At 44.4% G+C, this 44,924-nt stretch carries 42 protein-coding genes (1 of these 42 running past the window's edge); 17 read left to right on the forward strand and 25 right to left on the reverse strand.

Annotation, left to right across the window (positions count from 1 at the left end):
- A protein-coding gene (locus tag G6R11_RS09715; protein WP_163132878.1) for a methyl-accepting chemotaxis protein crosses the window boundary here: on the reverse strand, positions 1 to 1,715 show its 5' portion. 334 nt of this gene lie to the left of the window's left edge; only the first 1,715 of its 2,049 coding nucleotides appear in the window; the start codon lies at positions 1,713 to 1,715; the stop codon falls past the left edge of the window.
- 268 nt (positions 1,716 to 1,983) lie between these two features.
- On the opposite strand from G6R11_RS09715, the gene G6R11_RS09720 reads away from it, so the two are divergent.
- On the forward strand, positions 1,984 to 2,265 hold the full coding sequence (locus G6R11_RS09720) for a hypothetical protein (RefSeq protein ID WP_163132879.1): 282 nt from the start codon (positions 1,984 to 1,986) through the stop codon (positions 2,263 to 2,265).
- A 1-nt stretch (position 2,266) separates the two neighbouring features.
- Here the strand turns inward: G6R11_RS09720 and G6R11_RS09725 are convergent, their stop codons facing one another.
- The 7 genes from G6R11_RS09725 to G6R11_RS09755 form a co-directional block, all read right to left on the reverse strand.
- Positions 2,267 to 3,433 carry an MFS transporter gene (locus G6R11_RS09725; RefSeq protein ID WP_163132880.1) on the reverse strand — a complete coding sequence of 389 codons (1,167 nt, stop codon included), beginning with the start codon at positions 3,431 to 3,433 and terminating at the stop codon, positions 2,267 to 2,269.
- 28 nt (positions 3,434 to 3,461) lie between these two features.
- Entirely contained in the window at positions 3,462 to 4,106 is a 645-nt protein-coding gene (locus G6R11_RS09730) for a LysE family translocator (protein ID WP_163132881.1), read from the reverse strand.
- Positions 4,107 to 4,522: 416 nt separating this feature from the next.
- Positions 4,523 to 5,602 (reverse strand): GGDEF domain-containing protein, encoded by a 1,080-nt coding sequence (locus G6R11_RS09735; protein ID WP_163132882.1) that lies wholly within the window; start codon positions 5,600 to 5,602, stop codon positions 4,523 to 4,525.
- Positions 5,603 to 5,862: 260 nt separating this feature from the next.
- On the reverse strand, positions 5,863 to 6,288 hold the full coding sequence (locus G6R11_RS09740; protein WP_163132883.1) for a hypothetical protein: 426 nt from the start codon (positions 6,286 to 6,288) through the stop codon (positions 5,863 to 5,865).
- Between the two features lie 85 nt (positions 6,289 to 6,373).
- Positions 6,374 to 6,739, reverse strand: coding sequence for an STAS/SEC14 domain-containing protein (locus G6R11_RS09745; RefSeq protein WP_163132884.1), 366 nt, complete (start codon positions 6,737 to 6,739; stop codon positions 6,374 to 6,376).
- 94 nt (positions 6,740 to 6,833) lie between these two features.
- Complete coding sequence (locus tag G6R11_RS09750; protein ID WP_163132885.1) at positions 6,834 to 7,148, reverse strand: cupin domain-containing protein; 315 nt, start codon at positions 7,146 to 7,148, stop codon at positions 6,834 to 6,836.
- A gap of 31 nt (positions 7,149 to 7,179) precedes the next feature.
- Entirely contained in the window at positions 7,180 to 7,767 is a 588-nt protein-coding gene (locus G6R11_RS09755; RefSeq protein WP_163132886.1) for a TetR/AcrR family transcriptional regulator, read from the reverse strand.
- A gap of 271 nt (positions 7,768 to 8,038) precedes the next feature.
- On the opposite strand from G6R11_RS09755, the gene G6R11_RS09760 reads away from it, so the two are divergent.
- Positions 8,039 to 8,329, forward strand: a complete 291-nt coding sequence (locus G6R11_RS09760; protein ID WP_163132887.1) for a DUF1330 domain-containing protein — start codon at positions 8,039 to 8,041, stop codon at positions 8,327 to 8,329.
- A gap of 172 nt (positions 8,330 to 8,501) precedes the next feature.
- On the forward strand, positions 8,502 to 9,266 hold the full coding sequence (locus tag G6R11_RS09765) for a DUF4344 domain-containing metallopeptidase (RefSeq protein WP_240352434.1): 765 nt from the start codon (positions 8,502 to 8,504) through the stop codon (positions 9,264 to 9,266).
- Here G6R11_RS09765 and G6R11_RS09770 read toward each other — a convergent pair.
- Complete coding sequence (locus G6R11_RS09770) at positions 9,263 to 9,742, reverse strand: HTH domain-containing protein (RefSeq protein ID WP_163132888.1); 480 nt, start codon at positions 9,740 to 9,742, stop codon at positions 9,263 to 9,265. The two genes, G6R11_RS09765 and G6R11_RS09770, sit on opposite strands and share 4 nt — an antisense overlap.
- Before the next feature lie 53 nt (positions 9,743 to 9,795).
- Here G6R11_RS09770 and G6R11_RS09775 point away from each other — a divergent pair, with 53 nt between their 5' ends.
- Together G6R11_RS09775 and G6R11_RS09780 are read left to right on the forward strand one after the other, a co-directional pair.
- A complete protein-coding gene (locus tag G6R11_RS09775) occupies positions 9,796 to 10,122 on the forward strand; it encodes a DUF2834 domain-containing protein (RefSeq protein ID WP_163132889.1) in 327 nt (108 codons plus the stop codon).
- A gap of 256 nt (positions 10,123 to 10,378) precedes the next feature.
- Positions 10,379 to 11,989: an ABC-F family ATPase gene (locus G6R11_RS09780; RefSeq protein WP_163132890.1), complete on the forward strand. Its 1,611-nt coding sequence runs from the start codon at positions 10,379 to 10,381 to the stop codon at positions 11,987 to 11,989.
- A gap of 243 nt (positions 11,990 to 12,232) precedes the next feature.
- On the opposite strand, the gene G6R11_RS09785 is transcribed toward G6R11_RS09780, so the two are convergent.
- The 3 genes from G6R11_RS09785 to G6R11_RS09795 form a co-directional block, all read right to left on the reverse strand.
- Complete coding sequence (locus tag G6R11_RS09785; RefSeq protein WP_163132891.1) at positions 12,233 to 14,311, reverse strand: DUF4962 domain-containing protein; 2,079 nt, start codon at positions 14,309 to 14,311, stop codon at positions 12,233 to 12,235.
- 224 nt (positions 14,312 to 14,535) lie between these two features.
- Complete coding sequence (locus G6R11_RS09790) at positions 14,536 to 15,213, reverse strand: glutathione S-transferase (RefSeq protein WP_163132892.1); 678 nt, start codon at positions 15,211 to 15,213, stop codon at positions 14,536 to 14,538.
- 132 nt (positions 15,214 to 15,345) lie between these two features.
- On the reverse strand, positions 15,346 to 17,595 hold the full coding sequence (locus G6R11_RS09795; protein WP_163132893.1) for a peptidase U32 family protein: 2,250 nt from the start codon (positions 17,593 to 17,595) through the stop codon (positions 15,346 to 15,348).
- Between the two features lie 288 nt (positions 17,596 to 17,883).
- Between G6R11_RS09795 and G6R11_RS09800 the strand changes: the two genes are divergently transcribed.
- The 3 genes from G6R11_RS09800 to G6R11_RS09810 all read left to right on the forward strand — a co-directional run bounded on the left by G6R11_RS09800 (position 17,884) and on the right by G6R11_RS09810 (position 19,431).
- Entirely contained in the window at positions 17,884 to 18,594 is a 711-nt protein-coding gene (locus G6R11_RS09800; RefSeq protein WP_163132894.1) for a hypothetical protein, read from the forward strand.
- A 177-nt stretch (positions 18,595 to 18,771) separates the two neighbouring features.
- Positions 18,772 to 19,035, forward strand: a complete 264-nt coding sequence (locus G6R11_RS09805) for a DUF5062 family protein (protein WP_163132895.1) — start codon at positions 18,772 to 18,774, stop codon at positions 19,033 to 19,035.
- A 144-nt stretch (positions 19,036 to 19,179) separates the two neighbouring features.
- A complete protein-coding gene (locus tag G6R11_RS09810; protein ID WP_163132896.1) occupies positions 19,180 to 19,431 on the forward strand; it encodes a TIGR03643 family protein in 252 nt (83 codons plus the stop codon).
- On the opposite strand, the gene puuE is transcribed toward G6R11_RS09810, so the two are convergent.
- The 3 genes from puuE to G6R11_RS09825 all read right to left on the reverse strand — a co-directional run bounded on the left by puuE (position 19,428) and on the right by G6R11_RS09825 (position 22,435).
- Complete coding sequence (puuE, locus tag G6R11_RS09815) at positions 19,428 to 20,333, reverse strand: allantoinase PuuE (RefSeq protein ID WP_163132897.1); 906 nt, start codon at positions 20,331 to 20,333, stop codon at positions 19,428 to 19,430. The two genes, G6R11_RS09810 and puuE, sit on opposite strands and share 4 nt — an antisense overlap.
- A 2-nt stretch (positions 20,334 to 20,335) precedes the next feature.
- Complete coding sequence (locus G6R11_RS09820; RefSeq protein WP_163132898.1) at positions 20,336 to 21,730, reverse strand: 8-oxoguanine deaminase; 1,395 nt, start codon at positions 21,728 to 21,730, stop codon at positions 20,336 to 20,338.
- A gap of 75 nt (positions 21,731 to 21,805) precedes the next feature.
- Positions 21,806 to 22,435 carry a TetR/AcrR family transcriptional regulator gene (locus G6R11_RS09825; RefSeq protein ID WP_163132899.1) on the reverse strand — a complete coding sequence of 210 codons (630 nt, stop codon included), beginning with the start codon at positions 22,433 to 22,435 and terminating at the stop codon, positions 21,806 to 21,808.
- A 267-nt stretch (positions 22,436 to 22,702) separates the two neighbouring features.
- On the opposite strand from G6R11_RS09825, the gene G6R11_RS09830 reads away from it, so the two are divergent.
- The 6 genes from G6R11_RS09830 (at position 22,703) to G6R11_RS09855 (ending at position 29,568) form a co-directional block, all read left to right on the forward strand.
- The gene (locus G6R11_RS09830; protein ID WP_163132900.1) at positions 22,703 to 24,253 is read left to right on the forward strand and encodes an ABC transporter ATP-binding protein; all 1,551 of its coding nucleotides are present in this window, start codon (positions 22,703 to 22,705) and stop codon (positions 24,251 to 24,253) included.
- A complete protein-coding gene (locus G6R11_RS09835; RefSeq protein ID WP_163132901.1) occupies positions 24,246 to 25,352 on the forward strand; it encodes an ABC transporter permease in 1,107 nt (368 codons plus the stop codon). The genes G6R11_RS09830 and G6R11_RS09835 overlap by 8 nt, the downstream gene beginning before the upstream one ends.
- A complete protein-coding gene (locus G6R11_RS09840) occupies positions 25,352 to 26,281 on the forward strand; it encodes an ABC transporter permease (RefSeq protein WP_163132902.1) in 930 nt (309 codons plus the stop codon). The genes G6R11_RS09835 and G6R11_RS09840 overlap by 1 nt, the downstream gene beginning before the upstream one ends.
- Before the next feature lie 84 nt (positions 26,282 to 26,365).
- Positions 26,366 to 28,045 (forward strand): bifunctional UDP-sugar hydrolase/5'-nucleotidase, encoded by a 1,680-nt coding sequence (locus G6R11_RS09845; protein WP_163132903.1) that lies wholly within the window; start codon positions 26,366 to 26,368, stop codon positions 28,043 to 28,045.
- A gap of 48 nt (positions 28,046 to 28,093) precedes the next feature.
- A complete protein-coding gene (locus tag G6R11_RS09850; RefSeq protein ID WP_163132904.1) occupies positions 28,094 to 28,579 on the forward strand; it encodes a GNAT family N-acetyltransferase in 486 nt (161 codons plus the stop codon).
- A gap of 200 nt (positions 28,580 to 28,779) precedes the next feature.
- On the forward strand, positions 28,780 to 29,568 hold the full coding sequence (locus G6R11_RS09855; protein WP_163132905.1) for an SDR family NAD(P)-dependent oxidoreductase: 789 nt from the start codon (positions 28,780 to 28,782) through the stop codon (positions 29,566 to 29,568).
- 79 nt (positions 29,569 to 29,647) lie between these two features.
- Here the strand turns inward: G6R11_RS09855 and eutC are convergent, their stop codons facing one another.
- Together eutC and G6R11_RS09865 are read right to left on the reverse strand one after the other, a co-directional pair.
- Positions 29,648 to 30,493 carry an ethanolamine ammonia-lyase subunit EutC gene (gene eutC, locus G6R11_RS09860; protein ID WP_163132906.1) on the reverse strand — a complete coding sequence of 282 codons (846 nt, stop codon included), beginning with the start codon at positions 30,491 to 30,493 and terminating at the stop codon, positions 29,648 to 29,650.
- Positions 30,490 to 31,884 (reverse strand): ethanolamine ammonia-lyase subunit EutB, encoded by a 1,395-nt coding sequence (locus G6R11_RS09865; protein ID WP_163132907.1) that lies wholly within the window; start codon positions 31,882 to 31,884, stop codon positions 30,490 to 30,492. Before G6R11_RS09865 ends, eutC begins: the two co-directional genes overlap by 4 nt.
- Positions 31,885 to 32,174: 290 nt before the next feature.
- On the opposite strand from G6R11_RS09865, the gene G6R11_RS09870 reads away from it, so the two are divergent.
- Complete coding sequence (locus G6R11_RS09870) at positions 32,175 to 32,885, forward strand: ABC transporter substrate-binding protein (RefSeq protein WP_163132908.1); 711 nt, start codon at positions 32,175 to 32,177, stop codon at positions 32,883 to 32,885.
- 306 nt (positions 32,886 to 33,191) lie between these two features.
- On the opposite strand, the gene G6R11_RS09875 is transcribed toward G6R11_RS09870, so the two are convergent.
- Complete coding sequence (locus G6R11_RS09875) at positions 33,192 to 34,265, reverse strand: linear amide C-N hydrolase (RefSeq protein WP_163132909.1); 1,074 nt, start codon at positions 34,263 to 34,265, stop codon at positions 33,192 to 33,194.
- Between the two features lie 119 nt (positions 34,266 to 34,384).
- Here G6R11_RS09875 and G6R11_RS09880 point away from each other — a divergent pair, with 119 nt between their 5' ends.
- Entirely contained in the window at positions 34,385 to 35,263 is an 879-nt protein-coding gene (locus tag G6R11_RS09880) for a LysR family transcriptional regulator (RefSeq protein ID WP_163132910.1), read from the forward strand.
- A 342-nt stretch (positions 35,264 to 35,605) separates the two neighbouring features.
- Here the strand turns inward: G6R11_RS09880 and G6R11_RS09885 are convergent, their stop codons facing one another.
- From G6R11_RS09885 to G6R11_RS09915, 7 genes are all read right to left on the reverse strand, one after another.
- Complete coding sequence (locus tag G6R11_RS09885) at positions 35,606 to 36,571, reverse strand: hypothetical protein (protein ID WP_163132911.1); 966 nt, start codon at positions 36,569 to 36,571, stop codon at positions 35,606 to 35,608.
- Between the two features lie 110 nt (positions 36,572 to 36,681).
- Positions 36,682 to 36,936, reverse strand: a complete 255-nt coding sequence (locus G6R11_RS21975) for an EndoU domain-containing protein (protein WP_205472737.1) — start codon at positions 36,934 to 36,936, stop codon at positions 36,682 to 36,684.
- Positions 36,937 to 38,636: 1,700 nt separating this feature from the next.
- A complete protein-coding gene (locus G6R11_RS09895) occupies positions 38,637 to 38,816 on the reverse strand; it encodes a hypothetical protein (protein ID WP_163132912.1) in 180 nt (59 codons plus the stop codon).
- Between the two features lie 50 nt (positions 38,817 to 38,866).
- The gene (locus G6R11_RS09900; RefSeq protein ID WP_163132913.1) at positions 38,867 to 40,231 is read right to left on the reverse strand and encodes a hypothetical protein; all 1,365 of its coding nucleotides are present in this window, start codon (positions 40,229 to 40,231) and stop codon (positions 38,867 to 38,869) included.
- Between the two features lie 212 nt (positions 40,232 to 40,443).
- Complete coding sequence (locus tag G6R11_RS09905; protein ID WP_163132914.1) at positions 40,444 to 41,073, reverse strand: hypothetical protein; 630 nt, start codon at positions 41,071 to 41,073, stop codon at positions 40,444 to 40,446.
- 9 nt (positions 41,074 to 41,082) lie between these two features.
- Positions 41,083 to 42,867, reverse strand: a complete 1,785-nt coding sequence (locus G6R11_RS09910) for a hypothetical protein (protein WP_163132915.1) — start codon at positions 42,865 to 42,867, stop codon at positions 41,083 to 41,085.
- A 171-nt stretch (positions 42,868 to 43,038) separates the two neighbouring features.
- Positions 43,039 to 44,352, reverse strand: coding sequence for a 6-phospho-beta-glucosidase (locus tag G6R11_RS09915; RefSeq protein ID WP_163132916.1), 1,314 nt, complete (start codon positions 44,350 to 44,352; stop codon positions 43,039 to 43,041).
- Positions 44,353 to 44,466: 114 nt separating this feature from the next.
- Here G6R11_RS09915 and G6R11_RS09920 point away from each other — a divergent pair.
- Positions 44,467 to 44,924 (forward strand): LysR family transcriptional regulator (locus tag G6R11_RS09920; protein ID WP_163132917.1); only part of this gene is annotated, 458 nt, incomplete at its 3' end.

Raw genomic sequence — 44,924 nt, forward strand, 5'->3', positions numbered from 1 at the left:
CGGCTCATTACCTTGGCGATTTGCTGAGTTTGATCACCACTGCGTTGCGATAATAACCTTACTTCATCAGCCACCACCGAGAACCCTCTACCGTATTCGCCAGCTCGCGCAGCTTCAATGGCAGCATTAAGCGCCAATAAATTGGTGGCATCAGCAATAGATTGAATCACCTCCAACACAGCTTTAACGTCTGCTACGTCGCTTAACAAGCTTTCCATCGCGCCATGGGTGCTATTAATATGCTGCTGCAAAGCTTGAATAGTTTGCTGGTTTTGCTGCATCACACTGCTGCCACTTTTTAAACGATTATCGGCATTTTCGGTTTGGTGAAAGGAATCACTAGCAATAGTGGCAATCTCTTGGCTCGCGTTGGCCATTTGAGTGATGGCTGAACCAACACTGGCTAAACTGGTATTTTGATGGTCGTTCTTACCCTTAATTTCGCCGGTGATATTGGCATTGCTATTAGCCATGGTCTCCAGCTCGTTAGTTACCTGGGCTATTTCACTCAAGGAACGGTTGGTATTTTCGGCCACTTCATTCACCCAGCCAGCCACTTTAGCAAACTCGCCATTCCAGCTATTTTGCATGTGTAAGGTAAAGTCACCTTTTGCCATTGCTTGGGTTACCCTAGCTAAATCATCAATTGGCCGTTTGATTAAACGACTAATAGATATGCACGCTGCCACTGCTACCAAAATAGCAATAAGACCAGCAGCACTGGCACCAAAGCTCACCTTGGTTACCAAGCTTTCAGCTTCGCCCACCATGGTATTGGTTTGGCTATCGATTGTTGCCACCAGTTGTTTTAGTGCGGCAATCTGTCCCGCAATTTCGGCTTCTAACTGGGTGCGCTTTTTACCTACCTGTTGAACACTTTTTTTGTTCTCGAGTATTCGCGATAGCAGACCTTGCGGCTGTTCCACATGCTTAACAAAAAACGCCCAATTATTTTGAATGTCTGCATGGTTGTTGATTGATTCCACCTCGAAGCCTAAATCTTCAAAGCTAGCGCTCAAACGCTTAGCACTATTGCGAATGGTGTCTAATATTTTACTTACCGCAACGGGTTCGTTCACCGATACCAGCTCAAAGGTCTTAAGTTGCACCCGTTGGGAAGCCGCCATATAACTCCGGTAAATATCGCGAATGTATTGGTCTTCTAGGGCATAGGGTTCTACTTGGTAACCCATATCGTTATATAGCTCGGTAGATTGCAAGATAAACTGGTTGAACAGCTTGTTTAGCTCTTCTGCTTCGCTATAGCTTTGTGACAAATCTTGGTAGACCGCCATTAACTCATTATCAAGCTGGCTCACCATCGCTTTAGACTCAGTGAAGCTGGCAGCAATAGAAGACTGTTGCTGATGGTTAGCCGCAGTAATGGCTTGCTCTAGTAAGGAGTTTGCAGCGTCTCGCTGCTGCTGCCAACCTTGAAAAAGCTCATCGAGTTGCGATTGGTTGTTAGATGTGAGAATAGCCAATACCGAGTAATTCATTTGCAAGTAGGCGGCTTCTACGTCCGATGCATTTTGCAAAGCAGCTAAGGACTGCGTAGCCAATACTTGATTACGATTTTGGATACTATTTAAACCAATAATGGCAATGAGAATAGCGCTTACAAAAGTAGTGGCAATAACCGCCACCACCATAACAACCTGCCGAGAAACCGACATTTTTCGTAGACGTTTTAAATAGTTAAATTGACTTATCATGCTGTACCTCTTCACCAACATCACTCTCCGTAGTGGTTATCGACGTTAACGAGGGTAAACATTTTCAGCAATAAACTCCCGCTATTTTATGGATAGGATCAATGATTAGCGACGAGTTGACCTAGACTTTATTTTTTTCATTCAAGCTTTTGATCTTAATGATTAAAAACCAACAATACCTATAGGAAAAAGGAGTAAACTAATTCTTAACTCCGCGACCAACTGGCCGATAACAGCTAGGTAAAGGGAAATTATAGGAAGTGCGGTAATGTCTATAACATCGATTAACGGATCGGCAAGTAATGCTTATATGGCGCAGGCAGCAGCGCAACAAGCACAAGCCGGTAAAACAGCAATAAAAAGTGATGAACAAGCCCCTGCTAGTACACAAAAAACTGCCGAAGAAAGCACGGTTAAATCCTTTGCTTATGGTGCCTTAGGCATGGACAAACCCAACGAAGTGAAAGACAACGATGATGGCGCCTACACCGCAGGCCAAGTATTAAAAGCCATTGGCACCGTTGGCAGCATCATCGCAATTATGGTGTGAACTAACGCGCGTTAACGGCCCAGGTTGTTTCGTGGTGTTGCTCCGGATGACGCGGCACCAAGAAAGAAAACGCTAAAGAAGCCACCGCAATGCCCGCCCCTATCCAAAATACCAAAGACGAAGAATACAACCACACCAGTCCCAACAATGCGGGCAACACCACTGCCGCAATATGGTTAATGGTAAAGCTCACACCCGCAGAGCTGGCAATATCGGCCGGATCTGCGATTTTTTGGAAGTAACTTTTAATCGCAATTGCCATGGCAAAAAATAGATGGTCGATAATATATAAACCTGCAGCCCACTCTGCGGTTTCTACCATCGCATAACCAGCAAACACAAATATCAAGCCAGTGTACTCAATGATTAAAGCGCGGCGCTCGCCAATGCGACCGATTAGCTGGCCGATTTTTCCAGCGAATAAAATATTCAGAACTTGGTTAGCAAGGTAAAGCAATGCAATGTCCGACACCGAATAATCAAACTTCTCCACCATCAAGAACCCAGCAAACACCACGAATATTTGCCTACGTGCTCCGCTTAAGAATACCAAGGTATAAAACAACCAATAGCGCTGGCGCAGTATTAGCCGCTTATGTTGCTCGTGTTCGGCGGTGTAATGCGGAAAGCGCAAGGCGATAAACAACACCGCTAGAATTGTTGCGCCGCCGAATATTGCGTAAAGCGAGACATATTCAAACTCGGTGTACTCAAGCAAGGCCCACAAAGAGCTATAGGCTAACACTGCAGCCGCACCTTTTACCGCAAGCGCCTTACCCATAAAGGCTGGTGTTTCGTCTTTTGGGATCCACTGTAGGGTTAAAGATTGATTCACCGTTTCGAAATAGTGAAAGCCCACCGACATGAGCACCGTAGTAAAGTACAAGCCATATACGCTAGGAAAAAAGCCAGTAAGAGTAATGCCAATGGCCAATACCAATAAACTTAATAAGGCAAAGGTTTGCTCTTTAAGCACCAGCAACACAAAGATAGCGGTAAAAGCTAAAAACCCAGGGATCTCACGAAGGCTTTGCAAAATGCCAATTTCACGGCCAGTAAACTGGGCGACTTCGATAGCAAAGTTATTGAGCAATACCATCCAAATAGAAAAGCTGAAGGGCATCAAAAACGCCATCATTAACAGAAGTTGTTTCTTAGAACGCTGCATCGTAATCCTTGAAGAAGTTAACCGAGTTTTAGCTCAGTTCAGAAAAAGCTAAGCGAATACCAAAGGCGGCAAATAATCCGCCCAAGCTGCGATTTAACCAACACTTGAGTTTGTCGCTAGCTTGTACACGGCCAGAAATGGAGGCGCTTAACCAAGCTAAAATGTGGCTCCAAATAATCGCATTCATATTAAATACCAAACCCAAAACCACAAATGCCAAGGCTTTATTGGGCTCTGCAGCGTCGATAAACTGAGGAACAAAAGCTAAGAAAAATAACGCCACCTTGGGGTTTAAACTATTGGTGAGAAAACCCTGCCTAAATATTTTTGAATACTTAGCGCCAGCTTCCTTACCACTAGCTAAAGACATAGACGCAGCAGGCTTGTTTTTAGCAAGTGCCATAGATAAACCCATATACAGCAAGTAAACGCAGCCAATCACCTTAACCACTGTAAAAGCCGCCGCCGAGCTAGCTAATATGGCCGACAGGCCAAATGCTGCGGCACCAATATGCACAAAGGTGCCCGCGCCAATACCTAAAGCGGCCACCGAACCGGCTTTAAACCCTTGGCTAGCACTGCGCGCCATTACGTAAAGAGAATCTGGCCCTGGGATCAAATTAAGTAGAATACCTGAAACAACAAATAGCCAAAATTCGTTAATGCCTAACATGGCTGCTACTCCCTTAGTGTTTTGCACCGTGCAACTTAGCTCTCAAGACTAGCATGGAGCCTGCGGTTCAAGCTAAGAGGAATTGGCTATTTACCCTTTCAAAATCGAAATAAAATCTGGTGAAGGCCGAAGAGGCTGTGCGCGGTAAGAGCGTCAGTTTACCCAGTGAGTATCACTAGTGCGCATTAGCAAACTAGCAAAACAGAACTCTCCGCCCACCGGTTTTAACCACCGCTTTTAACCACCGCTTTCTATTGCGATAGAGCGAGTACGGTCGGCACAACGCTTGGAATGCTTTAGGTAAGCGTCCTCAAGAACAATATTGACAAGGTGAAATGAGAATGAGTAGAAACAAAGAAGGCAGCGAACAGTGCCTAAACTTAAGCACTGCGTTTGTCACTGGCGATTAGTTGAGCTTAGCTAGCAGAATATAGCTGAACACAATTTCTACCTTGGTCTTTAGCCATGTACAGCGCTTTATCCGCTTGTTGTAACAGCTCTTTTAAGGCCTGCTTACTGTTGCTGCTTGCTACTCCAAAACTGGCAGTACAAGTAAAATTAGACTCACCAACAATCGGAATAATGTGCTTAGAAACCCGTTCACGCATCCGCTCTGCCACTTGCTGGGCTTGAGTTAGGCTAGTGTTTGGCATGGCAATTACAAACTCTTCGCCGCCAATACGAGCAAATAGATCTTGCTCGCGGCATATCGCATTAATCTCTTTACTTATTTCAACCAAACACAAATCCCCGACTACGTGGCCGTAGCGATCATTAATGCTTTTAAAGTAATCAAAATCTAGCAACACCACACTTAGGGTTTGACCGAGTTTATTAGACTGCTCCAATAGCTCGTTACCCTTGGCAAAAAAACAGTGGCGATTAGCCAAACCGGTTAAGGAATCGGTAGAGGCTTGCAGAGTAAGCTGCTTTTCATTGGCTTCAATCTGGCGTGCAAAAATGGTGAGTACAAACACCACCTCTATCATGTTTACCAATACAACCGATTGATAAAGCAGGTGATTAGTGGCCGCATCAAGCTCGATAAGCGGGTTTAAATTAAGCGTGTTTTCACAATAGAGGAACAGGCCGACCGATGCGGCACTTAGTGCCATCATTTCGCGTCGCTGATTAAGCTCAAACAGCAAAAAAGCGCCGGTAGGCACTAAGAAATAATAAAGATGAAAACCACTTTGATTGGTCACATAAACATTGGTGCAAATAAGCAAGTGCACCATTAACACCGAGAAAAACCAGGTTTTAGCGCCAGATATATGACCCTTAAGCATAAATGCTAAAGTAGCAAAATAAGCCAAAGTAAAACCGAAGTTGATCAAAGCTACCGTGCTGTTGTCTAACAATAGCCAATAGTTAAGCGAGTACAGGCCTGAGATAACAGTGGTTATCAAGGCGATGATGTTAGTGAGTTTTATGCGACTAATTGCCGCAAAAGAGTGCCCATCGGCCCCTAAATTTATAAGTGTTTTAATTTGCATATTTTATCTGAAACTTCCCTTTCCAAGTACAGACTAACATACAAATTCGTAACAAATTATTTCAAATTCACATTTTATTAAGCTAAGCCAAAGCTGCAAACGTCGCCAATAACAGAGCGAAAAGTCAGTAAAATTCATTATTTTTTAATTTACAGCAAGTTAAAGCTAATACTGAAATACTCAAAAGACTAAGCTGACCTAAAAAGCCACTTGCTAACACTTATGCCAGAAGCCCCAGCTAAGCACCCAAGTAAAATCTATCACTTGGGCATTTCTACCAGCAAATGCCCTTGCTGCGCTTGGCTTAAGTCCACTTTAAAGCGCTGCGGTGACCAGCCGTGTACTTTATCGCGCGCCTCAATATAAACCATTGAGCCCACTGCAGGGTGCGGCACATTACTTAAACTGCGGGTAAATGGCTGCTCATTAACATGAGGATGCAACAGTTCGCGCTCACCTAAAACGTTGCCGTTCACGTCGACGACTCGCCACATGTTGGCGTAATGATCCCAACCTGTATCGCCGTGTAATAAAGACACGTCAACCTTCCAGCTGCGTTGTCCGTCTTGGGTAAACTCTGCCGCCACAATAGTAACGTCATTAGCAAAAGCAGAAGTAGCCATAAGGCTTACAGACAAAAAACTAGCTTGAACAAGTCGAGAAAGCGTGAGAATTGAGCGTTGCATAATGATGCCTTTAGCTGCAGAGCGTAATACTTAGACACTAGCAGCTAAGGTAAATATTGAGTAGTAGAGTTTTGTAAGAGGCAAGCTAGTGGCTAAGCCATTGTTCGGCTTGTTCAAGCTGATTCATATCAAAAGCTTTAATGCTTAAGCCAGGAATAAGCTTACCTTCCAATTCGCTAATGGTTTGCACCCATTGTTTATCACACAGCACGGCAGCGCGCTCAAACTGGCGGATCAACTTAAACATCTCGGGAATGCGGGCAAACTCTACTGCTATAGCGCTTAAGGTTGGCAAAGCAAAATCTTCAATTCGATACAGCATTTGGCCCTTTTCAATGCCTAGAGCTTTGCTACTAAGCTCATCTAGAGCTAGCTTCATTTCCTCTGCATCTAATTTGCCACCAAATTCTATATCTAAGCGGTTATCGGCTACTTTTGTTACCTTAAACACTGTGACACTCCAAAGCGAAATTGAGATTGATAAGGTCACTTTATGCTAAACACAATGCATAGATATTGCGTTAGATCGCTTTTGTAAGAGCTTACTAGCGGTAAAAAATGGCCAACCAAATGGTAGCGGTGTTTGCTGCGGTTTCGGCCACTCTATGCTTTTTATGAGCGGGAATGTTTAAGCAATCCCCCTTAGCTAAGGCAATTACTTCTCCATCTTCAAATTCTATAACTGCCGAGCCCTCTAATACGCTAAGCCATTCGTTTTCATCTTGATCATACCAACCCTGCTCGGGTGAAGACTGCCCATAGGAAACAATCCGCTCCACTCTCACACCATCGGTATGCAATAAGTCCTTAAAGTGTTCTTGGCTGGTATCTTTGGGCAACTTAGCAAACAAATTATCCATAGCACTTCCTCATATTACTGAGCTGACTCGCTTATTTAGCTAAACCAAGCCCGCTTAAGGTTTGATTAACTATCGCCAATAATTCTGCTTCGCTAGTGAGTACTTTCGACAATACGCTCACCCCCATAAGCAAGCTTTGTAGGGCTAATGCGGTTTCTCTGATATTTGGCGCTGCGAGCTCTCCATTAGCGACCGCTAATTGCAACAAGTGCTCGAAGCGAGCGATATTGGCGTGCACCATATGACTAAGGTCTTCACCGAGGGTTTTATCTACCGCCACCAGCTCGGAAATCGAGTTAATCACCAAGCAACCTCGCGCTTGAGGATCATCGGCTCTAAACCGACATACATCGGCAAAAAACGCGTTAATTAAGGCTAATACGCTGCTGTGTTGTTCTGGTTTATTCAAAACTTGGTCAGGGGTGATAGTGGCGTAAAGGTCTAGCGTTTCCAAAAACAGCGCTTGGCGACTACCAAATGCGTTGTAAAAACTCGAGCGGGTAATGCCTAGCTTTTCCGATAAAGCCTTAACCGAACACGCCTCGTAGCCATGTAACCAAAACTCATTCATGCAGTTTTCGATTGCTGCTGAACGATCAAACTTTGCGGCTCTACCCATTATTCCTCTATACCACCTAAATGTTCACCTATGTACAAATTAGCATAATTGTTGTTAGCTGACTAATACCGAGCTCCAAAGCTTGCCCATCAAATCATTCTCCCCAACAAATTGAGATCAACTGTGATTTATTTATGTACAACTATGGACAAAATTAGTTTCAAGATCTAAATTGTACATAGGTGTACAATAATTTATGCCTCTTGGGCGCAGTTAACAGGCCCTGCTTTATCTTGATTTAATGAAAGCCAACCAAAAGGACGACTGAGAAATGACTGCATTTTTTATTGCAACAAGCCAAGTAAAAGACCCAGACAAATTTGCTCAATATGGCCAACAAGCTGCCGCAACATTAAATGAATTTGGTGGAGAGCTGGTAATTAAAGGGAAGTTTTCTGGCAACCTCAGCGGCGCTAACGAGCACGATGCTGTGGGCGTGATTAAGTTTCCTAATATGGGCAAACTGCAAAGCTGGTACGACAGCCCCAACTACCAAGCACTACTGCCACTTAGAGAGCAAGCCGTATTTATGAACATTAGCACTTACGCAGTGCCAGAATAGGCGGTATTAAGCACCAAACACTTAAGCTTTATGGCCAGATTTACGCGAGTGGATCTGGCTTAGTTTCACTCTATTCAGCGATCTATTACCCTACTCAGACAGCAAAAAACAGCTAAGCTAATAGCATCAATAGCATCAATAGCGCCAGTAGAGGTTTAGCTGACCAGTGAAAATGACCAAGGTACTTGCCATTGCTTTAAGCTTTGTTTGTTACTCGGCATTAGCAAATCAAGGCGCAGCCAACATTCGTATAGTCATGCAGCCAGCGGTAAGTCAGGCGGATAAAGAAAGCCGCGCACTTATAAAACGTAGCAAGGTAAACCAGCATTTTAGCCAATTAGTCGACCAACTTTTCAACTTTAGACAAGCCGTCACCTTAGAATATGGCATTAATGACGGCCCCCTATATGACCCTAACGCTCACGGCATTTATATTCCCTATGCTTTTGTTGATGAAACCCTGCACTTTTTCTCCAGTAATAATTACCAAAAGCAATACGGAGTTAGCGCCGAAGAAGCTGCCATAGACACACTATTGCATACCTTGTTGCATGAGTTGGGGCACGCATACATTACTGACCAAAAAATTCCGATACTAGGAAAGGAAGAAGATGCCGCCGACAACTTAGCGACCATTGTATTACTCAACTACGTTGAGCTAGGTGATGAAGTAGCCATAAGTGCCGCCGATATGTTTGCTTTTGAATCGGAAGACAAGCCCAAATTTTACGAGCTAAGCGAATACATAAATGAACACAGTTTTGATTTACAACGATATTTTTCAACCTTATGTCTAGTCTATGGCTCTAACCCTAAGCGTTATCCCAAATTACTAAACGAGATTGATACCAACTACTTGGCAGAACGCCAAGAGTTTTGCATTCAGCAGTACCAGCAAACCAACCAAAGCTGGCACACCTATTTAAAACAGCCTTAAAGCTGATTTGCCAGTTTGTCGCTTAATACTGCTTCCAACTGACTAAAGCCTTTCACCAAGCTATTTAGCTCTTGGCCGCCCATGGCCTTTACTAAATGTTTATCCAGTTCAAGCAATAACAACCTTGCGTCTGCCATTAACCGCTCACCTTGATCAGTAAACAAAATCTGCTTTTGTTTGCCTACTCCATCTCGCTGTTCTAAGTAACCTTTACTGGATAAATCTTTTACCGTTTTTGCCACCATTTGGCGGCTTACGCCTAAATTACGGGCGATCTCAGAGCCGAAGTTAATTCCGCAATCCAAGGCGCTAAGAAACATTAATGTGGCAGGGCTAATCGCGCTATACCCCTTACGTGTTAACGCTTCACTTAAGTAGTTGCTCGCTAAGTCTTGAATTTTTCCTGTGGTCATAACCAACTGCAAGGCATGGCTATCAACCATAGCAACACCTTTTTGTGTCAACCTTGTTGACATACCTACTCCCCATTACTAGGCTTATGTCAACCAAGTATACATAAGGAGCAACTATGAAACATCTCTATCTGTTTTTGGCTATAGCGGGGGCTATCGTACCCTATGTGTTTTTCATTGAGTTTATTAAGCTGCATGGCGTTAACTTAGGGCTATTTATTCCTGCCTTATTTGCTAATGGTGCAGCTGGTGGATTTAGCGCAGACTTACTGATTAGTTCATTGGTATTTTGGCTGTTCATGATTAACGATAAGCAAGCACATAGCCCAAAGCCCCTCTGGTTTATCGTAATTAACCTAAGCATTGGCTTAAGCTGCGCCCTCCCCGCGTACTTATATGTAAAAGCTCTCAGGCAGCAAACCGCTGCGCCGGCTATTGCCTAGCGAAACTTTTGCATGCCACTAAACATAGGCTCAAGCAGAAGCTTGAGCTTTTTTCATCTCAGGTTACTTTGCTAAAAAATGCTGCGACAACTTCTTCTATTTCGGGCTCACGCTTACTAAGACGCAATCAATTAGTGTTCAAACAACGTACAACTTAACTCGACATAGCTCACACTTTTCTTTATAGTCCGCCACCTTATACGCATACCTTTGCGTGCTTACTTCACAACATCATTGTTCATCTCAGGATTATCTTTTGATTTCTACCGCAAACATCACCATGCAGTTTGGCGCTACGCCTTTGTTCGAAAACATTTCAGCTAAGTTTGGTAACGGAAACCGTTACGGCTTAATTGGCGCTAACGGTTGCGGCAAATCAACCTTTATGAAGATCCTTAGCGGTGAGTTAGCACCCAGCTCAGGTAACGTATCTATCACCCCAGGTGAAACCGTAGGTACGCTAAGCCAAGACCAGTTTGCTTTTGAAGAGCACACCGTGGTTGATACGGTAATTATGGGTGATGTAGCACTTTGGAAAGTAAAACAAGAGCGTGACCGCATTTATGCTCTACCTGAAATGTCTGAAGAAGATGGCATGAAAGTGGCCAACTTAGAAACCGAGTTTGCCGAAATGGACGGCTACAGCGCCGAAAGTCGTGCTGGCGAAATCTTACTAGAAGCCGGTATTGCGGAAGAGTTCCATTACGGTTTAATGGCGCAGGTTGCACCAGGTTGGAAGCTACGTGTGCTGTTAGCTCAAGCGCTATTTGCCAACCCAGATATTTTGCTACTCGACGAACCAACCAACAACTTGGATATTCATACCATTGAGTGGTTAGGCACCGTGCTCAATCAGCGCAAGTGCACCATGATTATCATCTCGCACGACCGCCACTTTTTAAATTCGGTATGTACTCACATGGCCGACATCGACTATGGCGAGCTGCGTATTTACCCAGGTAACTACGAGAAGTTTATTGAAGCCTCCTCGCTAATTAGAGAACAGCTGCATACCGAAAATGCCAAAAAGAGCGCTGAAATAGACGAGCTACAAGCCTTTGTTAACCGCTTCTCGGCCAACGCTTCTAAAGCTAAGCAAGCTACCTCTCGTGCTAAGCGTATGGAGAAAATCACCCTAGATGAAGTAAAAGCCTCTAGCCGTAGAACGCCATCAATTGCCTTACAGCAAGACAAAAAGCTGCACCGCCAAGCTTTAGTAACCGAAGACCTAGGCCACGGCTTTGATGAAGGTCCACTGTTTCAAAACGGTAATATCATCTTAGAAGCGGGTGCAAAACTTGCCGTAATTGGCGAAAACGGCGTAGGTAAAACTACCTTCTTACGTTGTTTAATTGAGCAATTGTCGGCTAATCAGGGCTCCGTTAAGTGGTCAGAAAACGCCGAGATTGGTTACTGCCCGCAAGACAGCACCAGTGATTTTGATAATGATTTAACCTTGTTTGATTGGATGTCGCAGTGGCGCAACGCCAAACACGACGACTTAATGGTGCGTGGTTTATTAGGCCGTTTGCTGTTTACCGCTGACGACTTTAATAAAAAAGCTAAGGTATGTTCAGGTGGTGAAAAGAACCGTTTGTTGTTTGGCAAATTAATGCTGCAAAACCGCAATGTATTAGTGATGGACGAGCCCACCAACCACTTAGATATGGAAGCGATTGAAGCCTTAAACAGCGCCTTAGAACTTTACGACGGCACGCTTATTTTTGTCAGTCACGACCGTGAGTTTGTTTCGTCACTAGCAACCCGTATTGTTGAAATTAAAGACCAACAGGTGGTTGATTTCCAAGGCACTTATGAAGAGTACCTAGCAAGCCAAGAGCAACTTCAAAAAGTAGCTAACGGCTAAGTTTGCCGAAAGTTACAACATAAAAGCTCAAGCCTTGGCTTGAGCTTTTTTGTTTCAGATAAATAGATTATTGCCAAACAACCCTCAGCGCTGTTCTGCGCCACCAATTCAACCTAGTTATAGTTGAGCGGTAAGCAGTACAAAAATGTTCTGAATAGCCCTAAAAACAAAAAGCCACCCTCAATGAGGGTGGCCTTTTAAAACGCTTGATAGCTAGGCTATCGGGGCAAATGCATTAAGCTATTACAGCTCAATACTAACCACTTCGCCGTCTACAGTTAGCTCAAGCGTATTGCCAACGATGTTATGCGAAACGTCGACACTTTCACCATTGTTTTTATTTGGCACTAACAAGGTAACAACGTTATGCTCTTTTGCCGCTTTGAACTCAGTTTCAACGTGGCGATGCACTTCAAGATCTTTGAATTCGTAAGGGTCAACCTCACCAAAGCCTTCTACGTTTTTCACTGACAAGATATTGTCTGCAGAAGCGTTAATGAATTGAACGCTTAAGTTGGCGTTTTCACCACGAATCACAAAAGACTTGTCTGCTGTTTCAGTTGCAAAGGTTGTATGCATTAACCAAGTTAAGTCTTTCTCTTCAGTGAAGCTGGCTTTGTCTTGCATAACAAATACTTTGCCTTTCACAAACCAAATTTTACGCTTGTAAGATTCGATTTCTGGGGTGAAGAACTTGTACGAAGACGTAGCATCTCCTTCCACAAATTTAACATCAGATTCAGTATCGTAATCGGTGATGTTACCACCCGCTTCGATACAGTAACGGTCTTGGTGACCTTCAAATTTGGTGTTTTTGTTTTCGCCGTACTGCCCTTTACCACCAAATAGCGGCAAGTTTTTAGAGAAAGTATGACGACGCCATTTGGTGTGCATATCTACACCAAAGCCACCGTAGTAACCGGTAATAGAAGCTAGAGTTTCACCAAAGGCATGCAAGGTGAAAGCATTTTGGTCACCGTGTGAGTGGCTGATAGAGCCAAACGGTGAACACTTATATACCATGTGAATGTGCTCATCACGTTCGCACATCTTGTTGTGGAAGGCAGCCCAACCGGTGATTGGGAATACTTTCAATAATGGTTCGTTCGAAGGCGCTTGCTCTTCTGGCGCATCCCAAAGAATGTTGAAGCGAAGGTCGTCGTAACCAAAGTCCCACCAACCAAAGTTGTAGAACTTAGTGTGCGCTTCAGTATCGCGGCCTTTAAGCTGGTTGTAGTACCAAACGTATTCCGGTTTTTGGTTAACTCCGGCGTAGTGCTTAATGTTGTAAGCCAGTTTGAGCCCTGGGAAGTCACCAATTGAAGACTGGTCGCAGAAGCTCGCGCGCTTAGAGTGAACAGGCATACAATAAAGCGGGAAATCACCAGTGTTTTCGTAGAATGTTTTGTTAAACATGTCTACGCCACAATAAGCTTTTAGCAAATCAAATGCTTCGCCTAAGAAGGCTGTTTGAGTATTCCAGTAATCTGGACCTTCTGCCCAACCGCCATCTTCACCGCCCCATGGTGGGTAATGCACCGCGTAGTACTCTAGCGCATAAGCAATGTACTCGCCGGCTTTAGGGTGGTCGTGGTATAGCGCGATACAGGTAGGAATAATCGCCGAAGAAATTGAGCGAACACCGTGGCTGTTCAATGGATTGTTAAGTAGGTCAACGGTCACTTTAAGGTGGTGCATGATTTCGTCTAAACGAACAATCAAGGCATCTTTCACCGTTTCACGCTCTTCATCACTGAAGTGAGCGTTTAGCCAATCGTAACCCCAAGCCATGGCTGCAACTACACGGAACGCTGCTTCATCGTTATATCCGCGAGACGTTACACCTTCTGGATCGTAAGTCGCTAGCTTTAAGGTCCAAGCCTTGGCTTTTGCGATAAGATCGTCGTCTTCACTTACGATACCGGCAATCGATAGATTACGGGTTGCGTTTAGGGCCATTTGACAGTCTACGTACATTTGACGCCAGTAAGGGCGCCAAAGAGACGCTTTACCAACGGTTTCTTCTGGGTAGGCTTGTGGCTCTTCAAATGGCGCTGTATCAAAGAACTTCTCAGTAGAGTTCTTGATAAAGTCGTTGTACATGCAAAATGCAGGGTCGGCTTTAACTTTAGCTTGGAATTCCGCTAAGTCAGCAGACTGTAGTAATAGGCGTGGGCGCGCTTCGCTTAAGTTATCTAAGAAAGATAAATCGAAATCACGTTTTTGTACTTCAATCGGAAGTAGGTCTACCAAGTTGCCAGCTGAAGTGTCATTTTCTAACTTCATCTTTCTAATGGCATCTAGAGATTTTTGCTTACTCATACTAACTCTCTTAATTCAATAAAAGTGGAGAGGGGGATTCTTAAAAAATATTAATAGTATTGTATTATTAATACTGAATAAGGTAAAACCTAGCGCCTCAATTTCGGTCAAAAACGCGTGATCGATAGCAAATTTTCAACATGAACATCTAATTACTGGGTAAACCACAGAAGAAGTATGGGTGCCCTACTCGATTTTGCTGAGTTTTTTGAGCATTAAAACCCCTAGCCACCAAACAGGACATTTTGCTGGGTGTCTAACCATAGCGGGTGCTTAAACATGGCCTTAGAAAATAAGCGACTTTGCAAATGTTGGTTTAACCACGCTTGCAAGTGAGTATATGGACCATTTAGGTAGAGCTGCCGATTAACCTTGGAAAACTGTCGCACAAACGGTAACAAGGCGTAATCTAGCAAACTTGGTTGTTCTCCCATCAAAAAAGCATGCTGAGTTAAGCGTTGCTCTAGGTGTTGAACAAAGGGCTCACACTTCAACCTACAAGCTTCTAAATCATCATGATGATAGCGCTTAGCGTCTTTGTAGCGCTCTAAGTCAGGTTTAAATTGCCGATCATTTTGCTCAATAATTTGTAGCATTTCATCTAAGGCACCCGCTTGTTTTGAGTACAACAAGTCTTGCGGATCGTTACGCTGTAGCGCCCAAAGCATAATATCTAAGCTCTCGTCTATCACTTGATTATTTGCTGATTCAGGATGATTGGAATCACTTAAAACTAATACCGGCACAGTGCCTTTAGGTGATAAGGCTAGCATTTCTTCTGGCTTGTTTTTCATCACTATTGGCCGCAAATACACTGCTTGCTCTGCCAATAAAATCGCCAATCTTGCCCTCATCGCATAGGGGCAGTTTTGCAGGGAATATAAGATAGGTAATGCAGTCATCTTGGCAATTCACTCCTTTGGCTGCGTTTTGGCGTGAATGTTGGCGAAGATATACAGCGTTTGCGGCTCATATACTTCACCAAGTATAGTGTTAACACTGCTAACAAGGTGCTGGCAGTGTTAAATGTAAGCTTACAAACCTTGACTGTATTGGGCGTTGGTAGACACCGTTACCATGTCGTTTAGCTGCTGTTGCGCTTGTTCATTACCTTGCAAGAAGGCTTCAAATTGCGTCACCAATACGGTTTTGTCTAACTCGGCTTTAGAGCCCGCGCCAATGTTGGTGAGGTCAATGAAAAACTCATCAAACTGGCCAGCTAAGTCATTCACAATATCAAAGTTTAAGAACTGCTCGTGGTTGTAAATGCTCGGGTAACCGCCCTTTTGTTTATCTACAGCAAACGACACACCTTTCACATTAGTGATAGTGGTGGCTTTAGTACACTTAAGCATACAGCCATCTTCAATCGCCGGTTTGTTACAGCCTACGGTTTGCTGGAAGAAGCACTGGCGGCTAGTCATCATCAAAATAGGATGATAAATGCTGTAGAGCAATTTGAAATTATCTGGCTTAGTTATGTTTCTAATTTGCATGCGATTGATTTCATTTGAAATGAACGCACCTGCACAATTAAGCTCTTCTTTTAAGGTCACTAAAGCATGTGAATTGGTGGTATTTAAGAATGGGCCCGCTATCCACTCAATGCCCATTTGGTAAGCCTTAAAGGCCACACCGGTATTGTTGCTCACTATGCGAGCTGGGCGAACCTCTTCTAGTAAACGCACTGCTTCTAGATAATCTTTACCAATTAATACTGCCGGGAACCAAGGGATTAAACGTGGATTGCGTAGGAAAATATCTATGTACTTATTGTTACCGGTTTTAAAGCTCTCTGGCAGTTTAAAGTACACGTCTGATTCGGTTAAATCACATAGGTTTAAGTCTTTCTCATCAGCAATAAGCAGCGACATACTTGGCTTATTAGTATTACGCGGGTGCTTAAGCAAGGCTGGTACCTCAACCGCTGGCACATGGGGCACAGAATTGTTTAAGGCCAATATAGCTTGGTTTTTCAGCTCACTAATTTGCTTAAGCGGCAAACTTAGGTTGTCGGCTAGACCTGAGCAATCAAACTCAGCGTAATCGTAATCTCGATTAGCGAAATTTTTAAAACGCTTCTCAAGCAGGGCTTGGTCTAAAGACTGTTTACCCGCTTGGCTAAGCAACTCTTCAGTCGCCAGTTGATACACTTTGTCGTTATCACCAACGGTGAGTACTAAACGTAAGGGTTGGTTTAACTCACCAGAAAACTGAACCTTTAAAGGCTGCTTAGCAATGCTTAGGTACTTAACTTTTTCGGCCAGCTCTTCACCTATTTCGTTGCGCTCAGCATGAAGCCCTTTGCGTGCTTCTTTAATTTCTACCACCGATATGGCGTTATATTGTTGCACCGCGTGCTGCACACTGTGGTCACGCGGATTATCAATAAACATGTCCTTGGTAAGGTTGCCCTTTAAAAACGAGTTGGTGAAATCTCGGTTAAATACGCGATATAGGTTTGAATCGTCAGCCAGCAGTTTTCCGGTTTCAACAAACTTGTCGATATGTTTACGCCAGCTATCTACCACTGTGTAAACATAGTGAGCACCTTTAATGCGACCTTCAATTTTTAGCGAGTCAACTTGCGCGTCCACCAGCTCTGGCAAATCAAAATAGGCAGAATTGTCTTTTAGGTTAAGCGGGAAGCGATTGCCGGCATTGGTAATCTCGTATTCATCTCTACAAGCTTGGCTGCAACGGCCACGGTTACCCGAGTTACCCACACTTACCGAGCTTGAATAACACTGGCCAGAAAAGGCGATACACAAAGAGCCGTGCACAAACACTTCGGTTAATACATCGTGCTTATGGGCTAAAGCCGTTAAGGTTTTAATTTCTGTTAGATTAAGCTCGCGCGACAAGTTAAGCCGAGAAGCGCCAAGCTTGGCCAAAAACTCCACTTGCCCCTCGTTATGGGTAGTAAGCTGAGTAGAAGCATGAATATCTAAACTTGGGAAATGCTTTTTAACTAAGTTAAACATGCCCAAGTCTTGCACAATAATGCCGTTTAGGCTGGTATTTACCAGCTTGTTCAGCAGCTTAACCATGGCAGGAATTTCTTGCTCAAGAATCACCACGTTAAGGGTTAAAAACACCTCGCAGTCATACTTGTGTGCCAAGCGTAAAATGCCATTCAAATCATCAAAAGAAAGGTTAGAAGCGCGGTTGCGGGCATTAAAGGTATCTAAACCACAATACACCGCATTGGCTCCGGCAATTACCGCCGCTTTAATGGCTTCTACATCACCACCAGGGGCAAGCAATTCTATCTTTCTAGTCATTGTTCCAAACTCACTTTACTTGGGCTAACAGCCTTATTTTTACTGCGCGGGATTTTAACGGCAACAGAACACTATTGCTACAGTTAACTAACTTCGTGCAGCCTTAGATATTGGACCAAGCGCTTTTAGTCACTCTAGGCCATACATCTTGCCACTAGCCACAGCCTTACTTTGGCGATTCGCCCCACAAAGCACTAAGCAGCAACTAAACTATAGATAGAGCCCACAGCTTAAGGTGGGTGCTTAATAGCAAATGACCGATTGCTCGAACAATCAGGACTAAAGCTTATGGCTAACAACAACTCACACCCTAGCAAAAAATCTACCGGCACTTGGCAAGTGGTGGTGGCATTTATCATTTTTGTCACCAGTCTCATTTCGGCGCTCTACTGGGGCTACAACGACATTCACTTTTTAAGTGTGAATCCCGATCTATCTGATAAAGGCAGCGATATTTTTCTCAAATATCTATTTATTGTGGTTGCGGTAGAGCGCGCTGCAGCAGTGTTTGTGAGTAATTACCGAAACCGAAAAGTAGCCGACTGGACCTTAAGAATATCCCGCATTAAAGAAACCCTATCCGATGAAAGCCAACATCTTAATGTGCTAAAAATGGTGTTTGAGCGAGAAATCCAAGTCGCCCAAAAAGTCTTAGATAAACAAATGGTTGATTTGCTTATTCCGCCAGAAGACAGCGCCGATGAGTACCGTGCCGCGCTACTTTGCATTAAACACAGCTACGAGTTTTCGCTGGCTAGGCACCAATCAACCTGCAACCGCGATGTGACCTTTTTTGTGTTTATCTCAGGCATTGTGCTGGCATCACTAGGGCTTAGTATTCTTAGTGATGTAATGCTGAACTTAACTGAGATAAGCGGCATACACGGCCACCTAATAAGAATTGCCGACGTACTAATTACCGGCGGTTTGTTAGGAGGAGGTAGCGCCGGGCTTAACTTTGCATCAACTAGATTTGCCGAGCTCATGAAAAAGAATTGATAAAGAAGCGCAAATTAGTGGTCACAACAAGCTGCTTGCTCAAAGCACTTAAATGACCATTTTTTCAGCAACTGAACTATTGTTGTTGGTATGACTAACAATTAGTGATTTAAGCGCTGTTATTAACCACCGCTTTACCGTATGTTGGAATAAATGTGCCACGCAGCGAGATGATAAGTGAAAAAGTATAAACATGAAGCACAGTTGCTTAAAAAAGCCTTACAAATTGGTGAGGTATACGCACTGCAACGCGGTTTTGCCAAGTTTCCTCCAGGCATATCAGAGAAAGATAAAGTAGAAGCACTGTACATGTTGTTAGCCGAAGACAAACGATTAACGCCACTACCAAAAGATAAAACCACCGGCCCAGAAATGCGCCACAAACTAGTGCTTTGGCTAGCCAACCAACTGCCTAAAGACCACGAATTGTTAGACGGTTAGCAAAAATACTTAGCCAAAAGCAGCTTTAGAGGCTGCTTTTTATTTAACAGTTAACTACGCAATAAAAACCTCTCCACAATTAAAATGTAAACTAAAAGCAGATAAATCCCGTAAGACTTGTAGGTTTCGACAATAAGTCTCTAAATGGAATTATCAGCAGAACACACATCAAGAATCATTGAAATGGCTTGGGAAGATAGAACTCCCTTTGAAGCGATACAGCTACAATTTGGTTTAAGTGAGCCAGAACTTATCCGTTTCATGCGCCACACCTTAAAGCGCCGCAGTTTTAAAATTTGGCGGGCCAGAGTTAGCGGGCGCGCAACCAAACACCTAAAACTGCGCAGCTCTGAAGTCTCGCGTGGTTATTGCCCTACTCAATACAACCACCGCTAACGAGTTTGTCCGTTAAGCCAATGCTCTGCAATTTCCTCTCGAGTGGCATACCATACGCCTTCAAATTGCTGAGTATATTGAATAAAACGCTGCAGGGCGGCAAACCTTGCTGGGCGGCCGATGATGCGGCAATGCAAACCAATGCTGAGCATTTTAGGTATGGTTTCACCTTCGAAATACAGTACGTCGAAGGCATCTTTTAAGTATTGGTAAAACTGCTCGCCACTGTTAAACCCCTGCGGTGTAGCAAAGCGCATGTCGTTAGTGTCTAGGGTATAGGGCACCATTAACAAGGGTTTGCTGTAGTTGTTGTCCCAATAGGGTAAATCATCAGCGTAACTGTCGGCGCAATATAAAATGTCATCACGTTCAGCAATTAACTTTAGAGTGTGTGGGCTAGTACGTCCGGTATACCAGCCTTTGGGTTTAGTGCCGGTGGTTTGTTGGTGAATGGCAATGGCTTGCTCTAGATGCTCGCGCTCTTGCTGCTCGCTAAAGTCTTGATAGTGAATCCACCTTAGGCCATGGCTGGCGATTTCCCAATTGGCGTCTAACATGGCTTTTACCGCTTCGGGCTGTCGCTGCAGTGCCATGGCAACGGCAAACACCGTAACCGGAATGCCTTGGCTCACAAACAAACGATGCAAACGCCAAAAGCCTGCTCGGCTGCCATATTCGTAAATTGACTCCATGCTCATATGGCGATCGGGATAGGCCTCTGCCCCAACAATTTCCGATAAAAACTTTTCTGAATGACTGTCGCCGTGCAGTACGCAGTTTTCGCCACCCTCTTCAAAATTAACCACAAATTGCAGGGCAATTTTGGCTTTGTTTGGCCAGTTGGCTTTAGGCGGATTTTGGCCGTAGCCGACTAGATCTCGAGGGTAGTTATTGTTGCTCATAGTTATCCTAAGTTCACCAGTTGAATGGCTAATTGGTGATGCTGCAATTTTAGTTGTTCTAGCTGGGCGCGGGTTTCATCGGCGTCTTCAATAATCCATTTACCGGCTACCATCAGTTTGCTCACTTGGCTTGCACCACATAAAATTAGTGCGGCTAATGGGTCGTGAGCACCCGAAAAATTAAGTCCATCGAGTTTATACAAGCCAATGTCTGCCTGCTTACCTGGCGCTAGTACGCCAATATCATCACGCCCTAATACCGCGGCACTGCCTTGGGTTGCCCAATTTAGAACCTGATGATGAGTGATTTGATCGGCGCGATAACGCAAGCGCTGCTGCATTAACGAATGGCGTAACTCTTGAATCATATTAGAGCTGTCGTTAGAGGCAGAACCGTCTACCGCCATGCCTATCTTACAACCGGCTTTAGCCAACTCCAAGGTAGGGCAAATACCCGATGCCAATACCATGTTAGACGTTGGGCAATGCGCTATTCCAACTTGTGCAGCACCTAAACGCTGAATTTCAGTTTGGTCAAAGTGAATACCATGGGCTAACCACGTTTGTGGCCCTAGCCAACCGCAATGCTCCAAATAATCTACTGGGCGCATGCCTAGCTTTTTCAAGCAAAAATCGTTTTCATCGATGGTTTCACCAAGGTGAGTATGCAGCCGTACACCCTGCTCTTTGGCTAAGGTGGCCGTTTCACACATTAGCGATTCAGTCACCGAAAAAGGAGAACATGGCGCTAGCGCCAAATTAAGCATGCTGCCTTGTTCAGCATTGTGATAGCGCTTAATCAAACGCAGGCTATCATCAAGAATTTGCTGCTCGGTTTGCACTACAGAGTCTGGTGGTAGGCCACCATCTTTTTGTGACAAACTCATACTGCCGCGCGTTAAGGTTGCTCTTACTCCCAAGCGCCCTACTACCTCGGCTTGAATATCTATCGCTTCGCTTAAGGCATGATTAAATACATAGTGATGATCGGCCACCGTTGTCGCGCCGCTCAACATTAGCTCCCAACAAGCAATCTCTGTGGCAACCTCGATATGCTTAGCACTTAACCCAGCCCATACTGGATAAAGCGTTTGTAGCCAAGGGAACAGCGGCTGATTAATTGCAGCCGGCAAGCAGCGAGTAAGGGTTTGGTAAAAGTGATGATGGGTATTTATTAGGCCGGGCAGTAACACCATGTCGCTGACGTCAAGCTGTTGGTCTACTGCTGCAACAGGCTGCTGACCTGCAGCAATACATTCAATTATTTGGCTGCCTTTAATCACAATACCGCCGCGTAAATCGCGCTTGGCATCGGGGCCAGTGAGAGCTCCGCTGAATACCGCTAAAGGATTTTTAATCCAAAGTGTTTGATTTGTTTGTTGAGTGGATTGCAGCATTGTTTAGCGCTTGCCTTAGTAAACATAGTAACTAAAGCATAAGCAACAATCTGACCAATCACTCAGGTTTTTGAATTAACTTTTTAAACCAATCCCGCGAATAACTATATCAATCACGTTTTGTTCGGCCTTGGCAAACTCGTCAGCACTAAGATTTTTGCCGTTAATCATTTTAATTTCAGTATCAAAGTCGGCGTAAAATTGGGTGGCTCCCCAAATCAAAAACAACAAGTACAAAGGCTCTATTGCTGCAATTTTGCCTTGGTCAATCCAAGCTTGAATCAAACTACACTTATTTTTTGTCCAATCTACAACGGGGAACTGTAGGTTACCTTTTAAGTTAGGCGCGCCTTGAATAATCTCCATGGCAAAAATTCGAGAGCTTTTTGGGTGGCTGCGGCTATAGCGCATTTTAGAGCGAATATAAGCGCTAATAGCTTGTTCGGGATCGTCGTTAGCGGTGGTGTTTTCAAAGGCATCGTTCCACATATCTACAATATCTTCGAGCAAGGTTTTGTATAAGCCTTGTTTAGATTTGAAATAATACAGAATGTTGGCCTTAGGCAGCTCGGCTCTGTCGGCAATGGCTTGTAGAGAGGTGCCTTGGTAACCGTGTTTTACAAATTCATTGGTTGCCGCTTTAAGGATAAGCCGTTCATTCTTTTTCCTAATTGCGCCACTTTGACCCGCCGTAGCTTTAGCCATGCTAACCCACTCTCCTTGTTACAATTAATACCAAAGTCTAACCACAAAGCATTATTAATGATTAGTTTGTAAATCACTAGTGCTCAACAAAAAAAAGCCATAAACGCACCATAACACAACAAAACTTGCCATACTTCGCACCATCAAAGCACAACAAAAAACCAACAATTGCAACTTATTAGCTACAGCACTGAACTTGAACAGTTGGTCAGATTTATGCAGTAAGACCAGCCAAGCGGATAGAATGCATAAACGAATGGACGCAAAATGAAAGCAGAGCAAAGCTTGTTGTCGTTGTGGCGGGTGACAAAACGCTACCCCGGCGTAATTGCCAACGACAAAGTAAGCCTAGACTTAGCCGAAGGAGAAATCTTGGCGCTACTAGGTGAAAATGGCGCTGGGAAATCAACCCTAGTCAAAATGATCTACGGAGTGATTCAGCCCGATGAAGGCGGCATTCTATGGAAAGGGAAAGAGCAATTAATACGCTCGCCTAACATGGCCAGAGCCATGGGCATTGGCATGGTTTTTCAGCACTTCTCGGTATTTGAAACCCTCACGGTACAAGAAAACATCGCTTTAAGCCTAGATGCAGGCGTAGTTAAAGATGCCGCCGCGCTGCGCCAAAAGATCGTTGAGCTAAGCAATGCCTACGAGCTAAAAGTTGAGCCCGACCGTTATGTGCATAACCTAAGCATTGGTGAACGCCAACGGCTGGAGATTTTGCGTTGCCTAATTCAAGACGTAAAGCTACTGATTTTAGATGAGCCCACCTCGGTACTTACCCCGCAAGAAGTAGCGGGTTTGTTTAAGGTATTACGTACCTTAGCAAGCCAAGGCTGCAGTATTTTATTTATTAGCCACAAGCTAAAAGAAGTCACCGAGCTGTGTGATCGCGCAGTGATATTGCGTGGCGGAAAAGTGAGTGGTGAATGTATTCCATCACAAGAAACGCCAGAATCAATTGCCGGCATGATGGTAGGTAGCGATACCCAATTATCGGAACGCTACCAAAAACGCATTGGCTCAGACGAGCTAATGGTTGTTAGCAACTTAAGTGTGCCACCCACTAATCCCTTTGGCACAGGTTTAAACAAGGTGAACTTAAGCCTGCATCGCGGCGAAATTTTAGGCATTGCCGGGGTTGCAGGTAATGGCCAAGAAGATCTATTAGAAGCGCTTAGCGGCGAAGATACTCGCGCGGCTGCCGACAGCATTTTAATTGGCAAACGCAAAGTGGGTAAATTACACGCCGGCGAGCGCCGCTTGTTAGGCATGAGCTACGTACCCACTGACCGTTTAGGCCAAGGCGCGGTGCCAGAAATGAGTTTGGCCGACAATACCTTGCTTACCAGCGCGCGCAAGGGCCTGGTAAGCAAAGGGCTAATTTTACCGCACAAAGTAGTGGAGCTTGCCAAAACCATTATTCATCGCAACGACGTTAAATGTCATAACGCCCACGCCCAAGCCAAGAGCTTATCGGGCGGTAACTTACAAAAATTTATTATTGGTAGAGAAGTAGACCAAAACCCAGAAATTTTAATTTGTGCTCACCCTACCTGGGGCGTAGACATTGGGGCTGCCAGCGCGATCCATCGCCAACTGATTGAACTTCGCGATAAAGGCGCTGCCATTTTGGTAGTGTCTGAAGATATCGATGAGCTATTCATGATTTCCGATCGCATTGCCGCCTTATATGAAGGGCAACTATCTACTGCGGTGCATACCGAACAAACCAATATTGAAGAAGTTGGCAAATGGATTGCTGGTGGGTTTGTCCATAACGACAGCGAGCAAGGAGGCCAAGCTTATGCTTAAAACTCAAGCCCGTTTAGAGTCATCAAAGTTGATGTCTTGGCTTTCGCCGCTTATCGCCATTGTTCTCACCATGGTGGTTTCTAGTGTGATGTTTTGGGCGCTAGACATAAACCCCGCCACTGCCTTTAAAGTATTTATCATTGCCCCGCTAAGCGATAGCTACAACTTAGGCGAGTTAATGGTGAAAACCACTCCCTTACTACTTTGTGCCACAGGTTTAGCCTTGTGTTACAAAGCCAATATTTGGAATATTGGTGCAGAAGGCCAATTGCTGGTTGGCGCATTGGTGGGTAGTTATTTTGCGCTGCAAGCCAATGAACAATCAGGTTACTTATGGCTAATTGTTACCCTCGCAGCTGGCGCCATAGCAGGCATGCTTTGGGCGGCCATCCCTACTCTGCTGCATCAGCTATTTCATACCAATCTTATTCTTACCACCATCATGCTCAACTACATTGGCTTGTATTTGCTGTTATGGGGTGTGCATGGTCCGTTAATTGACCCAAACGGTTTTGGTTTCCCTGAGTCAGCGATTTTTGCCGATAGCATATTGCTACCTACCATTATGGAAGATGGCCGCGCTTCGATTAGCATTCTCTTGGCGGTGGTATTTGCCATTGGCTCTGGGATCATTTTGTATCGCACCTTACCTGGGTTTCAGCTACGAGTATTTGGCTCCGACCAACCCGCTGCACGTTACGCTGGTTACAGCAGCAAGTTTATTGTTTGGAGTGTAATGCTAAGCGCAGGCGCACTGGCAGGTTTTGCGGGTGTGGCAGAAGTGACCGGCCCAATTGGCCAGCTCATTCCGCAAGTGTCTCCGGGCTATGGTTACGCCGCCATTATTGTGGCCTACCTTGGCAGGCTTAATCCCTTTGGTATTATTTTCGCGGCATTTTTCATGGGTACCTTATACATGGGCAGCGATTTAGCCCAAATTGAATTAGGTATGCCCACTGCCATTACCGGTTTATTCCAAGGTGTACTGCTGTTTTTCTTACTCGCTTGTGACTTCCTCATTCATTACAAAATAGTCTGGCAGCCCAGCGCGGGCGTAGCGCAAACCTCTTCATCTAGTGCTAAGCAAGGAGCTGCATAATGGACATGGAACTACTGCAACAGATATTAGTGGCAGCAATTAAAACCGGAACCCCCTTGCTACTAGTCGCACTTGGCGAGCTAATTTGTGAAAAATCTGGGGTGCTCAACTTAGGCCAAGAAGGCATGATGTTAATGGGCGCCATGGCCGGTTTTGCCGGCGCTTATTTTACCGGCAACCTAGCTTTAGGTTTATTGCTGGCGGTAATTGCTGGCATGTTAATGGCCGGAATATTTGGGCTACTCTCGTTAAACCTTAATACCAACCAAGTGGCAACGGGCTTAGCGCTTACTATTTTTGGCACTGGCTTAAGTGCCTTCTTAGGGGCTAGTTTGGTTGGCTCTACCATTAACGGTTTTAAGGCAATATCTATTACCCTATTAAGTGATATTCCAATGCTTGGGCCTTTACTTTTTCAGCATGACATTCTGGTGTATGGCAGCTTTGTATTGGTGGCTGTAACTTGGTGGGTAGTAAATAAAACCCGTGCAGGTCTAACCTTACGCGCCGTGGGCGAAAACCCTTATTCGGCTAATGCCCTTGGCATTAAGGTAATTAAAGTTCGCTATATCGCAGTACTATTTGGCGGCGCAATGGCAGGTTTGGCTGGCGCTTACATGTCACTTTCTTATACTCCAATGTGGATGGAAAACATGACCGCAGGCCGCGGCTGGATAGCACTCTCATTAGTGGTGTTTGCCTCATGGCGCGTGGGTTACTTAATGGTAGGTGCCTACTTGTTTGGCGCTGCCTCTATTTTGCACTTAGTCATGCAAGGCATAGGCTTTACCATTTCGCCCAACTTACTAGCAATGATGCCTTATGTGGCAACCATTGTGGTGATGGTAATGATTAGTGCCAACCCCATTCGCCAAAAACTAGCGGCCCCAATGAGCCTCGCTAAACCCTTTGACGCTCGCCGCCATTAATCAACAGCGCAATTTATTTGCGCAAATGCTTCAAGCTAGCCAGCAAACTAACGTATTATGCTTGCCCGCTAGTTTGGAGTATTCATGACTTATTCGCTGTACCTTGTTCACATCAACGATACCCACTCTCATTTTGAGCCCACTTTAGTTCACTTTGACGTCACTATCGAACAAAAGGCTTATCAAGTAGACGCCTACTGTGGCGGGTATGCACGATTGGCTACCGCGGTACAGCAACACAAAGCCCTAGCAAAAGAAAACAACAGCCCAAGCTTATTTTTACATGCAGGCGATAGCTTCCAAGGCAGCTTGTATTTCAGCCAATTTAAAGGTGAAGCTAACGCTCACTTACTCAATTTAATGTCTGTTGATGCCATGACCATTGGCAATCATGAGTTTGATCTTGGCAATGCGCCGGTGTCTAAATTTGTTGATCAGGTTAACTTTCCCTGCCTTGCCGGCAACATGGATTTGAGCCAAGAAGATCAGCAAAAGCACTTGCCTTTAGCGCCCCACAAAAACCTGTATTACTACAACAATGAACTGGCCATTGCTAACTATGTGCTTAAGCCATTAGGCGAGAAACAATTGGCCATTGTAGGCATCACCCACGACCAGATGCACAACATAGGTTGCCCCGATGCCGACTGCCATTTTTTGAACGCCATTAAAACCACTCAAGCTACGGTTAAGCACTTAAACCAACAGGGCATAAATCACATCATCATACTTAGCCATTTAGGTTATGAAGGCGATATTGCATTAGCCAAAGCCGTGACTGGCATAAGTGTGATTGTTGGTGGCCACTCACACACATTAACTGGCGAATTTGGCCATTTAGGGCAAGCTTGTACCGGAAATCAAGGCCAATGGCAGAATGACTGCCTAATACTACAAGCTGGCAAACATGCAGAATCTATAGGCTTAAGTTGTTTACATTTTGATAAGAGTGGCAAGGTCATCAAGCTTGATGGCGGGGCTAAATTTCTTATCGATGATAATTGGCAAGCCAAGCAAAATGGGCAAGTAGTTTGCCAACAAACGCGCGCTCAGATTAGCGACTATTTGGCTAATACACCGGGGCTATTAAAGTGCCCTGATGATCAGCAAATCAGCGAGATCATCAATCAGCAATATCGTCCAGTGGTTGAACAAATGAAAAGCCAAATAGTGACCAAGCTTAGCCATCCATTGCGCCATAGCAGAATGCCCAACCAACAACTGCCCAATGGCAGTGAAGTATCACCACTGGTTTGCCAAGGGTTTTACCAAGCCTCTGCCGCCCAACACCCAACCGACTTTGCCCTGCACAATGCTGGCGGTGTCCGCGTATCGCTCAAAGCTGGCCCGTTGAGTAAGGCCGATATATGCGGTCGTTTACTGCCCTTCGAAATTACTTTAATGAGTTATTTACTTAAGGGCGAAGACTTAGCCATGGTGATTGAAGGAGCCATTAACAATGCCACCAACAATGGTTTAATGGGCACTGGCGATGGCAGCTTTCCCTACTTTTACAAACTGCGTTATCGCTACCACGCTGACAAAGCTCTAGGGCAGCGCGTTAGCCAAATAGAGCTTGAAGATGAAGAAGGCTGGCAGGCTTTGCAGCCACAGCGGGTGTATCGCGGCGTGTCTTCTGCTTACACCTTGGCAGGTAAAGAAGGCTACGATGCACTGTTAAACAGCTGGGATCATCACGATTTAGAACTCAGCATGAGCGACAGTTTTGTCACCTTTGCCAGCAGCAAAGAATATTTGCTTTAATAGGCCAAGCTAAGCAGCCAAACTCACGAAACGAAAAGGAAAGCACCTGTGATTAGAGCCATGACTCAAGCCGACTTTAGCGCATTTTGGCCAAGCTTTAAGGCGGTAATACAGGCGCAACAAAGTTACGCTTTTGACTCAGACATGAGCGAACAACAAGCCTATCAGCTTTGGTGCGAGTTGCCGCTGAAAAGCTTTGTGTTTGAACACAACCAGCAAATTCTCGGGACTTATTACATCAAACCCAATGCCATGGGTCCCAGCAAACATATTTGTAACTGTGGCTACATGGTGAGCGAAGCAGCACGTGGAAAAGGCATTGCGCGTAAGCTGTGCGAACACTCTCAAGATATTGCCTTAGAGCTGGGTTTTAAAGCCATGCAATTTAACTCTGTGGTAGCCACTAATACCGTTGCTATCGCGCTTTGGCACAAGCTCGGCTTTGCAACTATCGGCACTATTCCAAAGGCCTACCTCCACCCTGAGCAAGGGTTTGTAGACTGCCTAATCATGCATAAGCAGCTTAGCGACTAGGTCTTAGTGTTCTTAAGCATGTTCTTCTGGCAACTCAGCGCTGAACTCAAGTCAGTGATTATTAACAAAATCTAAAAACTGTTTATCAGCAACGGCCGTTGTAGTTGCAGGGTTGAGCATCTACTATTTAAAGCAGTTTAAGGCATTCGTATTTACGCTTTCATTTTTAAGCTTTCACTATAAAGATAGGTATCAAGCACATGAGCAAAACCATTCTAATTACCGGTGCAACCGACGGCATTGGTTTAGTCACCGCCAAGCAATTATTAGAGCAAGGTCATAAGGTGCTACTTCACGGCCGCAACCCTGCCAAGCTTGAGTCTGTTAAAAATCAATTAAGCGAAAATGGTGCGCAAGTAGATAGCTTTGTAGCCGACTTATCTAAGCTTGAGCAAGTTGATGACTTAGCGAAACAAATAACCAGCAAGTACAGCAGCTTAGATGTAGTAATAAACAACGCTGGGGTATTTAATATTCCTGAGCCGCGCAATGCCCAAGGTCAAGATTTACGCTTTGTAGTAAACACCCTCGCCCCTTACAAGCTAAGCAAAGCATTGCTGCCGTTAATGGGTAAAACGGGGCGTATTGTGAACCTATCTTCTGCAGCTCAAGCCACAGTTGATTTAGATGCACTAAAAGGCAATCGCCAACTTAGTGACAACTCAGCCTATGCGCAAAGCAAACTCGCACTCACCATGTGGTCTCGAGAAATGGGCTTAGCGCTTAAAGACAGTGGCCCAATCGTAGTATCGGTTAATCCTAAATCATTACTTGGCAGCAAGATGGTAAAAGACGCCTACGGTATCGCCGGCGGCGATTTAAGCATTGGTGCCGATATACTGGTAAGAGCCAGCTTGTCGGAAGAGTTTAACGATGCCGCAGGCCTATATTTTGATAACGACATCGGCCAGTTTGCATCACCTCACCCCGATGCGCTAAACGCTCAAAAATCTGCACAAGTTGTTGAATTAATAGAAACACTCATCTAACAACTCAAGCAGCTAAAGCACTTATAAAACGCCACTAACACAGTGGCGTTTTTATTGGGTATTTGTTTTTATTCGGCGTTTAAGGTGCTTCTGGTAACAAGAAATTCTTGCCCACTTTTGCACTGACCATTTGGCTTTTATCTTTTAAGGCAACACCTGAATAGCCTAGTTTATTGGCTTGCTCAATCAAGTAACTTAAACGAAATGCCGCGTCTTCTACCGACATGCCCGCTTGGCGAATGTTCGATAAACAATTGCGTTTGGCTTCTTCAATGCCAGGGTAAGCTTGGTAGGTAAAATAAATACCTAAACTGTCTGGCGAGCTTAAACCTGGACGTTCACCCACCAAAATAGCTACCATTTTAACGCCTAAGGCTTGAGCTACATCGTCACCTACGCCCACACGCCCTTGCTCTACCACGACTATTGGCGCAATCGACAATGCCAAGCCTTTTAACTTTGGAATAAGCGCCGCCAGCAGAGCTTCAGCATTTTCACTTATCGCCCTAGATGACAAGCCTTCGGTAACCACCAAGGCAATGTCATAAGCGTTGTTGTGCTTAGCTAAAGTATCGTATGAAGCTTTATTAAGCCGCCGTCCTAAATCAGGCCTTTGTAAGTACTCGGCCCGCGAGCCCGCTTGAGATTGCAGATGTTGTACGCCCAAATTAAAACCAGCTAATCGGCCAATTAAGACGCTGTAATCAAGCGGTGTTAGCACCGCATCTCTTGCCTTTGCATGGTCTAACTGAAACTGTAAATGTGCCTGAGTAGGCAAACTACTTCCCGCTCGCCCTAAAGCAATGCGCGCATCGGTAAAGGCTTTGAGTACTTGCCAAGGATTAGCGGTTACTAGTTCAAATTCATCGGACGTAATTACGCTAGTGTTTTGCTCAACGCTGCTGGCAGGTTTGCTATCACTCATGCGCCTACATCCTTAGCCACTGCCTCAAAGGCCGCTGGCAGCTGCTGTTTAAGGGCAAGTCGACCGTTTTGGTCGGTAATATGTTGTTGCGCTAACCAAGCTTCAAACTCTGGCGCGGGCTTCTTCCCAGAAATTTGCCTCGCAAACAGGGCATCATGAAACGAAGTGGTTTGGTAATTAAGCATTATGTCGTCAGAGCCAGCAATGCCCATGATAAAGTTAACCCCAGCACTCACTAGCTGCACCAATAGCATGTCCATATCATCTTGGTCTGCGTCAGCATGATTGGTGTAACAAATGTCACAGCCCATGGGCAGCCCCATTAGCTTGCCGCAGAAATGATCTTCTAAGCCCGCACGAATAATTTGCTTACCGTTATACAAGTATTCAGGGCCAATAAACCCAACCACAGTATTCACCAACAAAGGCTTATAACGCCGCGCTACGGCGTAGGCTCTCGCTTCACAAGTTTGCTGGTCTACCCCGTGGTGGCCGTTTGAACTTAGCGCGCTGCCCTGGCCAGTCTCAAAGTACATAACATTGCTACCCTTAGTGCCACGTTTAAGCGACAAAGCAGCACTGTAGGCTTCATCTAACAAGGCCAAGTTAATACCAAAACCTTGGTTGGCTGCCTCGGTACCCGCAATAGACTGAAATACCAAATCAACAGGCGCACCTAAATTCATCGCTTCTAAATGAGTAGTTACATGGCTAAGCACACAGCTTTGCGTTGGTATTTGATAATGCTGAATCACCTCATCCAGCATCTTCATTAACCTAGTAACGGCTTGCAGGTTATCAGTTGCCGGATTAATCCCAATCACCGCATCACCATTTGCATACAACAAACCATCTAAAATGCTGGCAGCCACCCCAGCAGGATCATCGGTAGGATGATTAGGTTGCAAGCGTGTCGACATTCGCCCAGATAAGCCAAGGGTATTGCGAAATGCAGTGACAACTTCGCACTTACTGGCCACCAAAATCAAATCTTGAATCCGCATCAGCTTACTCACAGCTGCCAGCATTTCTGGAGTAAAAGCTGGTGCTAAAGCGCTTAGTTCAATCGCATCAACTTGTTCGTTGAGTAAGTAATTGCGCAAGTCGCCTACCGTTAAATGCGCAATGCGCTGAAAGGCAGATAAATCATGACTGTCGATAATTAATCGCGTCACTTCATCTTGTTCGTAGGGGATTAAGGCTTCATCGAGAAAGTGTTTTAGCGGAAGTTCGGCCAAGGCCATTTGTGCGGCTACTCGCTGCTGGTCACTGCTTGCAGCAATACCTGCCAGTTGATCGCCGCTGCGCAATGGAGATGCCTTGGCCATTAAATCTTTTAAGCTGCTGAAACGAAAAGTTCCGCCGCCTGCATTCATTGCAAAATCAGTCATTATGTATCCTACATAACTACTGCGCCTGCCATTGGCGCGATATTCTGAATGGGATTATTTCTTTATAAGCAAACAATAAGGTAACCAGAGTTTGCGATAAACATCTAGCAAAAATTTGGCTTTTACTGGTTCAACAAATACCCAGCAGTTGAAATACTGTTCAATTTAACGCGACGACTTAAGACGTTTTAATAAAGCAGCAAGCCACTAGCCTATCCGCGTAAAACTTATGAAAAGCTCACAAAGCTGCACTATGCTTTTGAGGTAACTATCAACACAAATGGTTTTTCATGATACGCAACTTACTCTTTAGCCTAGTTTTTCTATCTCTGCCCAGCGTGGCCTTTCAAGCCATTCACTTAGGCACTCAAGACCGCCCTCCTTATACATGGCCAGAAGATGGCAAACCCGCAGGCCCCTTCGATAAAGTCGTCGTTTGCGCATTAGAAAACATGGGCGTGGATTACGGCATCGACTTTTTACCTTGGGCACGAGCCCAATCAATGACTCAACGAGGCCAACTCGATGGCTTTTACGCAGGCTCTCAAAATGCTGAACGCGACAGTTACGCCGTAGCCAGCCGCTTTATTGGCAAACAAAACTGGGCTTATTTCTATTTGGCAGATGTAATTGACCAGCCAATTGATGATGAATACTTAAAGAGCGCACGTGTGGGGGCTTATTTAGGCTCAAACATGGCGCAATGGTTAAAAAGAAAAGGCGTAAAAGTGGCCTACCGACCGGTTGAACCTGAAATGCTGCTCGAAGGGTTAATTCGTGATCGCGCTGATATTATTTTAGCTAACGAAGCAGCGATGCTAAAACTCACCGAGAAAACCAATCGTAGCGCCTATATCGACAGCCAAGTCGTAGTGAGCAAACCTATTGCTGTCTATTTTGGCAACGCCTACTTAAGTGAAAACCCAGGCTTTATCGAAGCGTTTAATCAGGCTGCAAGCCAATGCCTGCCGGAAGAATCGCTAATCATTTATACCGAATGATTAGAAGCAATACTCAATGCACTGCAAAACAGTTTTCAGATGGAAAGGAGTTAGATCAAAGAGTCTAATCATAGGTATTAGATCAGAGACAGGCTAATCAACTAACCCATACTCTCACCCGACTTTTTTGCAGCGCTTATTATCGTTCCAAGGCTTAAACGCCGTTCAGTAATCTTACCTGCAAGCAAAATAAATAGTCCCCTGAAGAGACTTCAAGGGATTAAATCGTGTTCCAAGAGCCAAATGTATTCAAGCTAAGCTATTAACGTCAAACTTTAGCCATCATAGCTTAAACAGTTAGCTGTCTTAGTGCGCTTTACACTGAGTGAAAACGGCTTTGCTCAAACCTTCATCAGCTTGTTTAACAGTATCTGCGCACATTGTTTCAGTGAACGCTAATGTATCGTTAAAGTTGTAAGCAATTTGAGCGCGAGTGTCGTAGTTAGTGAACAAGAACTCACCGTTGTCGTGGTTGTATACAAACTGAGTCCAAGTGGCGTAAGTTTCGCCGTTTACAGGGTCGATAAGATCTTGTGGTACTAGGTTACCTGCGTTGTAAGTGCTTAGCAGTTTGCCGCGAGTTTGTGCCCAGCTAGCATCTTCTTTGAACTCAATGTGAGAAGTATGGAATAAACCACGCAGGTTGCGGTCTGCAGAGCTGATTGAACTAGGGATATCTTTTGCTTCAAGGTCTCTTAGGTTAACCTTAGCAACGTAGTCACGGTGATGCTGTTGTAGGGGCGCGTTTGCCATGATGCGAAGATCAGACTTAGTGTCACCACGATGAACAAGCATTTCACCACCTTCATTTAGCTGCAGTAATGCAATGTCGCCAGACTTATCTTGGATAGAAATATGCAGCCCGTGCTGTGCACCATGTAAACCGTCGGCCCAAGCGATTTGCCATTGGTTGTTGTTGAAGGCTTTAACGGCTTCTTCAGTAGTTGCGTAAGACTCTGTAATGAAGCGAATCACATCAAGGAAGCTAACAGCTGGTGCGCCAGTGTCTTTGTAATCTTTAATGAATGCCTGTGAGTCCGCCATGTAAAGTAAAGAAGCAGCTAGACCTTCAGAGTTGATGGCGTCAGATGCCACACCATGGAATACATCCCACTCCATTTGAGCAACAGCGTGGTACTTAGTCGTCCAAGCCATTGCGTTCTTGTAGCTTGGCGTTTCTGAAGCGTTTTTTATGCCTACCGGGTTTACTTGCGCTACGTTGCCTAGCTGGTCTCCCCAATCAAGAGAGCGAACTGTAGATACACCATGAGGCGTATCAAGAGTAAAGCGCGAACATGCGTTAGCTGTACCAGCAACTGTTGCGATTGAAGCCGCTGCGATTGCAACTACTGCGATTTTGTTTAAATTGAATGATTTCATAGTAATGCTCTCTCAAGTTTTGGGGGAATACCCTTCTCTGTATGAGTCTATTATTGCTACTATTACCAAATAACCAAGCCGCTTAGACTAGGGGACTCCCCTACAAACTAGGAAATCGTATGGCAGCATCTTTAGATCAACTACGTGCTTTTGTCGCAACTGCAGATAACAAAGGGATGGCTCAGGCTGCGCGGCAGCTAGGTAAACATGTCTCTACGGTACGAGAACAAATTAATAACCTTGAGATAGATACCGGATTAGATTTGTTCATTAGGCACGCGCGCTCGCTAGAAGTGACACCTCAAGGAGAACAGCTTTATAAATCTGCAATTGCCATGCTCAAAGAGGCAGCACTTTTTGATGCCAACGTTGACAGTATTTTGCAAGGCGTACCAGATAAGCTAACCATCGCGATTGATAGCGGGCTAATCGATACCGAATTGGACATGCTTATTGCTAAGTTGGTGACCAACTACCCTCATATGTCATTGAAGATACTTACCAACGACACAATGCAAATAAAAAGCTGGCTGACCTCAGGCGTTGTTGATATTGGCCTACTTTATAACACTGTCTATTTGCAGGATGAGCTAGCATCCGAGACGGCCTACTCATTTGGTGTTTGTCGAATAACGCCAACACAATGGCAGCTCCCCAAAGAGATAAATGAAGACGCACTAAAAGACCAATTGCAGCTAAGTCTATCTTTTTTAAGCGACATAGGAATGAGGGATGCTGATGTCACAAGCCATAGATACATGCTGTGCAATAACAGCACACAAATTCTGAATTTAGTTAAAGCAGGCGTTGGCTGGGCTTACTTACCAAGGTTTGTATGTATAAAGTCGCTAGAAAATAAAGAGGTTAATCTGTACCAAGCAAATGATGATGCTATCTCCAATTGGGCTACCAACTTAGTATGGCCAAAAGAAAAAGCACTCAACCCCGCCATGCAGATGTTTATACAGGGTGTACGAGGCTTTAAAAACCGAAACTAGGTATTAGTATTAAGTTCGCTATTGTTATATTTGAAGTGCGAATCTTTTGAGTTAAATGCGCTATGTTACTCAAGCTCTCTAAACAATTTCTAATTAGGATGCATAGGGCAAATGACCTCCCCCTAGTGTGATGAACAAGCAGGCCTAAATTTAGAAAGGACAGATAGAGCTGCCCCCTAACTTACTTTTGGACATAAACGTGTTTGAAGGCTTGTTTGTGTATAGATACTCTGGATTAGTTTAAGTATGGCTGAGCTGGATTTAACGCCAGCCATAACCGGACGCAAAAAGCACAGCGAAGCGACGCTTTTTGCGGTCCGAGTTTATGGCATTGTTAGATTTCTATATGGTGCTTAGGAATTCCTTTAAACCTGGCATGGCATAGTAGAAAACTTTGGTTGAAGTATCTTCCACAAGCCTGTCGTTATATATCACAAGCTTTCTAGGGTTCTTTTCTCCCTGAAAGGTAATGGAGATCTTAGCGGTAACAAAACCCATTACTTGGGCGTCAGCAGAAAATGGCTCAGAGCCAAAAATAAGCTTCGCAAAATCTTCGGCATCTGTTCCTGACAAGGTTTTTGTATTTGTAGTTCTAACAATCTGGTGGTTGCGTTCTACGTCGATACTTATGACATCAGAATATGGTACCTCAGTGCTTTTGGTATCTTTGATTAGCCTAATATGCATATCCGCTTCCTCCCATAGATGTGGAGTAGGTGCGGGAATAGGATTTGGCATTGTAGGGCCGGGTGTAGCCACTTGCCAGACCGAACCTTTTTCAAAGGTTATCCCTTTGCTACCACAATACGTGAAGCCCGTTCTTCCTCTCACTGCACGTTGAAGAGCATTTGCCATCATCCATAGCAATCGAGCCCCATCTGCACCTGCACCACTATGGCAAGAGTATATAGACATCATTGTGAAATTCTTAGGCCTTAACTTTTGAAGCTCTGGCCCCCAATTACTTTGGTTCCACGTTAGTATGTATTTGTTTATATCGAACGAACCATTTTGCCCAACGCCTGTTTCTAAAAGACCTTCATTTCCATGGCCGCCAATATTAAGATTGCCAGCACCTTTTAATATTTCGGCATCTTCCTTTGTATAACCCTCAAAATCATTAGATGATCCATCCATGACTTTAAGGCGGCCTAAATAATTTGAAACCGCATGGGCCGTACTGCCATGGCGCATACAATTCCAGAAGCGTCCCGCTATGCAATTATTTGCACCATTATCAGGACCATTCGAAACTGAGTTATGGTCACCGATTCCATTTATTTCATATTCTTGATACGTGTATTTCATCATCCTCTCCTATTGCTTGTTGCTTTGGTTTAAAAATCTAACGCCGCAATAAGTGGCTAAAAATTGTGGGCTAAAATCGCGAAGCGATAGCCCGCTGTTTTTAGTCCGACTTAATTGCCTTGTGTACGCCCAGCATAGGCATGAACTAATGAGGTGAAAGTCCTCTGTAGTTGTTCTTTACTGCAAAGGTACGCCCAACCATTTTCTTGAGCTTGTTGGTATCGGGGCGCATAATGAAGGCCGCCTAAACTAAACTGCATTTTACCGTTCTTTAAATAAGCCTTAGGTTCTCCGCAAAATATATGCTTAAACGCATTGTTCGAAGTCCAAATGCTAACCCACGCCTCTAAATTTTCAACGCACACTCTGTGCCAGAAAATAACCTTATGATATTTATCAAGTTAATGGAGACTTTCTTAACAGCAAGAATAAATTTGTAAAATTAACTGACATTAGTGTTAACTAAATTTGAACTAGAAATGTTCAACAACAAAGCCACTTATATAGTTAGGCACCTAAAATAACGCTGTTAGTTTACTAGACTCGTCACCCTTAATGTGCGCTATGTCAACATCCTTTACACTTACTCGCTAGGTTTTACATACACCTATGTCTACCTGAAGTAATCTAACCTTATCTAGCGGAGCATTGGGTGTACTAACATCAACGACACTCCACTCAGGTGAACCTTCCAATGGATCTGTACTAGCGACAATTTTAGCTGGGTCATACTCCGCAAATAGTATCTTAAATACCACGGTGCCATCTATAAATGTGGCTTTGAGGGATCGGCTAAAGCGGGGTTTGGATCGTTGAATACTTGACCCAAGGTATAACTACCTAAAGCATTATAGTAACCAATAGCAAACGATCTTAATCCATTAGAACTATTTTGTATCCACGTATGCTCGTTAGCTCTCAATAACCGCTCTTTTGTGACCCCGTGGTAGGGCTCTCTTTTAGCGTTAGGACTTGTTGTCATCATAGGTACATGATACCAACGACGCTTAGTATTCTTCTGCGCAACAAAATCTACTGAGGTCATTCCAGCAAATGCATAGTTCTTAATAGCGTTTAAATAATCAAGTCGTTCTGAATCTACATGGAAATCATGCGATAGCCAGGATGCGGTAGTGTTCGGCTCAGGAGGGTCGAATCTCACAATTTCTTGGTTTTCGATTACCGGAATGCCAAGCCAATATCCTTGAGCTAATTGGAACGTTTCAACATCATCACTTATGGGCGCGTCAGAAATCTAATCAGGATACCAACCTGAACATTGCGCTATGCAACCACTCCCAGGTCCGCCAAAGCAATCGGTACTTACAGCTTGTGTTAGAGAGGGATCAGAACCGCACCCCAATAGGGCCACTGAAACCAGAATCTAGGTGAAAAATAAAGATATATTTCTTGTTAGATACATATACATATTTCCTATCCACGAGGTGCCTACACATCAACAAGAATGAAGTTTGAATTCCCATTGATACAATGTTAACCAAAGCTGTAAAAATTGCTTATGCTGCTCCTAACATCTAACACTAGTAATTAAAAACACATTCATCAATAATTGATCATATTTTCTGAATGGGTGCTGACAGGCAATAAAACTTGTTCATTCTGACTATGCAAGAGTCAATATCCAAAGCCATGAGCCCGAACTCAGCAAAAATGCATGGTAAAAAGAATCAGACTTAAAATGCTTGTGGACACAAAATTTGTTCCACTGCATTAATAATCATTCAAGCTTTACTATTCGGCCACGGGTGCCGGCAGATTCTCACAAGCTTTTTTGTTTCATAACATAGTGCAACCTGCTTACTTAAGCCCCAACAGGATTACAAAGTTAAGGCTGATTGAAAAAGCCGAGTGACCATCGCTCCAACAGCCCAACCATGACGATGTAAGTTGGTATTCACCAGGTAGGAAGCGGTTATCATTCAGTGATAACAGAGGAAGGAAACCTAATGCCTAGCCTTGTCTATAATTTGTTTTACCTCTACTTTCAATCGTCCGTATGTAAAAGACTGGTAAGGCTTGAGTTACTACAAATCTAGATATTGCTTTAGTCCATCAAATGCCAAGAACCATCAGCCTTTTGGCAATAAGTCTGCCCGTCCTGCTCATCGTAATAGCATCGTTCGTAACCGTCTGGAACTCCCCATTCGTTAGGGAGAGAATATTGTTCGTCTTTTAGTTCTTGCTTGTCGTCTAGTTCTCGTTGCTTATCTTTATTAACTTTCATGATTTGCCCCAAATAGATTTTGAATCAAAATTATAGCTACAACACGTTTCTTATTTTGCCGTCACAAAGGAAGTTTTGCAGTGGGATTTGCTTATTGGTTTAAACTCATCAAAGTTGCCATCAGGTTGTAGAGCAAACCTTTGTATGGATAGGGAGTCCAAATCTGATGGGGTCAATAACTCGGTTGAACCGTCTTTTAATAGCTTCCAAACGAGGTCCCCTTTGCTGTCTTTGGCGTGAATTCTATTAGGGCGGTCTTTTTTAATCCAGGTTAAAAGTTTATTCAAATCTCCACCATCTTGATGGATAAAGCACACGGGTACTTTAGAAACAGTATCATTAAATTGAATAGTGACTGGCTTTCCTCTCAACATCAAAGCAGATATACGAGGAATACTTGACTGTATTCCGAGTTTAGTTTTTCCATGGGGGTGATTATCGCTTATTTTGGCCTGTTGATTTACTGAATCAGTTTGTTTATTAACATACTGATATATTGCTTGGTCATCATCCTCTTTTAGGGTGAGCGCAGATTCCCCTGTGACACGTCTGACGACATAAGGCATTTCATAAACTAACTCACCAGCTTGCATAGGCAGTATTCCTTTTCTTATAAAAGTAATACCTTTTTCGCCATTCTCTGCAAACGGCACAATGTTTTTAACAACAAACTTTTCCCCTTCATACTTCAAATTTACATCTACAGTATAACTTCCGGTCAGATTAACTTGTGGAAACGGAGCTCTAAGGATAAATTCTGCTGATTGATCTGTAAGTTTAGGGAGGAGCTCTATAACGTCAAAAGTCAGGTCACTTGTAACAGTAGAAGTATTTGTTCTTTCTAACTCAACACTCGTGCTCAAGAGCTCTCCAATAAATTTATCAAGGCCCAATCCAATATTTGCTTTTGAGCGGTTAGTTAGAGCGTTTACTACATTTGCTACTTTTATATCAGACTCAATAACGCTCAAACCAGACCAGCCAGTGAAAGACCAGTCAGCATGTAGTGTTGCGATTAGATGCGCCTCTATAATTCTGTCGGCAGGCTGCATTCGGGAAGTCGCAATGGTGAAAGTGAAACGACGCTTTTGGTTGAATACAGAGAGGTCATCGATTGTTGATTTAGGTTTTTGACTGATAGGGGTAGCCAGTGCTGTGGCTAACACCGCACTATCGTCTAGTTTTTCGATATAGGCAGCCTGTCCTTTATCAGATAAGTCGAGTGCCGTTTTGCGGGTATTAGATTGTGGTGTGCTGGCCACAAACAAGCTGACCGATATAGTGTCAAATGAAGGGCCATAACCAATGAACATGTTTTCTGGGTCATGCTTTACGTAGTATTTGGGCTCAGGAGGTGAACTATTAGAGCAAGCCGAAAGCAACAGGGTTACTGCTAAAGCAGAGACATATTTCATAGAGTTACACACCGCTGTTCATTTATTGAACAATAAATGTAGTACGGTGACACTGATATATCAACAAAGCAAGATTATGTCTCACGTAAACCTAGTAAGGCCTGAGAACACCAGACACTTTCTAGGTTCCCAAACAACGGTTGTTTACATACGTAACTTGAAACTGGACAGAAGCTTGTTAGTGAAGTTATAGATGTCCAGTATCTCTCGCTCTAAAAGTCGAAACTTAATCCGAGTTCAATATAATTGTCGAAGTCTTCAGAAATGTGGTACCTAATCGTTGGTTTCACCCCCTTAATGTTGAACATGGCAGAGACTTCATGAGTGTTCATTGAACCTTTGTTGCCCCAATGCTTTGCAACATGGAACGAATGGTAATGACTAAACTCATATCCGAAGCTTAACCAGTCAGTCACCTCTTGCACGAGACCAAGGGAAGTATCAACATTAGTTTTGTGCACTGTATTGATCGGCTCGGCTTGGTCGTAACCAAGGTCAAGTGAACCATACAGCACGGTTGAGTCAGTCACGTATCCTGCGACAAAGTAACCTAACCATGGTTTGACTGAGAACTCTGAGAGTCGCCCAGGAGAGGATACATATCCAGCAATCTCATGGTAGACACTTCCGGTCAAGAATGAGTAGCCGAAGCCAAACTCTCCGTAGCCTTCTGTATCCACTTCACCGAACACTCGCCATGAATCGTTAAGATCGTAGCTTGCATTCAGTGTAGCGGTTGTATCTGAACCAAATGATATCGAAAACGTGTCCGTAATGGTGTCCAAGATCTCCGCCTGAACGTTAAAACTTAGTAGTGTGATTGCTAACAGGCGGAGTTTCATGGTTTACCGTTACTTGTTAAAGCGAGCTTGCGCTTTCGCTTTGATGTTGTTTAGTTGATCCTTACTTAGAGATTTCAGCTTGTTTAGGTCTTTGTCGCGGATGTGTACTGCTGTCTTGCGACCGTCTTCATGCTCGATAACCACGATTGTGTCAACACCGTCTAGCGTGATCTTAGTTAGTGTCGCGCCATCTAGTTCAGAACCCACTGGTCCATCTGTCACTGCAGTGTCAACGTTGATACCGTCACCGAAACCAGGAAGATTTGGATCAATTTCAGGACGTTCTACACCGTCATCTTCGAAGCCAGGTAGGTCTACAGCACCGCCTTCTGGATTCCAACCTTCTTGACCATCACCGTCAAACTCAGGGAAACCACCCTCACCGATTGGGTTACTTGGCGCTTGTGGATCAAGCTCTGGACGTTCTACACCGTCATCTTCGAAGCCAGGTAGGTCTACAGCACCGCCTTCTGGGTTCCAGCCTTCTTGACCATCACCGTCAAACTCAGGGAAACCACCCTCACCGATTGGGTTACTTGGCGCTTGTGGATCAAGCTCTGGACGTTCTACACCGTCATCTTCGAAGCCAGGTAGGTCTACAGCACCGCCTTCTGGATTCCAACCTTCTTGACCATCACCGTCAAACTCAGGGAAACCACCCTCACCGATTGGGTTACTTGGCGCTTGTGGATCAAGCTCGGGACGTTCTACACCTTCATCTTCGAAGCCTGGTAGGTCTACAGCACCGCCTTCTGGGTTCCAGCCTTCTTGACCATCACCGTCAAACTCAGGGAAACCACCCTCACCGATTGGGTTACTTGGCGCTTGTGGATCAAGCTCTGGACGCTCTACACCGTCATCTTCGAAGCCAGGCATATCGATTGCACCACCTTCTGGTCCCCAGAACTCAGGGTGTAGTGGGCCTTCGAAACCAGGTAGGTCGTTAGCACCTTCAGGGTTGAAGGTGATAGAGTCACCGTTCATACGAGTAAGAGTGTGGTTGCCATCAACATCAGTTGTCAGTGTTACTGAACCAACCCATGCACCGTTCTCATCTTTTATAACTAGGATAGCGTCGCCGTTTTCACCGTGACCACGTTCAGCTGTGTAGCCTTCTGGTAGACCAGGCTTAGATGGCAGGTCTGGATGAGCCACGTCATCAACACCACCGTCGAATTCAGGCATGTCTGGGTCAATTGTGCCGATGTCGAAGCCTGGGTAATCAGGGCCTTCAAAACCAGGGATTTCAGGAGCATCTTCACCGATTGGGTTCTCGGGCATACCCGGCTTGCTTGGCATTTCAGGTGAACCCGGAAGTTCATTACCGTCAGCGGCTTCACCACCGTTCCAATCTACTAAACCACCATCTTGGATTGGGTTCTCGGGACGTGTTGGTTTCTCTGGACGAACGTTATCTTCACCACTTGGTAGGTCAGCGATACCGTTATCACCTTCGCCCCACTCAGGAGTATTCTCACCGATTGGGTTACTTGGCGCTTGTGGATCAAGCTCTGGACGCTCTACACCGTCATCTTCAAAGCCAGGGAGGTCGATTGCTCCGCCTTCTGGTGCCCAGCCTTCAGGGTCGAGAGCATTTTCACCATCATTGCTAGATGAAGAAGAACTAAGTAATGCGATGCCTACAGCTGCAGCAGAGAAGACCCCAGCAGCGACCTTATCAGAGGTAGACATAGAAGAGCTGTTATCAACTGCCTCGTATGCCTCTAGGTCAGAAGCAGTTGCGTTGAATGATAGCGCTGCAATTACGGATGCCGCGATAATGGATTTTTTCATTATGATATTCTCGATAAAGTTAAAAGGGCGGTCTCCTATAAAGGAAAGAGACCGGAACCAAAGTGTTTAATTAGTTGGGGGGTGAACCTCGACTGATTAAGATTCACAAAGGACACTGCACCGAATGCCCTTTAGGAACTTGCTAGTCAATGCACGATACAGACAGGTGCTTTAGCGAAACTGAGGCATGTAATCCAAGTTTGCTTCAATCGTTTCATTTAAGGCCGTTTCTAGAACGGTTCCTGTCGTAACGAGTGGGTTCAAAATTAGCGCTCTGTGTGCTGCATTTCTGTCCCCAGTAACCGCAGCTTCAACGGTCAGTGTTTCAAACTCTTTCAAGACTTGAATTAGACGCAAGGTGTCTTTCGGGAAGGGAGCAACGTTTAATGGAAGTGGACCAGATTTGGTGATCATGCTGCTTACTTCGACAGTACAATCATGTGGTAGACCATCAATCGCACCATTGTTTCTCGTGTTCACATGCATGATGGTGCGTTTGTCATTGAAGATAGAGCTCATTAGTTCACAGGCAGCCTCTGAATAGTATTGGCCACCACGTTTTTCTAGCTCTTTCGGCTTTTCGTTTAATTCTGGATTGCGGTAAATATCAAACAATCGATTTTCCATGGCTTTAACGACTTCACCGCGAGTACCTGCGCCACTCGCCTCTTCCAGTTCTTGACCCATAATGTCTTCGCTGGTGTAGTAGTAACGTAAATACGCGCAGGGAATCATACCCATATTACGCAATAGTTCTGCTGGCCATTTAAACGGAGAAATATTCTGTGGTACGAGTGGATCGTTACCTGAAATCATCTCTTCCACCACATCTTGTAGCTTGTCACGGCCTTCGTGTAATACTTTACGTGCCCAAATAAAGTGATTTAGTCCCGCGACTTGTAATACAAAGTCCTGTTCATTGGCATCCAGTATTTTTGCGATGCCTTTTTGCATAATGACAGGCACATTGCACAAACCAACAGCGTTCACTTTGGTATGTTTCAAGATAGCTTCCGTTACCATGCCGGACGGATTGGTGAAGTTCAGTAGCCAAGCATCAGGGCACAGCACTTCCATTTCTCGTGCAATTTCTAAGGCAATAGGAATCGTGCGACACGCGTTTGCAAACCCACCTAATCCATTGGTTTCTTGACCAATCATTCCATACTTTAGGGAAATCCGTTCATCACGAATTCGACCTTCCAAACACCCTGCGCGGAACTGCGAACAAACAAAATCGGCACCTTCTAGGGCAGGCTTTCGCTCCAAGGTCACATGAACATCAATATGTGACATATTATTCTTAGCCAGCATACGGCGAGTCAATTCACCAATAATGCTAACTTTTTCTGCGCCATCTTCGATATCAACCAGCCATAACTCGCCAATTGGCAATTCATCATTACGCTTAATTAGACCTTCAATGAGTTCTGGAGTGTAACTTGAGCCTGCGCCAATAATGGTGATTTTTAAGTGTTTGTTCATCGTGATACCTTGCATAGATAAGATGAGTTAATTTAAAGGCATATAAAGCTTGTTTACAAACCAGTAATAACTTGTTACAAATTAGCTATTCTAATCCATAGCAAAGAGTGCACTATGAATCGAAAACTGCAAATGCTATCCAACATGTACGTCTTTGCCATCGCTGGAAAGTCTCTGAGCTTTACAAAAGCAGGAGAAGAACTGTTTATTTCACAGGGCGCAGTTAGCCAACGCATTAAATCTTTGGAAGAGCAACTTGGTTTTAGTCTGTTTGTAAGATTGACAAGAAAACTTAAGCTGACAAATGAGGGAGAACGCTTGCTGCAGGCATTGAATCAATCTTTCGATGTCATATTTTCAGAACTCGACGACATTAAATTCAACGAATTGCATGGCGAGCTATACATAGGCGTAGCACCAACGTTTGCCCAAAGGTGGATACTAGAAAGGCTTCCAGAATTTCAACAACGCTATCCTAACCTTAATATCAAACTGAGAGTAAAAGCGAGTCGCATAAACTTTCAACATGAACCTGTCGATATAGCCATTTACTACAGCAATAACGAACACCC

Origin of the sequence: Agarivorans sp. Alg241-V36, assembly GCF_900537085.1 — a bacterium.
In the GTDB taxonomy this organism is placed as follows: domain Bacteria; phylum Pseudomonadota; class Gammaproteobacteria; order Enterobacterales; family Celerinatantimonadaceae; genus Agarivorans.

Bases quoted from the DNA above. Each gene is read 5' to 3' on its own strand.
- G6R11_RS09720 (WP_163132879.1), top strand. From the start codon at position 1,984: ATGTCTATAACATCGATTAACGGATCGGCAAGTAATGCTTATATGGCG.
- G6R11_RS09725 (WP_163132880.1), bottom strand. From the start codon at position 3,433: ATGCAGCGTTCTAAGAAACAACTTCTGTTAATGATGGCGTTTTTGATG.
- G6R11_RS09730 (WP_163132881.1), bottom strand. From the start codon at position 4,106: ATGTTAGGCATTAACGAATTTTGGCTATTTGTTGTTTCAGGTATTCTA.
- G6R11_RS09735 (WP_163132882.1), bottom strand. From the start codon at position 5,602: ATGCAAATTAAAACACTTATAAATTTAGGGGCCGATGGGCACTCTTTT.
- G6R11_RS09740 (WP_163132883.1), bottom strand. From the start codon at position 6,288: ATGCAACGCTCAATTCTCACGCTTTCTCGACTTGTTCAAGCTAGTTTT.
- G6R11_RS09750 (WP_163132885.1), bottom strand. From the start codon at position 7,148: ATGGATAATTTGTTTGCTAAGTTGCCCAAAGATACCAGCCAAGAACAC.
- G6R11_RS09755 (WP_163132886.1), bottom strand. From the start codon at position 7,767: ATGGGTAGAGCCGCAAAGTTTGATCGTTCAGCAGCAATCGAAAACTGC.
- G6R11_RS09760 (WP_163132887.1), top strand. From the start codon at position 8,039: ATGACTGCATTTTTTATTGCAACAAGCCAAGTAAAAGACCCAGACAAA.
- G6R11_RS09765 (WP_240352434.1), top strand. From the start codon at position 8,502: ATGACCAAGGTACTTGCCATTGCTTTAAGCTTTGTTTGTTACTCGGCA.
- G6R11_RS09770 (WP_163132888.1), bottom strand. From the start codon at position 9,742: ATGTCAACAAGGTTGACACAAAAAGGTGTTGCTATGGTTGATAGCCAT.
- G6R11_RS09775 (WP_163132889.1), top strand. From the start codon at position 9,796: ATGAAACATCTCTATCTGTTTTTGGCTATAGCGGGGGCTATCGTACCC.
- G6R11_RS09785 (WP_163132891.1), bottom strand. From the start codon at position 14,311: ATGAGTAAGCAAAAATCTCTAGATGCCATTAGAAAGATGAAGTTAGAA.
- G6R11_RS09790 (WP_163132892.1), bottom strand. From the start codon at position 15,213: ATGACTGCATTACCTATCTTATATTCCCTGCAAAACTGCCCCTATGCG.
- G6R11_RS09795 (WP_163132893.1), bottom strand. From the start codon at position 17,595: ATGACTAGAAAGATAGAATTGCTTGCCCCTGGTGGTGATGTAGAAGCC.
- G6R11_RS09800 (WP_163132894.1), top strand. From the start codon at position 17,884: ATGGCTAACAACAACTCACACCCTAGCAAAAAATCTACCGGCACTTGG.
- G6R11_RS09810 (WP_163132896.1), top strand. From the start codon at position 19,180: ATGGAATTATCAGCAGAACACACATCAAGAATCATTGAAATGGCTTGG.
- puuE (WP_163132897.1), bottom strand. From the start codon at position 20,333: ATGAGCAACAATAACTACCCTCGAGATCTAGTCGGCTACGGCCAAAAT.
- G6R11_RS09820 (WP_163132898.1), bottom strand. From the start codon at position 21,730: ATGCTGCAATCCACTCAACAAACAAATCAAACACTTTGGATTAAAAAT.
- G6R11_RS09825 (WP_163132899.1), bottom strand. From the start codon at position 22,435: ATGGCTAAAGCTACGGCGGGTCAAAGTGGCGCAATTAGGAAAAAGAAT.
- G6R11_RS09830 (WP_163132900.1), top strand. From the start codon at position 22,703: ATGAAAGCAGAGCAAAGCTTGTTGTCGTTGTGGCGGGTGACAAAACGC.
- G6R11_RS09835 (WP_163132901.1), top strand. From the start codon at position 24,246: ATGCTTAAAACTCAAGCCCGTTTAGAGTCATCAAAGTTGATGTCTTGG.
- G6R11_RS09840 (WP_163132902.1), top strand. From the start codon at position 25,352: ATGGACATGGAACTACTGCAACAGATATTAGTGGCAGCAATTAAAACC.
- G6R11_RS09845 (WP_163132903.1), top strand. From the start codon at position 26,366: ATGACTTATTCGCTGTACCTTGTTCACATCAACGATACCCACTCTCAT.
- G6R11_RS09855 (WP_163132905.1), top strand. From the start codon at position 28,780: ATGAGCAAAACCATTCTAATTACCGGTGCAACCGACGGCATTGGTTTA.
- eutC (WP_163132906.1), bottom strand. From the start codon at position 30,493: ATGAGTGATAGCAAACCTGCCAGCAGCGTTGAGCAAAACACTAGCGTA.
- G6R11_RS09865 (WP_163132907.1), bottom strand. From the start codon at position 31,884: ATGACTGATTTTGCAATGAATGCAGGCGGCGGAACTTTTCGTTTCAGC.
- G6R11_RS09870 (WP_163132908.1), top strand. From the start codon at position 32,175: ATGATACGCAACTTACTCTTTAGCCTAGTTTTTCTATCTCTGCCCAGC.
- G6R11_RS09875 (WP_163132909.1), bottom strand. From the start codon at position 34,265: ATGAAATCATTCAATTTAAACAAAATCGCAGTAGTTGCAATCGCAGCG.
- G6R11_RS09880 (WP_163132910.1), top strand. From the start codon at position 34,385: ATGGCAGCATCTTTAGATCAACTACGTGCTTTTGTCGCAACTGCAGAT.
- G6R11_RS09885 (WP_163132911.1), bottom strand. From the start codon at position 36,571: ATGAAATACACGTATCAAGAATATGAAATAAATGGAATCGGTGACCAT.
- G6R11_RS09895 (WP_163132912.1), bottom strand. From the start codon at position 38,816: ATGAAAGTTAATAAAGATAAGCAACGAGAACTAGACGACAAGCAAGAA.
- G6R11_RS09900 (WP_163132913.1), bottom strand. From the start codon at position 40,231: ATGAAATATGTCTCTGCTTTAGCAGTAACCCTGTTGCTTTCGGCTTGC.
- G6R11_RS09905 (WP_163132914.1), bottom strand. From the start codon at position 41,073: ATGAAACTCCGCCTGTTAGCAATCACACTACTAAGTTTTAACGTTCAG.
- G6R11_RS09910 (WP_163132915.1), bottom strand. From the start codon at position 42,867: ATGAAAAAATCCATTATCGCGGCATCCGTAATTGCAGCGCTATCATTC.
- G6R11_RS09915 (WP_163132916.1), bottom strand. From the start codon at position 44,352: ATGAACAAACACTTAAAAATCACCATTATTGGCGCAGGCTCAAGTTAC.